52 protein-coding genes and 1 tRNA gene (2 of these 53 only partly in view) are annotated in these 57671 nt (G+C 54.5%); 31 read left to right on the top strand and 22 right to left on the bottom strand.

Annotated elements, in window-relative coordinates; all coding sequences use genetic code 11:
• From DAI21_RS01835 to DAI21_RS01800, 8 genes are all read left to right on the top strand, one after another.
• Window positions 1-89, top strand: partial view of a DUF4312 family protein gene (locus DAI21_RS01835; RefSeq protein WP_100777834.1) — the 3' end only. It extends 211 nt beyond the left edge of the window; the window shows 89 of its 300 coding nt (coding positions 212-300); its start codon lies off the left edge, out of view; its stop codon occupies window positions 87-89.
• Window positions 90-111: 22 nt separating this feature from the next.
• Window positions 112-888, top strand: coding sequence for a DUF4311 domain-containing protein (locus DAI21_RS01830; protein WP_095280543.1), 777 nt, complete (start codon window positions 112-114; stop codon window positions 886-888).
• A 13-nt stretch (window positions 889-901) separates the two neighbouring features.
• A complete protein-coding gene (locus DAI21_RS01825) occupies window positions 902-1543 on the top strand; it encodes a DUF4310 family protein (protein ID WP_095280544.1) in 642 nt (213 codons plus the stop codon).
• Between the two features lie 42 nt (window positions 1544-1585).
• A complete protein-coding gene (locus tag DAI21_RS01820; protein WP_107702364.1) occupies window positions 1586-2719 on the top strand; it encodes an amidohydrolase/deacetylase family metallohydrolase in 1134 nt (377 codons plus the stop codon).
• Window positions 2703-3821: a DgaE family pyridoxal phosphate-dependent ammonia lyase gene (locus DAI21_RS01815; protein WP_100777832.1), complete on the top strand. Its 1119-nt coding sequence runs from the start codon at window positions 2703-2705 to the stop codon at window positions 3819-3821. The genes DAI21_RS01820 and DAI21_RS01815 overlap by 17 nt, the downstream gene beginning before the upstream one ends.
• Complete coding sequence (locus tag DAI21_RS01810) at window positions 3818-4558, top strand: KDGP aldolase family protein (RefSeq protein WP_107702363.1); 741 nt, start codon at window positions 3818-3820, stop codon at window positions 4556-4558. The genes DAI21_RS01815 and DAI21_RS01810 overlap by 4 nt, the downstream gene beginning before the upstream one ends.
• A 77-nt stretch (window positions 4559-4635) precedes the next feature.
• Complete coding sequence (locus DAI21_RS01805; protein ID WP_107702362.1) at window positions 4636-5781, top strand: lactonase family protein; 1146 nt, start codon at window positions 4636-4638, stop codon at window positions 5779-5781.
• A gap of 19 nt (window positions 5782-5800) precedes the next feature.
• Entirely contained in the window at window positions 5801-7711 is a 1911-nt protein-coding gene (locus DAI21_RS01800) for a transcription antiterminator (protein WP_107702361.1), read from the top strand.
• A gap of 32 nt (window positions 7712-7743) precedes the next feature.
• On the opposite strand, the gene nrdG is transcribed toward DAI21_RS01800, so the two are convergent.
• The 5 genes from nrdG to treR all read right to left on the bottom strand — a co-directional run bounded on the left by nrdG (window position 7744) and on the right by treR (window position 14991).
• Window positions 7744-8208 (bottom strand): anaerobic ribonucleoside-triphosphate reductase-activating protein, encoded by a 465-nt coding sequence (nrdG, locus tag DAI21_RS01795; protein WP_107702360.1) that lies wholly within the window; start codon window positions 8206-8208, stop codon window positions 7744-7746.
• Between the two features lie 70 nt (window positions 8209-8278).
• Window positions 8279-10417, bottom strand: coding sequence for an anaerobic ribonucleoside-triphosphate reductase (gene nrdD, locus DAI21_RS01790; protein WP_107702359.1), 2139 nt, complete (start codon window positions 10415-10417; stop codon window positions 8279-8281).
• Between the two features lie 375 nt (window positions 10418-10792).
• A complete protein-coding gene (gene treC, locus DAI21_RS01780; protein ID WP_107702358.1) occupies window positions 10793-12448 on the bottom strand; it encodes an alpha,alpha-phosphotrehalase in 1656 nt (551 codons plus the stop codon).
• 51 nt (window positions 12449-12499) lie between these two features.
• Window positions 12500-13918 (bottom strand): PTS trehalose transporter subunit IIBC, encoded by a 1419-nt coding sequence (gene treB / locus DAI21_RS01775; protein WP_181827912.1) that lies wholly within the window; start codon window positions 13916-13918, stop codon window positions 12500-12502.
• 125 nt (window positions 13919-14043) lie between these two features.
• On the bottom strand, window positions 14044-14991 hold the full coding sequence (gene treR / locus DAI21_RS01770) for a trehalose operon repressor TreR (protein WP_100777823.1): 948 nt from the start codon (window positions 14989-14991) through the stop codon (window positions 14044-14046).
• A 191-nt stretch (window positions 14992-15182) separates the two neighbouring features.
• On the opposite strand from treR, the gene mgtL reads away from it, so the two are divergent.
• The 3 genes from mgtL to DAI21_RS01760 all read left to right on the top strand — a co-directional run bounded on the left by mgtL (window position 15183) and on the right by DAI21_RS01760 (window position 20739).
• Window positions 15183-15236 (top strand): mgtA regulatory leader peptide MgtL, encoded by a 54-nt coding sequence (gene mgtL, locus DAI21_RS23455; protein ID WP_220186778.1) that lies wholly within the window; start codon window positions 15183-15185, stop codon window positions 15234-15236.
• Between the two features lie 213 nt (window positions 15237-15449).
• Complete coding sequence (gene mgtA, locus DAI21_RS01765; RefSeq protein WP_107702357.1) at window positions 15450-18158, top strand: magnesium-translocating P-type ATPase; 2709 nt, start codon at window positions 15450-15452, stop codon at window positions 18156-18158.
• Window positions 18159-18354: 196 nt separating this feature from the next.
• Window positions 18355-20739, top strand: a complete 2385-nt coding sequence (locus DAI21_RS01760; RefSeq protein WP_107702356.1) for a beta-N-acetylhexosaminidase — start codon at window positions 18355-18357, stop codon at window positions 20737-20739.
• Between the two features lie 104 nt (window positions 20740-20843).
• Here DAI21_RS01760 and DAI21_RS01755 read toward each other — a convergent pair whose 3' ends face one another.
• The 9 genes from DAI21_RS01755 to arcA all read right to left on the bottom strand — a co-directional run bounded on the left by DAI21_RS01755 (window position 20844) and on the right by arcA (window position 28355).
• Entirely contained in the window at window positions 20844-21230 is a 387-nt protein-coding gene (locus tag DAI21_RS01755) for an enamine/imine deaminase (protein WP_100777818.1), read from the bottom strand.
• Window positions 21231-21420: 190 nt separating this feature from the next.
• Entirely contained in the window at window positions 21421-21882 is a 462-nt protein-coding gene (gene pyrI, locus DAI21_RS01750) for an aspartate carbamoyltransferase regulatory subunit (RefSeq protein WP_100777817.1), read from the bottom strand.
• 12 nt (window positions 21883-21894) lie between these two features.
• Window positions 21895-22827: an aspartate carbamoyltransferase gene (pyrB, locus tag DAI21_RS01745; RefSeq protein ID WP_100777816.1), complete on the bottom strand. Its 933-nt coding sequence runs from the start codon at window positions 22825-22827 to the stop codon at window positions 21895-21897.
• Window positions 22828-22861: 34 nt separating this feature from the next.
• Entirely contained in the window at window positions 22862-22966 is a 105-nt protein-coding gene (locus tag DAI21_RS01740; protein ID WP_095280562.1) for a pyrBI operon leader peptide, read from the bottom strand.
• A 100-nt stretch (window positions 22967-23066) separates the two neighbouring features.
• Window positions 23067-23546, bottom strand: a complete 480-nt coding sequence (locus DAI21_RS01730) for an arginine repressor (protein WP_095280563.1) — start codon at window positions 23544-23546, stop codon at window positions 23067-23069.
• Between the two features lie 106 nt (window positions 23547-23652).
• Window positions 23653-25056 carry a YfcC family protein gene (locus tag DAI21_RS01725; RefSeq protein ID WP_100777815.1) on the bottom strand — a complete coding sequence of 468 codons (1404 nt, stop codon included), beginning with the start codon at window positions 25054-25056 and terminating at the stop codon, window positions 23653-23655.
• A gap of 47 nt (window positions 25057-25103) precedes the next feature.
• Complete coding sequence (gene argF / locus DAI21_RS01720) at window positions 25104-26108, bottom strand: ornithine carbamoyltransferase (protein WP_100777814.1); 1005 nt, start codon at window positions 26106-26108, stop codon at window positions 25104-25106.
• A gap of 104 nt (window positions 26109-26212) precedes the next feature.
• Window positions 26213-27124, bottom strand: a complete 912-nt coding sequence (gene arcC, locus DAI21_RS01715) for a carbamate kinase (RefSeq protein ID WP_107702355.1) — start codon at window positions 27122-27124, stop codon at window positions 26213-26215.
• A 10-nt stretch (window positions 27125-27134) separates the two neighbouring features.
• Window positions 27135-28355, bottom strand: a complete 1221-nt coding sequence (gene arcA, locus DAI21_RS01710) for an arginine deiminase (protein WP_107702354.1) — start codon at window positions 28353-28355, stop codon at window positions 27135-27137.
• 675 nt (window positions 28356-29030) lie between these two features.
• Here arcA and DAI21_RS01700 point away from each other — a divergent pair.
• The 5 genes from DAI21_RS01700 (at window position 29031) to DAI21_RS01680 (ending at window position 35942) form a co-directional block, all read left to right on the top strand.
• Window positions 29031-29483 carry a YhcH/YjgK/YiaL family protein gene (locus tag DAI21_RS01700; protein ID WP_107702353.1) on the top strand — a complete coding sequence of 151 codons (453 nt, stop codon included), beginning with the start codon at window positions 29031-29033 and terminating at the stop codon, window positions 29481-29483.
• 198 nt (window positions 29484-29681) lie between these two features.
• The gene (locus tag DAI21_RS01695) at window positions 29682-30590 is read left to right on the top strand and encodes a dihydrodipicolinate synthase family protein (protein ID WP_107702352.1); all 909 of its coding nucleotides are present in this window, start codon (window positions 29682-29684) and stop codon (window positions 30588-30590) included.
• Window positions 30591-30604: 14 nt separating this feature from the next.
• Window positions 30605-32572 (top strand): YjhG/YagF family D-xylonate dehydratase, encoded by a 1968-nt coding sequence (locus tag DAI21_RS01690; protein ID WP_107702351.1) that lies wholly within the window; start codon window positions 30605-30607, stop codon window positions 32570-32572.
• Between the two features lie 355 nt (window positions 32573-32927).
• Entirely contained in the window at window positions 32928-34310 is a 1383-nt protein-coding gene (locus DAI21_RS01685; RefSeq protein ID WP_100780771.1) for an MFS transporter, read from the top strand.
• A gap of 12 nt (window positions 34311-34322) precedes the next feature.
• Complete coding sequence (locus DAI21_RS01680) at window positions 34323-35942, top strand: glycoside hydrolase family 43 protein (protein WP_107702350.1); 1620 nt, start codon at window positions 34323-34325, stop codon at window positions 35940-35942.
• A 4-nt stretch (window positions 35943-35946) separates the two neighbouring features.
• Here the strand turns inward: DAI21_RS01680 and DAI21_RS01675 are convergent, their stop codons facing one another.
• Both DAI21_RS01675 and argF (DAI21_RS01670) read right to left on the bottom strand, forming a co-directional pair.
• The gene (locus DAI21_RS01675; protein ID WP_100777807.1) at window positions 35947-36705 is read right to left on the bottom strand and encodes an IclR family transcriptional regulator; all 759 of its coding nucleotides are present in this window, start codon (window positions 36703-36705) and stop codon (window positions 35947-35949) included.
• A 153-nt stretch (window positions 36706-36858) separates the two neighbouring features.
• Window positions 36859-37863, bottom strand: coding sequence for an ornithine carbamoyltransferase (gene argF / locus DAI21_RS01670; RefSeq protein WP_107702349.1), 1005 nt, complete (start codon window positions 37861-37863; stop codon window positions 36859-36861).
• A 164-nt stretch (window positions 37864-38027) separates the two neighbouring features.
• Between argF (DAI21_RS01670) and rraB the strand changes: the two genes are divergently transcribed.
• The 7 genes from rraB to DAI21_RS01635 all read left to right on the top strand — a co-directional run bounded on the left by rraB (window position 38028) and on the right by DAI21_RS01635 (window position 45787).
• A complete protein-coding gene (gene rraB, locus DAI21_RS01665; RefSeq protein ID WP_100777805.1) occupies window positions 38028-38453 on the top strand; it encodes a ribonuclease E inhibitor RraB in 426 nt (141 codons plus the stop codon).
• 170 nt (window positions 38454-38623) lie between these two features.
• The gene (miaE, locus tag DAI21_RS01660; RefSeq protein WP_107702348.1) at window positions 38624-39382 is read left to right on the top strand and encodes a tRNA isopentenyl-2-thiomethyl-A-37 hydroxylase MiaE; all 759 of its coding nucleotides are present in this window, start codon (window positions 38624-38626) and stop codon (window positions 39380-39382) included.
• A 27-nt stretch (window positions 39383-39409) separates the two neighbouring features.
• The gene (locus DAI21_RS01655) at window positions 39410-40141 is read left to right on the top strand and encodes a topoisomerase II (protein ID WP_100777803.1); all 732 of its coding nucleotides are present in this window, start codon (window positions 39410-39412) and stop codon (window positions 40139-40141) included.
• 106 nt (window positions 40142-40247) lie between these two features.
• Window positions 40248-40332 (top strand) — tRNA-Leu (locus tag DAI21_RS01650).
• A 374-nt stretch (window positions 40333-40706) separates the two neighbouring features.
• On the top strand, window positions 40707-42068 hold the full coding sequence (gene dcm / locus DAI21_RS01645) for a DNA (cytosine-5-)-methyltransferase (RefSeq protein WP_107702347.1): 1362 nt from the start codon (window positions 40707-40709) through the stop codon (window positions 42066-42068).
• Window positions 42069-42088: 20 nt separating this feature from the next.
• Complete coding sequence (locus tag DAI21_RS01640) at window positions 42089-43603, top strand: ATP-binding protein (RefSeq protein ID WP_107702346.1); 1515 nt, start codon at window positions 42089-42091, stop codon at window positions 43601-43603.
• A gap of 6 nt (window positions 43604-43609) precedes the next feature.
• Window positions 43610-45787 (top strand): Z1 domain-containing protein, encoded by a 2178-nt coding sequence (locus DAI21_RS01635; RefSeq protein WP_107702345.1) that lies wholly within the window; start codon window positions 43610-43612, stop codon window positions 45785-45787.
• Between the two features lie 54 nt (window positions 45788-45841).
• Here DAI21_RS01635 and DAI21_RS01630 read toward each other — a convergent pair whose 3' ends face one another.
• Window positions 45842-46438, bottom strand: coding sequence for a bifunctional 2-polyprenyl-6-hydroxyphenol methylase/3-demethylubiquinol 3-O-methyltransferase UbiG (locus DAI21_RS01630; RefSeq protein WP_107702344.1), 597 nt, complete (start codon window positions 46436-46438; stop codon window positions 45842-45844).
• Window positions 46438-47451, bottom strand: coding sequence for an HNH endonuclease domain-containing protein (locus DAI21_RS01625; RefSeq protein ID WP_107702343.1), 1014 nt, complete (start codon window positions 47449-47451; stop codon window positions 46438-46440). The genes DAI21_RS01630 and DAI21_RS01625 overlap by 1 nt, the downstream gene beginning before the upstream one ends.
• Before the next feature lie 616 nt (window positions 47452-48067).
• Between DAI21_RS01625 and DAI21_RS01620 the strand changes: the two genes are divergently transcribed.
• The 4 genes from DAI21_RS01620 (at window position 48068) to DAI21_RS01605 (ending at window position 50484) form a co-directional block, all read left to right on the top strand.
• A complete protein-coding gene (locus DAI21_RS01620) occupies window positions 48068-48583 on the top strand; it encodes a DUF2778 domain-containing protein (RefSeq protein WP_107702342.1) in 516 nt (171 codons plus the stop codon).
• The gene (locus tag DAI21_RS01615) at window positions 48564-49082 is read left to right on the top strand and encodes a hypothetical protein (protein ID WP_107702341.1); all 519 of its coding nucleotides are present in this window, start codon (window positions 48564-48566) and stop codon (window positions 49080-49082) included. The genes DAI21_RS01620 and DAI21_RS01615 overlap by 20 nt, the downstream gene beginning before the upstream one ends.
• A gap of 1 nt (window position 49083) precedes the next feature.
• Complete coding sequence (locus tag DAI21_RS01610) at window positions 49084-49569, top strand: type VI secretion system tube protein TssD (protein WP_107702340.1); 486 nt, start codon at window positions 49084-49086, stop codon at window positions 49567-49569.
• A gap of 441 nt (window positions 49570-50010) precedes the next feature.
• Window positions 50011-50484 (top strand): SymE family type I addiction module toxin, encoded by a 474-nt coding sequence (locus tag DAI21_RS01605; protein WP_107702339.1) that lies wholly within the window; start codon window positions 50011-50013, stop codon window positions 50482-50484.
• A gap of 189 nt (window positions 50485-50673) precedes the next feature.
• Here DAI21_RS01605 and DAI21_RS01600 read toward each other — a convergent pair whose 3' ends face one another.
• The gene (locus DAI21_RS01600) at window positions 50674-51681 is read right to left on the bottom strand and encodes a LacI family DNA-binding transcriptional regulator (protein ID WP_107702338.1); all 1008 of its coding nucleotides are present in this window, start codon (window positions 51679-51681) and stop codon (window positions 50674-50676) included.
• A 197-nt stretch (window positions 51682-51878) separates the two neighbouring features.
• Between DAI21_RS01600 and DAI21_RS01595 the strand changes: the two genes are divergently transcribed.
• Together DAI21_RS01595 and DAI21_RS01590 are read left to right on the top strand one after the other, a co-directional pair.
• On the top strand, window positions 51879-52967 hold the full coding sequence (locus DAI21_RS01595) for a cellulase family glycosylhydrolase (RefSeq protein ID WP_107702337.1): 1089 nt from the start codon (window positions 51879-51881) through the stop codon (window positions 52965-52967).
• Window positions 52968-53012: 45 nt separating this feature from the next.
• The gene (locus DAI21_RS01590; protein ID WP_107702336.1) at window positions 53013-54407 is read left to right on the top strand and encodes an MFS transporter; all 1395 of its coding nucleotides are present in this window, start codon (window positions 53013-53015) and stop codon (window positions 54405-54407) included.
• Between the two features lie 38 nt (window positions 54408-54445).
• Here DAI21_RS01590 and trpS read toward each other — a convergent pair whose 3' ends face one another.
• A complete protein-coding gene (trpS, locus tag DAI21_RS01585; RefSeq protein WP_107702335.1) occupies window positions 54446-55450 on the bottom strand; it encodes a tryptophan--tRNA ligase in 1005 nt (334 codons plus the stop codon).
• Window positions 55451-55653: 203 nt separating this feature from the next.
• Between trpS and DAI21_RS01580 the strand changes: the two genes are divergently transcribed.
• A complete protein-coding gene (locus tag DAI21_RS01580) occupies window positions 55654-56076 on the top strand; it encodes a FosA family fosfomycin resistance glutathione transferase (RefSeq protein ID WP_107702334.1) in 423 nt (140 codons plus the stop codon).
• Here DAI21_RS01580 and DAI21_RS01575 read toward each other — a convergent pair.
• Together DAI21_RS01575 and DAI21_RS01570 are read right to left on the bottom strand one after the other, a co-directional pair.
• Window positions 56061-56879 (bottom strand): GNAT family N-acetyltransferase, encoded by an 819-nt coding sequence (locus DAI21_RS01575; protein ID WP_107702333.1) that lies wholly within the window; start codon window positions 56877-56879, stop codon window positions 56061-56063. The genes DAI21_RS01580 and DAI21_RS01575 overlap by 16 nt on opposite strands.
• A gap of 102 nt (window positions 56880-56981) precedes the next feature.
• Window positions 56982-57368, bottom strand: a complete 387-nt coding sequence (locus tag DAI21_RS01570; protein WP_102104510.1) for a VOC family protein — start codon at window positions 57366-57368, stop codon at window positions 56982-56984.
• Window positions 57369-57636: 268 nt separating this feature from the next.
• Between DAI21_RS01570 and DAI21_RS01565 the strand changes: the two genes are divergently transcribed.
• Window positions 57637-57671: the beginning of a DeoR/GlpR family DNA-binding transcription regulator gene (locus tag DAI21_RS01565; protein WP_107702332.1), read on the top strand. The gene runs 736 nt beyond the window's last position; the window shows 35 of its 771 coding nt (coding positions 1-35); its start codon is at window positions 57637-57639; its stop codon lies beyond the right edge, outside the window.

Here is a 57671-nt window from a genome sequence, read left to right as displayed (position 1 = left end):
AAAGACGCACCTACAGCGTGGAGCTGGATGTGACCGTCAACGTGACCGCCATCAATCTCGACAAGGTGGACTTTGTCACGCAACGCTGATTCTTACTAATAGGGCAGACTAATGTTCCTGATAATTTTAATAAAATCGCTCATCATCGGCGGCCTGGTTGGCGTCGGCGTGGGCGCCGGGGCTGCACGCATGTTTCATGCGCCTACCACACAGGGTATGGGCGCGTTTCGTACGTTGGGGGAACTGAACTCCTGTGAAGGGGACCCTGCGTCTCACTTCTCCTTTGGTCTGGGGTTCTTCTTTAACGCCTGGGCATCGTCAGTGGCTGCGGGGGCATTCACTCAAGACGTTGACCATCGCATCATCCCGAACTGGGGTGCGGCGGCGCTGATGCTGAAAAACCGCAACGTGGGCGAAACACTGCACGACCCACGCAAAATGGCGATTGCCTGCGGCATCATCGGCATGTTCGTGGTCACCTTCCTGAACCTCACCGCCTCGTCCGTTCCCGCTGCCCTGCAGGTCACCGCCGTGAAGGTGCTGGTTCCGGCAGCGAACCTGCTGGTGAACACCGTGATGCCTGTGATTTTCTGGCTGGCGGCTATCGATGCGGGCAAAAAATCGGGCTTCTGGGCGACCGTGTTTGGCGGCGCAGCGCAGCTGATTATGGGGAACGCCGTACCGGGTCTGGTGCTGGGCATTCTGATCGGTAAGGGCGTTGAAGAGAGCGGCTGGAACCACGTCACCAAAGTGATGATGGTCGCCATCGTGCTGCTGTTCGTTCTGAGCGGCTTCTTCCGCGGCTTCGACATGAAGATGATCGAATCCTTCCATCTGACCGTGCCGAACTGGCTCGATCTGATCCACAGCTCGCTCAGCGGCAAATAACAGGAGCCTCGACATGGAACAGAATAAAGGTTTTTGGTATGCCGACTGGTCGTTCCCGATCTTCGTTGGCCTGCTCTCTTCCGGCGTCTTCGCCGGGACGCACATGTACTACCTGTACGGCATCGGCGCGTTTAACGAAGTGGCTTTCGTGGCGATGCTGAAAGCGGGTATCGACACCGGTGTTTACGGTGCGGTCGCCGCGTTCGGTGCAAGCTTCCTGTTCGCCCGTATCATCGAAGGCTCCCTGGTGGGGATCCTGGATATCGGCGGTGCGATTCAGACCGGCGTGGGCCTCGGCGTTCCGGCGCTGCTGTTGGGCGCGGGGATCATGTTCCCGGTGACCAACTTTATCGCCTCGCTGGCGACCGGCCTGGTGATTGGTCTGGCGATTGGTTACGTGATCATTCTGGCGCGTAAATTCACCATCAATCAGAGCAACTCCACCTACGGGGCTGACGTGATGATGGGCGCGGGTAACGCCTCTGGCCGCTTCCTCGGGCCGTTGATTATTCTCAGCGCCATGACCGCCTCTATTCCGATTGGTATCGGTTCGCTGGTCGGTGCGCTGCTGTTTTACCTCTGGCAGAAGCCGATTACCGGCGGCGCGATCCTCGGCGCCATGATTTTAGGTTCGCTGTTCCCGGTGGCCCTTTAACTCCCACGGGCGCTCACGCGCCCGTCCTTTCAGGAGATACGCATGTTTGATTTACTCCTGCGCCGTGCGCGCCTGACCGACGATACCCTGACCGATATCGCCATCCAGGACGGTAAAATCGCAGCGCTGGGCGAGATTTCCACTCCCGCACACAAAACCGTCGAGCTGAATGGCGAAGTCTTCGTCAGCGCCGGCTGGATTGACTCCCACGTTCACTGCTATCCAAATTCCCCGATCTACCACGATGAGCCAGACAGCGTCGGCATCGCCACGGGCGTGACCTCGGTGGTGGACGCGGGAAGTACCGGCGCAGATGACGTGGACGACTTCTACGAAATTACCCGCAAAGCCTCAACGGAGGTTTTCGCCCTGCTGAACATCTCCCGCGTGGGGCTGATCGCCCAGAACGAACTGGCGAACATGGCCAATATCGACGCCGATGCGGTGAAACAGGCCGTTGCACGCCACCCGGATTTCATCGTCGGCCTGAAAGCGCGCATGAGCAGCAGTGTGGTCGGCGAAAACGGCATCACACCGCTGGAGCGCGCGAAAGCGATTCAGAAAGAGAACTGCGATCTGCCGCTGATGGTCCACATCGGTAACAATCCGCCGAATCTCGACGAGATTGCCGAACTGCTCAGTTCCGGCGACATCATCACCCACTGCTATAACGGCAAACCGAACCGCATTCTGACGCCAGAGGGCGAACTGCGCGCCTCCGTCACCCGTGCGCTCAAGCGCGGCGTGCGACTGGACGTGGGCCACGGTACCGCAAGCTTTAGCTTTGAAGTGGCGAAACGCGCCATCGCGATGGGCATTCTGCCGCACACCATCAGCTCGGACATTTACTGCCGCAACCGTATCAACGGCCCGGTGGGCAGCCTGGCGAGCGTGATGTCGAAATTCCTCGCAATCGGCATGTCGCTTCCGCAGGTGATCGAGTGCGTCACCGCGAACGCCGCCGATGGCCTGCGTCTGGCCCATAAAGGCCGCATTCAGCCGGGTCTGGATGCCGACCTGACGCTGTTCACCGTTAAACGCCAGCCCACGCTGCTGGTGGATGCGGAAAACGACAGCCTGCAGGCTGAACATATTCTGGTGCCGCTAGCCGCGATCCGCGCGGGCAAGGGCTATATGACCGAACAAGGGAGTACGGAAAATGCCTTCGATTTATGAGAAATACAATTTAAAACAGGTGATTAACACCTCAGGCCGCATGACCGCGCTGGGCGTGTCGACGCCGCGCCCGGAAGTGGTGCAGGCGGCGATGGACGGCATGAACCAGTACTTCGAAATGAAAGATCTGGTGAATAAAACCGGGGAGTACATCGCGAAGCTGCTGGACGTGGAAGGGGCGACGGTGGTCTCGTGCGCGTCAGCAGGAATTGCCCAATCCGTAGCCGCGGTGCTGGTCAAGGACAGCGACTGGCTGCTGGAAAACCTGCACGTTACGCCGATTGAGAACAACGAAATCGTGCTGCCGAAAGGCCACAACGTCAACTTTGGCGCACCGGTCGGCACCATGGTTGCGCTCGGCGGCGGTAAACTGGTGGAAGCCGGTTACGCCAACGAGTGCTCCGCCGATCAGCTGGCGGCGGCGATCACCCCGCGCACAGCGGCGATCCTCTACATCAAATCGCACCACTGCGTGCAGAAAAGCATGCTCAGCGTTGAGCAGGCCGCAGTAGTCGCGCGAAAACACGATCTGCCGCTGATCGTCGATGCGGCGGCCGAAGAAGATCTTCATACCTACTATCGTTCGGGCGCGGATCTGGTGATCTACAGCGGCGCGAAAGCGATTGAAGGGCCAACCAGCGGCCTGGTGATTGGCAAAACCCAGTACGTAGAGTGGGTCAAACGCCAGACCGCGGGTATTGGCCGCGCGATGAAAGTGGGCAAAGAGGGGATTCTGGGCCTGACCTGCGCCATCGAACACTATCTGACGGCGACCAAAGAGAGCGGGGCAGAGATGGTGGCGAAGATGACGCCCTTTATCGATGCGCTGAATACGCTCAATGGCGTCACGGCCCGCGTGGTATGGGACAGCGCTGGCCGCGATATCGCTCGTACCGAAATTAAATTCGATGAAGCCACCACCGGCGTGGGCACCGGCGAGTTGGTCAGTCAGCTCAAGCAGGGCGAATACGCGATCTATTTCCGTGGCTACAAGGCCAACGAAGGGATTATCGAAGCGGATGTGCGCAGCGTCAGCGCCGATCAGCTGAATATTGTTTATCGCCGCATCCGCGAAGTCTTAAGCCAGGAGAAACAAGCATGAAACTGACCCCCAATTTTTATCGTGACCGCGTGTGCCTGAACGTGCTGGCCGGTTCCAAAGCCAACGCCAGCGCGATCTATGAAGCCGCAGAAGGCCATGTGCTGGTGGGCGTGCTCTCCAAAAACTATCCTGATGTGGCGAGTGCCGTCGCTGATATGCGCGAGTATGCAGCGCTGATCGACAACGCTCTCTCCGTCGGACTCGGGGCGGGCGATCCGAACCAGTCGGCGATGGTCAGTGAAATCTCTCGCCAGGTGCAGCCGCAGCACGTCAACCAGGTGTTCACCGGTGTGGCGACCAGCCGCGCACTGCTGGGGCAGAATGCGTCGGTGGTTAACGGTCTGGTCTCGCCAACGGGAACCGTCGGAATGGTCAAAATCTCCACCGGCCCGCTGAGCAGCGCGGCACCGGACGGTATCGTCCCGGTTGAGACGGCGATTGCCCTGCTGAAAGATTTCGGCGGCAGCTCCATCAAATACTTCCCGATGGGCGGTCTGAAATGCCGTGACGAATACCAGGCCGTTGCTGAAGCCTGTGCCCGCCACGATTTCTGGCTGGAGCCAACCGGCGGTATCGATCTGGAAAACTTTGAGGAGATCCTGCAGATCGCCCTCGACGCAGGTGTGAGCAAAATCATTCCGCATATTTATAGCTCGATTATCGACAAAGCCAGCGGCGATACCCGTCCTGAGGACGTGCGCACGCTGCTGGAAATGACGAAGACGTTGGTCAAGTAGTTCTCGCCGCGCCTGAACCCTCTCCCTTCGGAGAGGGTCGGGTGAGAGCATCAAACCGCACAACACCAGGAGCCGCCATGCACACCCATAACCTGCTCGTCGCTTCACTCTCCCTGCTTGCCACCGCCGCCGTCGCACAACCCCAGTACGCCTGGGTCGGCACCTACAACCCGAACGGCGAAGGGCTGTACCGTTTTACGGTCGATCCCAACAATGGTGCGCTCGGAGAGAAAACCCTCGTGAGCCAGTTACCCAACGCGGCGCAGCTTACGGTTTCGCACGATGGCAAAACCCTCTATCTGGCGAGCGAAGCGGAGAAAGGGGTGATTCAGGCGTTACGCATCGGGGCAAACGGTGAACTGACCGAGCTGAATCAGGTGGCGTCCGGCGGGGCGGGACCTGTGTATGTTTCCCTGACACCAGAGGGGCGTCATCTGCTGGTGGCGAACTATGTCAGCGGCTCGATTGCGGTGCTGCCCGTGAAGGCTGACGGCAGTCTGGGAGAGGCGACGGACACCCATCAGGATCAGGGTGAACCCGGTGCGGCGAAACCGGAAGCGGCTGTCGAAGGCAGTTTTGCCGTAAGCGATCATAACGGCCCTCACGCCCATATGATCGCCGCCGATCCGAGCGGGAAATACGTTTTTTCGACGGATCTCGGTCTGGATCGGATCTATCAGTATCGTTTTGACAAGCAACGCGGAAAGCTCACCCCAAACGAGCCGCCGTTTATCAACGCCTCGTCCAAAGGCGCCGGGCCGCGCCATTTTGTCTTTACGCCGAAAGGCGATGGCCTGTGGCTGATCAACGAAGAGTCCTCGACCCTGACCTGGTATGCCCTGGATCAGGCCACCGGCACGCTGAAAGAGGGCAAAACGATCTCTTCCCTGCCGAAAGAGTATAACGGCACCAGTTTTGCCGCAGGGCTGGCGTTGAGCGCTGATGGCCAGCAGCTGTACGTCGCGAACCGTTTGCATAACAGCATCGCGCACTTTAGGGTAACGGCCGAGGGCACGCTGGTGCATCAGGAGGATGTCTGGACCCGTGGCGATTACCCACGCTCTCTGACCCTGGATAAGCAGGGCCGCTGGCTGTACGTTATGAATCAGCGCAGCGATAACATCACCCGTTTTCGCGTTGCACCCGATGGCAAGCTAAGCTTCGAACCGGACTACACGCCGGTCGGCAGCCCATCACAGATGGTCATTTCAACCGGGCCATGAGCCGTAAGAGGATAAAGACGTGCGATTTCCGAACCAACGTTTAGCGCAACTGTTCGATCTGTTGCAAAACGAGACGCTGCCGCAGGACGAGCTGGCGCAGCGGCTGTCGGTATCCACACGTACCGTGCGGGCGGACATTACCGCCCTGAACGCGCTGCTGGCAGGCCACGGCGCACAGTTTATTCTCAGCCGCGGCAACGGCTATCAGCTCAAGATTGACGATGCCGCGCGCTATCAGTCGTTGCAGGATTCTCGCCCGCGTGCGCTGCGGATCCCGCGCACCGGACAGGAGCGCGTGCATTATCTGGTGGTGCGTTTTCTCACCTCTGCTTTTTCGTTAAAGCTGGAAGATTTGGCTGATGAATGGTTTGTCAGCCGCGCGACCCTGCAAAACGACATGGTGGAGGTGCGAGAGTGGTTCCACCGCTACAGCCTGACGCTGGAAACGCGCCCGCGCCACGGCATGAAACTGTTCGGCAGTGAGATGTCGATTCGCGCCTGCCTGACGGATTTGCTGTGGGAGCTGGCGCAGCAGGACAGCCTCAATCCGCTGGTGACCGAAGTCGCCCTGAATGCGGGTGTGCCGGAGAAACTGGTCATGGTGCTGCATGACACCCTCACGCGCCATCACATTCGTCTCACGGATGAAGGCGAGCTGTTTGTACGGCTCTACTGCGCCGTGTCCGTGCGACGCATCAGCGAAGGCTATCCGCTGCCGGAATTTAACGCCGAGGATGTCGAAGAGAACGTGCGTGACGCCGCGAGGGATATTGCTGCGGCCATCGCCCGGCTGGCGGATAAAGTGCTTTCACCGTCAGAGGAGAACTGGCTTTGTGTCCACATCGCCGCGCGCCAGATTCAGGAGATCGCCCCGAGCGCGATTAACGCTGACGACGACGAAGCGCTGGTGAACTATATCCTGCGCTACATTAACACCCACTATAACTACAACCTGTTGAACGATGCCCAGCTGCACGCGGATCTGCTGACACATATTAAAACCATGATCACCCGCGTGCGTTACCAAATCATGATCCCCAATCCGCTGCTGGATAACATCAAACAGCACTATCCGATGGCGTGGGATATGACCCTGGCGGCGGTCTCCGGCTGGGGGAAATACACGCCGTACGTGATCAGCGAAAACGAGATTGGTTTTCTGGTGCTGCACATCGGCGTCGGGCTGGAGCGGCATTACAACGTCGGCTATCAGCGCCAGCCGCGCGTCCTGCTGGTGTGCGACGCCGGGAATGCGATGGCGCGCATGATTGAAGCGGTGCTGCAGCGCAAATACCCGCAGGTGGAAGTGACGCGCACCGTCACCCTGCGCGAGTACGAGCTGGCGGAAAGCATCAGCGAGGATTTCGTGATCTCCACCGCCCGCATCAGTGAAAAAGCGAAACCGGTGGTACAGATCGCGCCGTTCCCGACCGACTATCAGCTGGAGCAGATCGGCAAGCTGGTGCTGGTGGATCGCACCCGTCCGTGGATGCTGGAAAAATACTTCGACGCCGACCATTTCCGCGTGATTGATTCAAACAGTGATCAGCAAACGTTGTTCCAGGAACTGTGCGGGCAACTGCGTGAGGAAGGATTTGTCGACGCGGAGTTTCTCGACTCGGTGGTCGAACGTGAAGCCATCGTCAGCACCATGCTCGGCGACGGTATCGCGCTGCCGCACTCCCTCGGGCTGCTGGCGCAAAAAACCGTGGTCTACACCGTACTGGCTCCGCAGGGAATAAAGTGGGGCGACGAAACGGCGCACGTGATTTTCCTGCTGGCGATCAGCAAAAGCGAATACGAAGAGGCGATGGCGATTTACGATATTTTCGTCACCTTCCTGCGCGAGCGGGCGATGACGCGCCTGTGCGGCTGCCGTGATTTTGCAGAATTCAAAACGGTGGCGATGGAGAGTTTGAGTCGTTTTTGAGGCGATGGGCGGAAAACGTCTCCGCCCACGGTTTATCGCAAATGATGTACAACCTGGTTGCTGCTGCCGCGCCAAATCAGCGCCGGGTCTTTCAAATCCTGCACGAACTTACCATCCACCAGCACGTTAATTAGGTCGACGATTTCCATCTGAGCGTCGTTTAGCTCATCCAGCTTATAGCCGGTCCACACCCAGATATCTTTCCCCACGCACTCTTCTCGAATGCGTTTCACCAGTTTCAGAATGTGCGGCACATTCTGCGGATGGAGCGGATCGCCGCCGGAGAGGGAGACCCCCTGGCGCGGGATCCGCGTGTCGTTCAGATCCTTGATAATCCGGTTTTCCATCTCGTCGTCAAACGGCAGGCCCGAGTTCAGACGCCAGGTGCTTTTGTTGTAGCAGCCAGGGCATTCGTGAACGCATCCGGACACAAACAGCGTGCAGCGGGTGCCGGGGCCGTTGACGATGTCGACGGGGTAATACTGGTGATAATTCATTTTCGCTTCTCAATTATCGCAATGCCCGCGCTGGTTGCTCTTGCTCACCCGGCATCAGCGCGGCAGAGGATTACCCGATCTGGCCATTCCCCAAATGTTTCACGCGGCGCTTCACTTCTTCCTGCTTACCGGCGTTGAACGGGCGTGCGTCCGGGCTGCCGAGATAACCACAGACGCGGCGGGTCACGGAGACACGCGCGGCGTCGTGGTTACCGCATTTCGGACAGGTAAAGCCCTTGCTGGTACATTCGAATTCACCGGTGAAACCGCACTCGTAGCACTCGTCGATCGGTGTGTTGGTGCCGTAATACGGCACGTGCTGATAGCTGTAATCCCACACGTCTTCCAGCGCTTTCAGGTTGTGCTGAATGTTCGGGTACTCGCCGTAACAGATAAAGCCACCGTTCGCCACCGGCGGGTAGGCCGCTTCAAAGTCGATCTTGTCGTACGGATTGACCTTTTTCTCCACGTCGAGGTGGAAACTGTTGGTGTAGTAGCCTTTGTCGGTCACGCCGTTCACCACGCCAAACTCGGCGGTATCCAGACGGCAGAAGCGATCGCACAGGTTTTCGCTCGGCGTGCTGTAGAGGCTAAAGCCGTAGCCCGTTTCGTCTTTCCACTGGTCGACCGCATCGCGCAGGCGCTGAACGATAGCGATGCCTTTCGCGCGCAGGGCTTCGCTGTCATACATGTGCTGATTGCCAAACAGGGCGTTGATGGTTTCGTGGATGCCGATATACCCCAGCGAAATCGACGCGCGACCGTTCTTGAAGATTTCAGAAACGTCATCGTCCGCTTTCAGGCGCACGCCACAGGCACCTTCCATATAGAGGATAGGCGCCACGCGGGCTTTCACCCCTTCCAGACGCGCAATACGGGTCATCAGCGCTTTACGCGCCAGCTGCAGACGTTCGTCGAGCAGGGTCCAGAACGCGGCTTCGTTACCCTTCGCTTCCAGCGCGATGCGCGGCAGGTTGAGGCTGATCACGCCGATGTTGTTACGGCCTTCATGCACCTGCTCGCCGTTTTCATTTTCATACACGCCGAGGAAGCTGCGGCAGCCCATCGGGGTTTTGAACGAACCCGTGACTTTCACCACCTGGTCGTAGTTCAGAATATCCGGATACATGCGCTTGCTCGCGCATTCCAGCGCCAGCTGTTTGATGTCGTAGTTCGCATCACCAAACTTGTGATTCAGGCCATCGCGAATGGCGAAGACCAGTTTTGGGAACACCGCGGTTTTGCGGTTTTTACCGAGACCCGAAATACGATTGCGCAAAATCGACTGCTGAATCAGACGCGACTCCCAGCTGGTCCCCAGACCAAAACCGAAGGTCACGAACGGCGTCTGGCCGTTGGCGGTGTGCAGGGTGTTCACTTCGTATTCCAGAGACTGGAACGCGTCGTAGCACTCTTTCTCGGTGCGGGAGCGGGCATAGCCGTCCGCGTCCGGGATCTGCCACTCTTGCGCCACTTTGCGATGCTTGTTAAAGCTCTCGGTGACAAACGGTGCCAGCACTTCGTCGATGCGGTTAATGGTGGTGCCGCCGTAAATATGGCTGGCGACCTGGGCGATGATTTGCGCCGTTACCGCCGTGGCGGTAGAGATGGATTTTGGCGGCTCGATCTCGGCGTTGCCCATTTTAAAGCCGTGGGTCAGCATGCCTTTCAGGTCGATCAGCATACAGTTGAACATCGGGAAAAACGGGGAGTAATCGAGATCGTGGTAGTGGATCTCACCGCGTTCATGGGCCTGCACCACGTCGCGCGGCAGCAGATGCTGACGAGCATAGTGCTTGGCGACAATACCGGCCAGCAGGTCGCGCTGAGTCGGGATCACTTTGCTGTCTTTGTTGGCGTTTTCATTCAGTAGCGCAGAGTTGGTCTGCTCGACCAGGCCGCGGATCTCCTGATTCAGGCGACCACGCTTTTCACGCTGGATGTCACGGTCGTGACGGTACTCAATGTAGGCGCGCGCCAGCTGCTTGTACGGGCCGGACATCAGCTGGTTTTCTACCGCAGTCTGGATCTCGTTGATATCCACCTGACTGCGCTCATTCATCTGGCTACTGACGATTTCTGCGACGGTGGCGCAGTAATCTGCGTCATCGACTCCCGCTGCTTTAGCTGCACGCAGAATCGCTTCTTTGATGCGCTCTGATTTAAACGGCACTTTACAGCCATCTCGTTTCATCACATGCGGTGTCATGATCACTCCATTAAAAACAGGTTATCCACAGAGGTGGGGAAGGCTGCACAGGACGCAAGTCCCGATGCCTCAGTCACTTCCCTCGTTCCCGACGCTTGTTATCCACAATTCCGGCCGGCGTCGTCGCCGTTGTCTTGTTGGAATAGTAGACGATAAATACAATATATTGGGTCAGCGTGCATTTTAAGTTCTATATGTAGTGATTTGCATCAAACATGTTTGCGATTTTTTTGATTCAGAACAAAGTAAAAAGACGAGAGTACAAACGGCGGGCACTACAGCGATTGTAAATCCGGGCAGGAAAAATCTGATTAAATATTCAACAAAAACAGTAAAATATTGCCGGGCAAACGCAGCGCTGCCCGGCATTTTGTACTACGCCTGCAGCCACCACACCGCCTCAAACGGACGCAGTGTCATCGCGGCGGGTTGGCTGGCGACTTCGGCGTAGTTGCTGAGCACCACGCGCCAGTCGCCGCTGAGGGCGTCCGGCTGCCACGCCTGGCATTCATGACTCAGGTTAGCGACCACGATCAGCGTCTGCCCCTGCCACTGGCGGCGATAGCACCACAGGTAAGGATGCGTCGGCAGCAGATCCTGATAGTCGCCCCAGGTCAGCAGCGGCAGCGATTTGCGCAGAGCGATCAGCGACTGATAGGTATAAAACACGGAGTCGGGATCGCTGAGCGCCGCGTCAACGTTGAGGGTTGCGACGTTATCGCACAGATCGATCCACGGCTCGCCGGTGGTAAAACCGCCGTTCGGGGTGGCATCCCACTGCATCGGCGTGCGGCTGTTGTCGCGGGATTTACTCGCCAGAATCGCCAGAAGTTCCTCTGCATCGCGCCCCTTTGCCCGCTGTTCGGCGAACATGTTGTGGCTTTCCACATCGCGATAATCGGTGATGCGGGCGAAATGCGGGTTGGTCATGCCAATCTCTTCACCCTGGTAGATGTACGGCGTGCCCTGCATGCCGTGCAGCACCATTGCCAGCATTTTGGCGGAGGTGGTGCGGTATTCCCCCTCGTCGCCAAAGCGCGAAACGATGCGCGGCTGATCGTGGTTACACCAGAACAGAGCGTTCCACGCAACGCCATGCATCCCTTGCTGCCAGTGGCTGAAAAGGGTTTTCAGCGCCACGTAATCGGGCTTCGCGAGTGTCCACTTTTCGCCGTTCGGGTAATCGACTTTCAGGTGATGGAAGTTAAAAGTCATCGACAGTTCACGCCCGTCGAGCGCGGCATATTGCTGGCAATTTTCCAGCGAGGTGGAGGACATCTCGCCCACGGTCATCAGGTTGCGCGGGGTGAACACATCCCGGCTCATCTCCTGCAAATATTCATGGGCGCGCGGGCCGTCGGTATAGAAACGGCGGCCATCGCCGAGGTTATCGTCCGGGAAATCCTGGTCCTTAGAGATCAGGTTAATCACGTCGAGGCGCAGGCCGTCCACGCCGCGATCGGCCCAGAACTCGCACACTTTTTTCAGCTCGCTGCGGACCTGCGGGTTTTCCCAGTTCAGATCCGCCTGCTCAGGGGCGAAAAGGTGCAGATAATACTGCTCGCTCTCGGCGTGCCAGCGCCAGGCGTTGCCGCCAAATTTGGAGCGCCAGTTGTTCGGCAGCGCGTCCGGCGTACCGTCACGCCAGATATAGAACTCACGGTACGGGCTCTCTTTGCTGAGAGATTCACGGAACCACGCGTGCTGCGTGGAGGTGTGGTTGAGCACCATGTCGAGCACCAGACGGATGCCGCGCGCATGGGCCTGTTTCACCAGTTCGTCAAAATCATCCAGCGTGCCGTAGGCCGGATCGATGGCGGTGTAGTTCGCCACGTCGTAGCCGTTATCGATCTGCGGGGAAATATAGAATGGCGTCAGCCAGATGGCGTCCACGCCGAGGGTTTTCAGATAGTCCAGACGCTGCGTGACGCCGCGTAAATCACCGGTACCACGCCCGGTGGTGTCCTGAAAACTCTTTGGGTAAATCTGATAGATGACGCCGTTTTGCCACCAGTGCGGTAGGGTATTCATAATGCGTTCCTGCAAATGCGAAGGGGCGCAACTGCGCCCCGAAAGAAGACGTTAAACAATCTGCAGCGTGCCCTGACGGAACTTGCGCTGATAGATAACCGTGGTCAGCGCCATCGGGACGATAATCGCCACCGCCATGGCCAGGGCGAACACCTGCCAGTAGGACGGCTGAATAGAGAGGATACCCGGCAGGCCACCGACGCCGATGCCGTTCGCCATCACGCCGTTCAGCCCACACAGCAGCCCCGCCAGACCTGAGCCGATCATCGCGCACAGCATCGGGAAGCGGTATTTCAGGTTGATACCGTACATCGCCGGTTCGGTCACGCCGAGATAGGCGGAGATGGCTGCCGGCACCGAGATTTCACGCTCGTTGTGTTTACGGCTGACCAGGATAATCCCAGTGACCGCCGACGCCTGAGCAATGTTCGACAGGGCGATAATCGGCCAGACCGGCGTACCACCGAGGCTCTGAATCATCTGCATGTCGATGGCGAGCGTAGTCTGGTGCACACCGGTAATCACCAGCGGCGCATAGAGGAAGCCAAACAGCGCGGCGCCAATCGGGGCGAAGCTGCCGGTCATCAGGTGACGCACCGCGAAGGCCACGCCGTCGCCAATCATGCGGCCAAACGGACCGATAAACGCGTGGGCGAGGAACACGGCCAGAATCAGCGAGCAGACCGGCACGACCACCAGATAGAGGTAATCCGGGACGATGCGTTTCAGGCGCGTTTCAATAAAGCCGAGTGCGAGACCGGCCAGCAGGGCGGGAATAACCTGCGCCTGATAACCCACTTTAGCGATGGTAAACAGGCCGAAGTTCCACACTTCCGGCACCTGTTGCCCAAGTAAGTAAGCGTTCATTAACTGCGGAGAGACCAGCGTTACGCCGAGCACAATGCCGAGGATCGGCGTGCCGCCCATTTTGCGCACCGCCGACCAGCAAATCCCGACCGGCAGATAGAAGAAGATCGCCTCGCCAATCAGCCACAGGAAGTCATAGATGCTCTGCAGCGCGGGGTAAAGCTGCGCCAGAGTTTTGCCGTCGCTCATGGGCACGTCGCCAATCACGTTGCGGAAACCGAGGATCAGACCTCCGCTGATCAGCGCTGGCAGCAGCGGGAAGAAGATTTCCGCGAAGTGGGAGATCAGCTGCTCGTGCCATTTCATATTCTGGCGCGCCGCTTTCTTGGCCTGCTCTTTATCTGCCGATGAATGCCCGGTGGTCGCCAGCAGGGCGTGATAGTAATCACCCACTTCTGTGCCAATCACCACCTGAAACTGCCCGGCGTTGGTAAAGCAGCCTTTGACCATCGACAGCTCTTCGATGGCCTTCGGATTGGCTTTGGCCGGATCGTTCAGCACAAAACGCAGACGGGTAATGCAGTGGCTGACGGTGGCGATATTCTCGCGTCCCCCAACCAGAACGATTAGCTGGTCGATATCAGTTTGTTTAACTTTGCTCATCATGAAGCCTCATGACAGATGTGGAGGGTAATGACCTGGACGCAAGCCTACTCTTTGAGCGAGACGCTGAAAATGGGAACGTTCCCGAAATTGGGTGAGGATCACAATAATCCGTTTTCGGAGGGTTAAGAAATATGGGCGGGAATAACGATTTGGCGTGGTTCAGAGCGACCGTTTATCTGCTCGATCAGCTGCATCGCCGCCTGACGGCCCGCTTCGGCGTAGCCCGGATCGACGGTGACAATCTCCGGATGCAGGAACTTCATCAGCGGTGTGCTGCCGACGCTCGCGAGCTGGATAGTGTCGATGCGCTGCTCCTGCAAATACTTGCTGGCGCCCAGCGCGAGGGTATCCGTGGCGCAGATAAGGGCGGTAGTTTGCGGGGTGAGCACGCTTGCCACCTGTTCGTAGCCCTGTTTCATTGCCAGGCCAGGCAAAGAGGCCACCGCCGGGAGAGCGTGCTGTTTGCAAAACGCAAGATAGGCTTCGTGGCGGCGCTTGCCGGTGGTGACGTCGCTGTGCGGCACTCCGAGGAAACTGATATGGCGATGGCCCTGCTCGTACAGGCGCTGCATCAGGGTAAGGATCGCCCCTTCGTCGTCGTAGCAGACGGAAGCAAAGCCGCTGGCGTCGCGTGCCAGCAGCACCAGCGAGGCCTGCCAGGGTTTCAGAATTTCATCCTGAATGCCGGTAAACCCAAACAGCACCACGCCGTCGATATTGCGCCGTTGCAGCATCCCAAGATGCTCTTCCACCAGCTGAGGCGAGAACTGGCTCTCCATCATGATCGGGTCGTAACCCTGCTCGTAAAAGGCGGGGAGCATGGTTTGCACCGCCAGATTTTCCGACAGAGAATCGAGACGCGAAACAATAATGGCGACCACTTTGTCGCTCTGTCCGCGCATGGCGCGCGCGGAACGGGAAGGAGAAAAACCGTGCTGATTCATCACCGCCTCGACGCGCTCGCGCGTGCGTTCACTGACGCCACTTTCGTTGTTCAGTACGCGCGACACGGTGGATTTCCCCACGCCGCTTAAACGGGCGATGTCTTTAATGGTCAGGCGATTCTGCATCCTTTATTCCCTGTAACAGCACGGTCGTCAATTGAGACTACTGCTTACGATTTAATTCGCAATGAGCAAAGTCTGGTATATGTACGGTTTAAATCTGCGGGCGTATCATACCGCCCGAACCGCCACTAACGGTATGGTTAAAACCCATAACTGCGCGGTGATAACCCCTTTTTTCACTTACCGGAGGCCGTATGGATCCCGATCCCACCCCTCTCCAGTCATGGAGACTGAGTCCTTTCCGGTAAGCCAGCCTTTTCGCTGTCTCACCGGTGATGTGTGAGGCAGTGACATTACCCGTCCTATTTCAAGCTGCATCTGCGTTGGCTATGCGCCGGCATACAGCCTGAAAGAGTGGGGTAAATAATCTCTGCTTTGAAAATTTAAGTGCCCTTCAGGTACCGCCTTGCTGTGCCTGAAGTTAACACTGCGTCCGCCTTTGCGGATGCGGGGGGCTTACTATGCTGAAAAATATCACCCAGCAGCTGCTCGCGCAGCTAAACCGCCACCTGCCGCGCCGTCTGGTTCAGCGCGATCCGCTACCGAATGCCAAAAACCTGGCAGGCGCTGCCATTCCTTCCACGCTGACGGAGCATTGCCTGAAAGCCGCCGCGATGGACGAAAACGAAGTCTGGCGCGCTTTCGGCGGTCATCCGGAAGGGCTGAACGCAGCTGAAGTAGAAAAAACGCGCGCCGAGCACGGCGACAACAAAATCCCGGCGCAAAAACCGGCCCCGTGGTGGGTTCATCTGTGGCTCTGCTACCGCAACCCGTTCAACCTGCTGCTGACGGTGCTGGCGATCATTTCGTATGCCACGGAAGATCTGTTTGCCGCAGGCGTGATCGCGCTGATGGTGGCGATCTCCACCATGCTCAACTTTATCCAGGAGGCGCGCTCCACCCGCGCGGCGGACGCCCTGAAGGCGATGGTCAGCAACACCGCCACCGTGCAGCGCGTCATTAACACGAAAGGCGAAAGCGCCTGGCTGGAACTGCCGATCGATCAGCTGGTGGTGGGCGATATGATCAAACTGGCGGCAGGGGACATGATCCCGGCCGATCTGCGCGTGATTCAGGCCCGCGATCTGTTTGTCGCCCAGGCGTCCCTGACCGGGGAATCCCTGCCGGTCGAGAAAGTGGCGCGCAGCCGCGATCCGCAGCAAACTAATCCGCTCGAAAGCGATACCCTGTGCTTTATGGGTACCACCGTGGTGAGCGGCACCGCGAAGGCTATCGTTATCGCCACGGGCGGCAACACCTGGTTTGGTCAGCTTGCCGGGCGTGTGAGCGAGCAGGAAAGCGAGCCAAACGCGTTCCAGAAAGGTATCGGTCGCGTCAGCATGCTGCTGATCCGCTTTATGATGGTCATGACGCCAATCGTATTGCTGATCAACGGCTACACCAAAGGCGACTGGTGGGAAGCGGCGCTGTTCGCCCTCTCCGTGGCGGTGGGCTTAACGCCGGAAATGCTGCCGATGATTGTCACCTCCACGCTGGCGCGCGGGGCGGTGAAACTCTCCCGTCAGAAAGTGATTGTGAAACACCTCGACGCCATTCAGAACTTTGGCGCGATGGATATCCTCTGCACCGATAAAACCGGCACCCTGACTCAGGATAAAATTGTGCTGGAGAATCATACGGATATCTCCGGTAAAGTCAGCGAGCGCGTGCTGCAAACCGCGTGGCTGAACAGCCATTACCAGACCGGGCTGAAAAACCTGCTGGATGTCGCCGTGCTGGAAGGTGTGGATGAAGATTCTGCGCGCGCGCTCTCAACGCGCTGGCAAAAAGTGGATGAGATCCCGTTCGACTTCGAGCGTCGCCGCATGTCGGTGGTGGTGAGTGAGCAGGCGAATGTGCATCAGCTGATCTGCAAAGGAGCGTTGCAGGAGATCCTGAATGTTTCCACGCAGGTGCGTCATAACGGTGAAATTGTGCCGCTGGACGACACCATGCTGCGCCGCATCAAGCGTGTGACAGATAACCTGAACCGCCAGGGGCTGCGCGTCGTGGCGGTGGCCAGCAAATTCCTGCCGGGACGCGAAGGGGATTACCATCGTCTTGATGAGTCGGATCTGATCCTCGAAGGGTACATCGCCTTCCTCGATCCACCGAAAGAGACGACGGCTCCGGCGCTGAAAGCGCTGAAAGCCAGCGGCATTACCGTCAAAATTCTTACCGGCGACAGCGAGCTGGTGGCGGCGAAAGTGTGTCATGAAGTGGGGCTGGATGCGGGTGTGATTGTCACGGGCAGCGATATTGAAACGCTTTCTGACGATGAACTGGCACAGCTTGCCAAAACCACCACGCTGTTTGCGCGCCTGACGCCCATGCACAAAGAGCGCATTGTGACGCTGCTTAAGCGCGAAGGGCATGTGGTTGGCTTTATGGGCGATGGAATCAACGATGCACCTGCGCTGCGCGCGGCGGATATCGGGATTTCCGTCGACGGCGCGGTGGATATTGCGCGCGAAGCGGCCGACATCATCCTGCTGGAAAAGAGCCTGATGGTGCTGGAGCAGGGTGTGATCGAAGGACGCCGTACCTTTGCCAACATGCTGAAATACATCAAAATGACCGCCAGCTCTAACTTCGGTAACGTCTTCAGCGTGCTGGTGGCGAGCGCATTTCTGCCGTTCCTGCCGATGCTGCCGCTGCACCTGCTGATTCAGAACCTGATGTACGACGTCTCCCAGGTGGCGATCCCGTTTGATAACGTGGATGACGAGCAGATCCAAAAGCCGCAGCGCTGGAATCCGTCTGATCTGGGCCGCTTCATGCTGTTCTTTGGCCCGATCAGCTCGATCTTCGACATTCTGACCTTCTGCCTGATGTGGTTCGTGTTCCACGCCAACACGCCAGAACATCAGACCCTGTTCCAGTCCGGCTGGTTCGTGGTCGGGCTGCTGTCGCAGACGCTGATTGTGCATATGATCCGCACGCGCCGTATTCCGTTCTTCCAGAGCCGCGCCGCCTGGCCGCTGATCATCATGACCGGCGTGGTGATGGTGCTGGGGATCGCGCTGCCGTTCTCACCGCTGGCAAGTTACCTGAACCTGCAGGCGCTGCCGCTGAGCTATTTCCCATGGCTGGTGGCAATTCTGGCGGGCTACATGGTGCTGACGCAGATGGTGAAAGGGTTCTATAGCCGTCGTTACGGCTGGCAGTAAATCTCATGCCCGGCACCGCCGGGCCTGTATTCCGAATCTGCCGGGTAAGGTGTCGTTGCCGCCCGGCAAAATAGCCTTCCTCCCAAATTCCACAACCTGTGATCCCCGTCATGCACTTTGCTTGACGACAATTTGTACGCATGTTAACAAAATGTTTTGTCTGTTTTTGGCCCGTCAAATTCTGATAAGGAACATTATGTTACGTCTTAGCCTCATCACCGCCGGGCTTTTGCTCGGTACCTCTGCGCTGGCGGCTCCGGCAGGCGATCTGCCGTTAATGCCCTGGCCCGCCCACGTTGAACGGCCCGCACAGCAGGGCGCTTTCGTCCTCAGCGATAATATTTCCGTCAGTATCAGCGGTGACGATCTTGGCGATGCCGCAAACCGTCTTCGCCAGCGCATAGCGCTGCAAACAGGGTGGACGCTTCAACCCCAGGCCGACAAACCTGAAAAGCCCACTATTTCAGTGACCATCGCCAAAAAAGTGAAGCCGCAGCCGCTGCCGGACAGCGATGAGAGCTACAAACTCACCGTGGATGCAAGCGGTGTGAACATTACCGCTAACACGCGCTTTGGCGCGCTGCGTGCGATAGAAACGTTGCTCCAGCTGATTCAAAATGGCGCGGAAAACACCTCGATTCCGTGGGTGTCGATTGACGACTCCCCGCGCTTCCCGTGGCGTGGGCTGCTGCTCGATTCGGCGCGTCATTTCATTCCGCTGGAGGACATTAAACGCCAGATCGACGGCATGGCGGCGGCGAAGCTAAACGTCCTGCACTGGCATCTGACGGACGATCAGGGCTGGCGGTTTACCTCGAAGCGCTATCCTAAACTGACCCAGCTTGCCAGCGACGGGCTGTTCTACACACCGGAGCAGATGCGTGACGTGGTGCGTTACGCCACCGCGCGGGGTATTCGCGTGGTTCCCGAAATTGACATGCCGGGCCATGCGTCGGCGATCGCCGTGGCCTATCCGGAACTGATGAGCGCACCAGGCCCGTATGAAATGGAGCGCCACTGGGGCGTGCTGAAACCCGTTCTCGATCCAACAAAAGAGGCGACCTACACCTTTGCCGACGCGATGGTCAGCGAACTGGCTGCGATCTTCCCCGATCCGTATCTGCATATCGGCGGTGATGAAGTTGACGATAGCCAGTGGAAAAACAGCACCGCCATCCAGCAGTTTATGCGCGACAACAAACTGGCGGACAGCCATGCGCTGCAGGCCTATTTCAATCGCAAACTGGAAACCATTCTTGAGAAACACCATCGGCAGATGGTCGGCTGGGACGAGATCTATCATCCCGACCTGCCGAAAAGCATTCTGATCCAGTCCTGGCAGGGGCAGGACGCGCTGGGCGAGGTGGCGAAGCAGGGCTATAAAGGCATTCTCTCCACCGGTTTTTACCTCGATCAGCCCCAGTCCACGGCCTATCACTACCGCAATGAGATCGTACCGCAGGGCTTGAACGGTATGGACATCATCGCCGATTCCGACAGCGCGCAGAGCTGGACTTTCACGATGCCGCGTCTGAAAGGCAAACCGGTCGAGGGCAGTTTTACGCTGATTAAAGGCGTTTCCGGCTGGCGCGGATTTATTGATTTCAGCGGCAAATCCCGCCGTGCGATTGATCATATCGAATGGCGCGACGACAACCAGCTGAGCTTCACCGTCGACACCTGGATGGGCGAAACGCGCCCGGTGGTCAATGTGTCGGACGACAAACTCACCGGCTACTTCCTGGTGGGGAACGCTCGCTATCCGATTTCCGGCGCGCGCCTCAATGAGGTGCCGAAAGGGATTCAGCCGACGGTGCCGGATGCCGATCAGCAGGCCAACCTGCTCGGCGGCGAAGCGGCGCTGTGGGCGGAAAACGTGATTGCCCCGGTTCTGGATATCAAACTCTGGCCGCGCGCGTTTGCAGTGGCGGAGCGCCTGTGGTCTGCGCAGGATGTGAATGATATCGACAATATGTACACCCGTTTGCAGGCGATGGACAGCTGGACGACAGTGTCGGTCGGGCTGCAACAGCATAGCCAGCAGCAGGCGCAGTTCACTCGTCTGGCGAATAACGCCGACACCCTGCCGCTGCACATTCTCGCCCAGGCCGTGGAGCCTGCGCAGTATTACACCCGTCAGCACCTGAAATTCCAGGCCGGAAATTATCATCAGTTTGAGCCGCTAAACCGCTACGCCGACGCGCTGAACGCCGAGAGCGCCACGGTGCGTCAGATGGATAAATGGGCCGAGCGGCTGATAAGCGATGCCGAAGACACGGAAAGCGCCGAAGCGCTGCGTCACGTCTTTACGCGCTGGCAGAACAATACCAGCGATGCGCTGGCGCTGAGTGAAACCAGCTATCAGCTGAAAGCCATCAAACCGGTGATTCAGGAGGTGGAAAAACTGGCGTCGATTGGCCTGCGCCTGACGGATCTGGTGGCGCGGCAAGGCACGCTGGACGATAAGGAGATCGCCTCAATTCAGACCGAGCTGGATAACGCGGCGAAGATTCAGGATGAAGTGGTGATTGCAGCGGTTTATCCGCTGGAGAAATTGCTCAGGGCGACGAGGAATCAGTAGGGTTGTTGGGTTCGTTGAGCACAGGAGGGGGTTCCGTTCACCTTATATTCTTCTGAACATAAGGTGAACGGAATAACCTCTGATGCTTAACGGATCGGTACCGATCAGCGACGAACTGCAATCGCCTCAATCTCAATCTTCACGTCTTTTGGCAGACGCGCGACTTCCACGCAAGAACGCGCCGGGAAGGTTGCGTCGTGTTCGTTGAAGAACGCTTCGTAAGTGGCGTTAACGGTCGCGAAATCGTTCAGATCTTTAACGAATACGGTCGTTTTCACGATATCGCCCACTTTCAGGCCCGCGGATTCAACGATCGCTTTCACGTTTTCCAGTGACTGACGCGCCTGCGCCGCCACATCTTCCGGCACTTCGCCGGTTTTTGGGTTCACCGGAATCTGACCGGAAGTAATGATCATGCTGCCGAGATCTACGCCCTGAACGTAAGGACCGATAGCCGCTGGTGCATTTTCCGTCGCAAGTACTTTGCTCATATTTTCTCCAGGATTACAGCGTTAAGAAGGGTCCCGGCCATTATACACATCATCCTTCACGCCGCCTCTTCGTTGGCCGCGTCCTCATACCCCGGTCACAGAGTTTCCTGTGCTTCCGGGTATATTTGGCCTTGATGCGGCGCGAATGATTTCGTGTAACAGAAGGCCGAGATCTCAATGCCAACCTCGATTAGTTGGCCAGCACCACATAATGAGAAAACTCTTTTTCGCAATATTTGCATTTGAGTGCGATGTCGTTCGCCCGTTTTTTTACTGCAAAACTGGACGACACTGGCTCAGCATGACTGATGCAGTTGCTGTTCGGGCAGATCAGCACGTGCTCGATGCGTTCCGGTAAGTTCGGGCGCGATTTGCCCACCACTTCGTAATCGTCGATGCGGTTCACCGTCGCGTCCGGCGCGTACAGGGAGAGCTGGTTGACCTGCTCGTCGGTCAGGAAGGTGTTCTCGATTTTGATCAGGTCTTTGCGGCCCATCTCGCCGGACGGCAGGTTAAGGCCAATGGTGATGCGCTGGTCGGTTTCGGTCAGCTTGAACAGCGTCAGCAGTTTAAAGCCCACCTGCGCAGGGATATGGTCAATCACGGTGCCACGTTTGATGGCTTCAACCTGGAGTTTATTATCATGTGTCATTGTCATTTCCCCTTACAGAACGAATTCGCGATTCAGAACCAGTGCCAGTAACGCCTGGCGAGCGAAGATGCCGTTGCCTGCCTGCTGGAAATACCAGGCGTGCGGCGTCTTATCCACGTCGGTGGCAATTTCGTCGATGCGCGGCAGAGGGTGCAGCACTTTCATGTTCGGGCGTGCGCCTTCGAGGTCGCTGGCACGCAGGATGAACTGCGCTTTGACGTTCGCGTACTCGGACGGGTCGAGGCGCTCTTTTTGCACGCGCGTCATGTACAGCACGTCCACTTCACCCATCACCTCTTCAATGCTGGCGTGCTGGCTCCACTGGATGCCTTTTTCGTCGAGCATATCGAGAATGTACTGCGGCATCGCCAGCGCCGCCGGGGCGATAAAGTAGAAGCGGTTGCCGTTAAATTTCGCCAGCGCCTGGGCCAGCGAGTGGACGGTGCGGCCATATTTCAGATCCCCGACCATGGCGATGTGCAGATTTTCCAGACGCCCCTGCGTTTCCTGGATGGTGAAGAGATCCAGCAAGGTCTGCGTTGGATGCTGGTTCGCACCGTCACCGGCATTCAGCACCGGAATACCGCCGGAGAACTCGGTCGCCAGACGCGCCGCGCCTTCCTGCGGGTGGCGCATAACAATCGCGTCCACGTAGGTGCTGATGACGGAGATGGTATCCGCCAGCGTCTCGCCTTTTTTGCCCAGCGACGTATTGCTGCTGTCAGAGAAGCCGACCACGCTCGCGCCGAGACGGTGCATCGAGGTCTCGAACGACAGACGGGTGCGGGTGGAGGCTTCAAAGAAGCAGCTGGCGATCACTTTGTGCTTCAGCAGCTCGGGCTGTGGGTTGGCCTTCAGTTTTGCCGCGGTATCCAGAACCAGTTCCAGCTCTTCGCGGCTGAGGTCATTGATGGAAATGATGTGTTTTTGATAAAGCGGATTCATGTTTATCTCCTGACGCCGGGCAAAAAAAAGCCCCTCAAATGAGGGGCTCTGGGAATAGGGTTATCAACGGGAAGAAAAACGGCAGGCCAGCGTCTGTTTTCAGACGCGGTATGACTGTATGTCGTACACGCTTGACCATGACTTCCTCCCGGCAAATTGTCGGGCATTATACTCAGCTCGATTTTCGGATCAAGCGATTAATGCACACTTTACTCAGTGCAAACGGTTCTATTTGAATATTAATGCGTTCTGAGTAAATAATTAATTTGCTTATGTACCAGCGCCGTGCGCTTTACTACGCGGGGCGCGACCCAGACAATACTGCTTCCGGCCACCACACCTAAAATTTCCGGTAACTGGTGATAATCCAGAATTCGCGCCACGGCGCGCCCGTATCCGGCGACGGTATGAATAAGGATAAATTCGCTATTGTGCTCCACGCTGACCACCATTTCGGAGATCGAACGGGCTGCATCCGGCGCAGGGCGCAACTGCGGATTCATCGAATAAATCTTTTGTCCTTTGGCATTTCGAATTTTTATGACACCAAGCAGTTTCAGCAGCCGGGAGACGCTCGACTGGCTGATGCTGTCAAATCCCCGTTCCTGCAGGTCGCGGCGGATCTCTTCCTGAGAAAGATAGCTGTTTTCGCTGATCAGGCTCTGACATACCGCGAGCTGAAGCTGTTCTTTTGGGGAGTATTCTCCATATTCCATCATCTGGTTCCCATCTCTGTTGCCAACAAAAAATGCCCGGTGGCGCAACGCTTACCGGGCCTACAAAAAGATTACCGCAGGCCGGATAAGCGCAGTGCCATCCGGCAAATCAGATAAGCGCACCCAGGCTCAACGCCACCATGATCACCACCGTCAAAATACCCAGCAGCGGGGCAACCCACTTGAGATAACGCACGTACGGTACGCGCGCGATCGCAAGACCCCCCATCACCACGGCGGACGTCGGTGTGACCAGATTGACAATCCCGGAGGCTGACTGGTACGCCGTCACGACCAGGTCGCGGTTGACGTTAGCGAAATCGGCAAGCGGTGCCATGATCGGCATCGTCAGAACGGCAAGGCCCGAAGAAGAAGGCACCAGAAACGACAGCACCACTTCCAGCCAGTACATCACGTTGATAAACGCCACCGTCGACAGTCCGGTCACCAGGCCTTCGGCACTGTGCAAAATCGTGTGCGTAATCATGCCCTTATCCATGATGACTACGATACCGCGCGCAATACCAATAATCAGCGCGACGCCCAGCAAATCCCGCGCCCCGTTGATAAATGTTGATGTCAGCTCTTCTTCACTCATGCGGGCGATCAAGCCGACGATAATGGCGCTGGCGAGGAAGACTGCGGAGATCTCTGCCATCCACCAGCCGAGCACCGCCACGCCGTAGATCATCACCGCGAAGGCGAGGGCGAAAATCACCAGAATCACTTTGCGCACCGGGGTAAATTCCAGCGACTGCTGGCCTTTATCGCCGAGGAAATGCGCACGGTTCTCGGCCTCTTTGTCGGCGACAATCGACAGGGACGGGTCCTGGCGCACCTTGCGGGCGTAGCGCATCACCCACCACACGCAGATGATCCAGCCGATCGCCAGCAGGGCGACGCGCAGGGCGATCCCGTTGGTGAACGGAATCCCCGCGGCGTTGGCGGCGATGACCGTAGCGAAGGGGTTAATGGTTGAACCGAGCGTGCCGATCCCCGCGCCGAGCAGCACCGTGGAGGCGGCGACCACCGGGTCGAAACGGGCGGCCAGCATCACCGGCACTAACAGCGTGTAGAACGGCAGCGACTCTTCCGCCATGCCGTAAATGGTCCCGCCGGCGGCGAACAGCGCCATTAGGATCGGGATCATCCACTCTTCGCGACCGCGCAGCCGGGTGGTGACGCGTTCGATCCCGGCGTCAATCGCCCCGGTTTTGGTGACGATCCCGAGAAAACCGCCGATGATCAGAATAAACAGCGCGACGTCGATTGCCCCCGCCTGGCCGGACTCAGGATCGTACAGCCCGGCGATCGGCGCCATCAGCACCGCAACGATCCCCTGCGGATGCGCGGCGACGTGTGCGTAGGTTCCGGCAATGGGCACTTCTTTGCCGAGGGCGGCATTCATTGCCATCTGGTACTGCCCGGCCGGAACAATCCAGCTCAGGGCGGCGACCACGGCGATCAGGAAAAAGAGAATGGTGTAAGCGGAAGGAAATTTGAACTTGCCCATGATGTTCTCCTTGCCCCGGCGCAGCCTGTGGCCGCGCCGGGCGGTGATTAGTCGCCGAGTGTCGCCACCATGACCGCTTTAATGGTGTGCATGCGGTTCTCTGCTTCGTCGAAGACGATAGAGTTCGGGGATTCGAAGACCTCTTCCGTCACCTCCAGCCCTTTCAGGCCGTACGCCATTTCGATTTCACGGCCCACTTTGGTGTGTTCGTTGTGGAACGCGGGCAGGCAGTGCATGAATTTCACGTTCGGATTGCCGGTGGCTTTCATGACGTCGCCGTTGATTTGATACGGTTTCATCAGACTTACACGCTCTGCCCAGGCCTCTTTCGGTTCGCCCATCGACACCCACACGTCCGTGTAGAGGAAATCGGTGCCGTGAACGCCCTCATTCACGTCGTCCGTCAGGGTGATGCGTGCGCCGGTCTCTTTGGCGATGGCGCGGCACTGCTCGACCAGCCCGGCTTCCGGCCAGAAGGATTTCGGCGCCACCAGACGGATATCCATGCCCATCTTCGCCGCGCCGACCATCAGGGAGTTGCCCATGTTGTTCCGCGCGTCGCCCAGATAGGCGAAGCTCAGCTCCGGCAGGGTTTTGCCCGGCGCGTGTTCGAGCATGGTCATCAGATCGGCGAGGATTTGCGTCGGGTGGAATTCATCGGTCAGCCCGTTCCACACCGGCACGCCCGCGTATTCGCCCAGCTCTTCGACGATAGCCTGGCCGTAGCCGCGATACTCGATGCCGTCATACATGCGGCCCAGCACACGGGCGGTGTCTTTCATTGACTCTTTGTGGCCAATCTGCGATCCGCTTGGGCCGAGGTAGGTGACCTGCGCGCCCTGGTCAAAGGCGCCCACTTCAAAGGCGCAGCGCGTGCGGGTGGAGGTTTTTTCGAAGATCAGGGCGATGTTTTTGCCGACTAAGGTCTGCTTTTCGCGCCCGGCTTTTTTGGCGGCTTTCAGGTCGATGGCCAGATCGATCAGGTACTGGATTTCTGCCGGGGTGTAGTCCAGCAGTTTGAGGAAGTTGCGGTTTTTCAGGTTAATGGTCATGTGGCGATCCTTGTTAAATGTTGAGCTGTCTGGTGCCCTCCACCCGCCCCTCTCTTTTGAGGAGAGGGGAAATGCCAGGAGCAGGGTGAAGGGAAAAATAGGAATCAATTGCGAATCAACGTCCCCTTGTCGCCTGCCAGAATCGCGGCGCCGTCGGCCAGCGCGCCGATCCCGGCGATACCGTTGCAGGCCTCGACAAATTCACGGCAGGCGGCAACTTTCGGCCCCATCGAACCGGCGTCGAAATGCAGGGTTTTGAGCACCTCCGGAGAGACCTGCGCCAGCGGGCGTTGGGTCGGTTTGCCCCAGTCGAGGTACACCGCGTCGGCGTCCGTGAGGATCAGCAGCGCGTCGGCCTCTATCTGGCGCGCCAGCAGGGCGGCGGAGAGATCTTTGTCGATGACCGCTTCAATACCGCGGTAGCCGTTGGCGTTCTCCACCACCGGGACGCCGCCGCCGCCGTTGCAAATCACCAGATGATCGCGCGCTATCAGGGCGGTAATGGCGTCGCTCTCAACAATGCGTTTCGGCTGTGGCGACGGCACCACGCGGCGGAAATAGCTGCCGTCGGCTTTAAATACCCAGCCTTTTTCTGACCGCAGGGTGTTGGCCTGCTCTTCGCTGTACACCGGGCCGATGTATTTGGTCGGATTGCGAAACGCCGGGTCGTTGCCATCGACTTCGACCTGCGTCAGCAGGACGCTCACCTCGCGCTGCGGCAGGTTGTTTTTCAGCGCTTGCTGGAGCATGTAGCCGATCATCCCCTGGCTTTCAGCCCCGAGAATGTCGAGCGGATAGGGCGTGACCTTGTCGTAGGCGCTGTTTTGCAGCGCCAGCAGCCCGACCTGCGGCCCGTTGCCGTGGACCAGCACCACGCGCCACTGGGCGGTGAGTCCGGCGATAGTGCGTGCCGCCAGCTCGATGTTCTGGCGCTGAATGTCCGCTTCCAGCGGTTCGCCGCGTTTGAGCAGCGCGTTACCGCCCAGCGCCACGACCAGAGTGGGTTTTCTTTCCATGATGGCTCCTTTAAATTCCGTCGCGTTCCAGCGGGCAGCTCATGCAGCGCGCACCGCCGCGACCGCGTCCGAGTTCGTCGCCCGGAATAGGCAGCACGGTGATCCCGGCTTTGTCGTATTTCTCGTTGGTCCAGATGTTGCGCTCGTAGCCAATCACCACGCCGGGGCGAATGGTCAGCACGTTGTTGGCGTCGTTCCACTGCTCGCGTTCGGCTTCGAAAGCGTCGCCGCCGGTGGTGATCAGTCGTATCTGGTTAACGCCGAGGGCTTTTTCGAGGGCGTGGAGCAGGTCAGTTTCCTGGGTGCGCAGCAGGCCGCCGCGACCGTCCGGAGTGAGCGTCCAGCACTGGGCGTCTTTGCGCACCACTTCCGGGTAGACGGAGAAGGTGTCGACGTCGATGTGGGTCATGACCGTGTCGAGGTGCATACAGGAGCGGTGTTTCGGCAGTTCGACGGCAATCACGCGTTCGGCCTGGCGGTGTTTAAACAGGCTTTGCGCCAGGAATTCGACGCCCTGCGGAGTGGTGCGTTCAGACATGCCAATTAATACGGCGCCGCGACCAATCACTAATACGTCGCCGCCCTCTAATGTGGCGTGATCGTAATTAATATTCTCATCGCCAAAGTATTTAATAAAATCACCGTCGGCAAACGCCGGGTGCCAGCGATATATTGCGCGCAGATTATTGGTTTCACGCTGACGGGCCGGTTTTGCCATCGGGTTAATTGAAACACCGTTATAAATCCAGCATGAGGTGTCGCGCGTAAATAAATGGTTGGGCAGCGGCTTCATAATAAAATCATTCGCCGTATGGGTATCGACCACCATATTTTTAATCGAGGCCGGGATTTCGCCGTAGGTCAAACCCCCGCTCAGACGGCGGGCCAGTTCGCGATGGGACATATCCGCCAGCCAGCCGCGCACATCGTTGGCGAAAGTGGGGCCGAGGCGATAGTCAGAGATTTGGGTGTCCAGCAGCCAGGCTTTTGCGTCTGTATTATCAAGCGTTTGGGTGAGTAAATCGGTTAGCAGCAGGACTTCCACTCCCTGCTCGCGTAGGGTGTTTGCGAAGATATCGTGCTCTTCACCCGCCCGCTCGACGGACAAAACGTCATCGAACAACAGCTCCTGACAATTCGACGGCGTTAAGCGTTTCAGACTTAAATTCGGGCGATGCAGCATAACGCTACGCAATTGACCAATTTCAGAACCGACGTAATGCTTTTCCATAATTATTCCTTTAACTGTTTTTTCAGAATAAAAAGGGCTGTGCTATGAATTGTTATTAATTCATAGCCCTTTAAGCTCAATTGATTTCAAGGCCCATAGTAGGCAGTTAAGAATTGTATTTTGTGATGTGGCTCACGTGAGATCGGATATTGTCGGCTTTGTTTTCTATTGCATGATTCGCGTCAGATTATGCTTAATTAGGTTATATTCGGGAATGAATCATTAAGCATAATTGGCTGGGGTTATTTGAGATTGTTATTGTTATGTATAATGAAATAATCAGACATGAATAACTAACAGCATGATTTAAAAGGATAAAAATTTTCACTAAGAATGAATATGCACTCATCTTAGTTAACTATTTTGGTCCAAAGCTAAATTAATAAATAACTATCCATATTAATTGAAAATAAACGGATTGATAAACTGTGACCCGACAAGGCGTTTTTTACTTAGCACCGCGAAATCAGTGGCTTATAAGAATCTACGCAAAGCCTCTGACCGTGGTTATGCATAATCGGTGCATAGTTGCCTGGCAGGGTTTAACAGGTGGATAACACATTTCCCGATAAACATGCGCTGGCGCAAAGAGGGTGAAAAAAGGGGTGGTATGGCAGAGAGAATTCTCGTATAAAAGTTGAAAATGAAACATTGTTTTATATTGAGGGTTTACTCATGATCGTTGGCAACATTCATCATCTCCAATCCTGGCTGCCGGAAGAACTGCGCCAGGCTATCGAACACGTCAAAGCGCACGTCACCGACGACACCTCGCTCGGCAAGCACGATATCGACGGTAACAACCTGTTTTATCTGGTTTCAGAAGACATGACACAGCCGTTCGCCGAGCGCCGCGCGGAGTATCATGCCCGCTATCTGGACATTCAAATCATCATGAAAGGCCAGGAAGGGATGACGTTCAGCACGCTGCCCCACGGCACGCCGGACACCGACTGGCTGGCGGATAAAGACATTGCGTTCCTGCCGGAAGGCGATCAGGAAAAAACCATGGTGTTAAGCGAAGGGGATTTTGTGGTGTTTTACCCGGGCGAAGTGCATAAACCGCTGTGTGCGGTGGGCAGCCCGGCGCAGGTGCGTAAAGTCGTCGTGAAGATGCTGGTGGCTTAATTTCCCTCGCCCGGTGGCGCCTCGCTCACCGGGCTACAACTTTTATCCCTCGTTTCATCATTTCGTGATCCAGTCTAAAAAATCGCCCCTTACTGATTTTTCCCGGTTTACCTCTTTGCGCGTCGCGGCTTAGTATGAGAGTTAAATAAATGAACGCTGTTCTATAATGTAGAACAAACTGTATTAACGGGAGATCACATGCAGCAGACCGTGCAGTTCTCGGGGATTATTCCTCCTGTCTCCACCCTTTTCACCGCCGAAGGCCAGCTCGATAAATCCGGCACCGCCGCGCTCATCGACGATATGATTCATGCGGGCGTCGACGGACTGTTCTTTTTAGGCAGCGGGGGTGAGTTTTCTCAGCTCAATGCCGACGAGCGTAAAGCGATTGCCGAATTTGCGATTGAGCATGTTAATCGCCGGGTGCCGGTGCTGATTGGCACCGGTGGAACCAATGCCCGGGAAACCATTGAACTCAGCCAGCATGCCCAGCGTGCGGGTGCCGATGGCATTGTGGTGATTAACCCTTATTACTGGAAAGTGTCCGAGCAGAATCTGATCCGCTATTACCAGCAGGTGGCGGAAAGCGTGACGCTCCCGGTGATCCTCTATAACTTCCCGGCGCTGACCGGCCAGGACTTAACGCCCGCGCTGGTAAAAACGCTGGCCGATACGTGCGCCAATATTGTCGGCATCAAAGACACCATCGACTCTGTGGCCCATTTGCGCAGCATGATCCAGACCGTGAAAGGGGCGCATCCGCACTTCACTGTGCTCTGCGGGTATGACGATCACCTGTTCAATACGCTGCTGCTGGGCGGCGACGGGGCCATTTCGGCCAGCGGCAACTTTGCGCCGCAGGTCTCGGTCAAACTGCTGCAGGCGTTCCGCGACGGCGATCTGGCCCAGGCCGCGCAGTATCACCAGACGATGTTGCAAATCCCGCAGATGTATCAGCTCGATACGCCGTTTGTGAATGTGATCAAAGAGGCGATCTCTCTGTGCGGGCGGCCGGTTTCGACCTATGTGCTGCCGCCAGCCAGCCCGCTGGATGAGTCACGCAAGGCGCAGCTGAAATCACTGTTGCAACAGCTGAAACTCTGCTGAACCGGAAGGATAAGATGGCGATAGAGACGATTTTTACCCCGCAGGATGATGCATTTTATTCCGTTATCACCCATGCGGCCGGGCCGCAGGGCGCGCTGCCGCTGACGCCGCAAATGCTGATGGAGTCGCCGAGTGGCAACCTGTTTGGTATGACGCAGAACGCGGGCATGGGCTGGGACGCCAATAAACTCACGGGTAAAGAGGTGCTGATTATCGGCACTCAGGGCGGGATTCGCGCGGGAGATGGCCGCCCGGTGGCGCTTGGGTATCACACCGGCCACTGGGAAATCGGCCTGCAAATGCAGGCGGCGGCAAAGGAGATCACCCGCAACGGGGGAATTCCGTTCGCGGCGTTTGTCAGCGATCCCTGCGACGGGCGCTCGCAAGGGACGCACGGGATGTTCGATTCTCTGCCGTACCGCAACGACGCCGCCATCGTTTTCCGTCGTCTTATTCGTTCGCTCCCCACGCGCAGGGCGGTGATTGGCGTCGCCACCTGTGACAAAGGCCTGCCCGCGACCATGATTGCACTCGCCTCCATGCACCATCTGCCGACCATTCTGGTGCCGGGTGGCGCGACGTTGCCGCCAACGTTCGGCGAAGATGCCGGAAAGGTGCAGACCATCGGCGCGCGCTACGCTAACCATGAACTCTCATTACAGGAAGCCGCTGAACTGGGCTGCCGCGCCTGTGCTTCACCAGGCGGTGGCTGCCAGTTTTTGGGCACCGCAGGAACGTCACAGGTGGTGGCCGAAGCGCTCGGGCTGGCATTACCACACTCAGCGCTGGCTCCATCCGGGCAGGATGTGTGGCTGGAAATTTCGCGCCAGTCGGCCCGCGCTGTGGCGCAGCTCGACGATCGCGGGATCACCACGCGCGATATCCTGACGGACAAAGCCATTGAAAACGCGATGGTGATCCACGCCGCGTTTGGGGGATCGACCAATCTGCTGCTGCATATTCCTGCGATCGCCCATGCGGCGGGTTGCACGATCCCGGATGTCGACCATTGGACGCGCATCAACCGCAGCGTGCCGCGCCTGGTGAGCGTGCTGCCGAACGGGCCGGATTATCACCCGACCGTGCGCGCGTTCCTCGCGGGCGGCGTGCCGGAAGTGATGCTCCATCTGCGCGATCTTGGCCTGCTGCATCTGGATGCCATGACGGTGACGGGCCAGACGGTCGGGGAAAACCTCGACTGGTGGCAGGCCTCCGAGCGTCGCGAACGTTTCCGTCAGTGTTTGCGCGACCAGGACGGTGTTGATCCTGATGATGTGATCCTGCCGCCGGAACGGGCCAAAGCCCGCGGGCTGACCTCCACCGTGGCGTTCCCGGTGGGGAATATCGCGCCGGAAGGATCGGTGATAAAAGCCACGGCGATCGATCCGTCGGTGGTGGGGGAGGACGGTGTGTATCGTCATACTGGCCGGGCGCGAGTATTCGTCTCCGAAGCGAGGGCAATCAAAGCCATCAAAAGCGGGGAGATCGTGCGCGGCGATATCATGGTCGTTATCGGCGGAGGCCCGTCCGGTACCGGAATGGAAGAGACTTACCAGCTGACATCGGCGCTAAAACACGTCTCCTGGGGCAAGAGCGTATCCCTGATCACCGACGCCCGTTTTTCCGGGGTCTCGACCGGCGCCTGTTTTGGCCATGTGGCCCCCGAAGCGCTGGCCGGTGGGCCGATTGGCAAGCTGCGCGATAACGACATCATCGAGATCGAGGTGGACAGGCTTTCATTAACTGGCCGGGTGAATTTCATCGGCACGGCGCAACATCCGCTCACGCCGGAAGAGGGCGCTGCAGAGCTGGCGCGTCGGGCGCCGCACCCGGAGTTGCATGCCCACGATTTCTTGCCGGACGATACGCGACTTTGGGCGGCGTTGCAGTCGGTGAGCGGCGGAACCTGGAAAGGCTGTATTTATGATACCGATAAAATTATCGAGGTGATTAACGCCGGTAAAAAAGCACTCGGAATATAAAGCATAAAATAAATCTAACTGCCTGTGATGATTATTTGCGGGCGGTTTTATTGCGCCTGTAATATAGCGATTTTTAATAAATTGCTGTTTTCGTAACGCATTAAAAAATAAAAGCTAAAACTATTTTTTAATTTGTGGGTATATAACGACGATTATCACAAAAGCAAAATATCATAATTCATAAATAAGATATGACCATTGCTGGTTAATCGATCATTTACTTACACTCAATTAACACGAAATAGTCCGATCGGCACACGAAAAAAGGGTGTAATCCTGACGATGCACCAGGTATTGCTTTTGCCTGGAACAGGTCCCTGACGTTTGCACTTTTTCACTTTCTGCGTTGGGGGTAATCATGCAATTAACCATGAAAGATAAAATTGGCTACGGGCTGGGTGATACCGCCTGTGGCTTTGTCTGGCAGGCCACGATGTTTTTGCTGGCCTATTTTTATACGGATGTTTTTGGTTTATCGGCGGGCATTATGGGGACGCTGTTTTTAGTGTCGCGCATACTCGACGCCGTCACCGATCCGCTGATGGGGCTTCTGGTGGATCGCACCCGCACGCGCCACGGCCAGTTCCGCCCGTTCCTGCTCTGGGGCGCAATCCCGTTTGGCGTCGTCTGCATGCTGACTTTCTACACGCCGGACTTTTCCGCCAACGGTAAAATCATCTACGCCTGCGTGACCTACATTCTGCTGACGCTGGTCTACACCTTCGTGAACGTCCCTTATTGCGCCATGCCCGGGGTGATTACCGCCGATCCGAAAGAGCGTCATGCGCTCCAGTCGTGGCGTTTTTTCCTCGCCGCCGCGGGATCGCTGGCGATCAGTGGGATTGCGCTGCCGCTGGTGGGGATCATCGGTAAAGGCAACGAACAGTTGGGCTACTTTGGCGCGATGTGCGTGCTCGGCCTGAGCGGTGTGGTGCTGTTGTATGTCTGCTTCTTTACCACCAAAGAGCGCTATACCTTTGAGGTGCAGCCGGGTTCGTCCGTATCAAAAGATTTGAAGCTGCTGTGGGGCAACAGCCAGTGGCGGATTATGTGCGCATTCAAAATGATGGCGACCTGCTCGAACGTGGTGCGCGGTGGGGCCACGCTCTATTTCGTGAAATACGTGATGGACCATCCGGAGATGGCCACGCAGTTCTTACTCTACGGCAGCATCGCCACCATGTTTGGCTCGCTCTGTTCATCCCGGCTGTTAGGCCGCTTCGACCGCGTGAAATCGTTCAAGTGGATTATCGTGGCGTACTCCCTGATCAGCCTGCTGATTTTCATCACGCCGGTGGCGTATATCGGCCTGATTTTCGCCCTCAATATCCTGTTCCTGTTTGTCTTTAACACCACCACGCCGCTGCAATGGCTGATGGCCTCCGACGTTGTCGATTATGAAGAGAGTCGCAGCGGCCGCCGTCTGGACGGGCTGGTGTTCTCTACCTATCTATTCAGCCTGAAAATCGGCCTGGCGATTGGCGGCGCGGTGGTCGGCTGGATCCTCGCCTATGTCAATTACTCCGCCAGCAGCAGCGTGCAGCCCATCGAAGTGCTGACCACCATCAAAATCCTGTTCTGCGTGGTTCCGGTGGTGCTCTACGTCGGCATGTTCATCATGCTCTCGCTCTACAAACTCAGCGATGACCGCGTCGAGGCCATCAGCCAGCAACTGCTTAAACACCGTGCGGCGCAGGGCGAGGATCTTCCCGCTGCGGCGACGGCGGCATCCCATTAAGAAGGAGACGCTATGTACACTATCACTAACCCGATTCTGAGCGGATTCAACCCGGACCCGTCCCTGTGCCGGCAGGGTGAGGATTATTACATTGCCACCTCGACCTTTGAGTGGTTCCCCGGCGTGCGGATTTATCACTCACGCGATTTGAAAAACTGGTCGCTGGTGAGCACGCCGCTGGATCGTGTGTCGATGCTGGATATGAAAGGCAATCCTGATTCTGGCGGCATCTGGGCGCCGTGTCTGAGCTACGCCGACGGGCAGTTCTGGCTGCTGTATACGGACGTGAAAATCGTCGATTCCCCGTGGAAAAATGGCAAAAATTTCCTCGTCACCGCGCCGTCCATCGAAGGGCCGTGGAGCGAGCCGATTCCGATGGGCAACGGTGGCTTTGATCCGTCGCTGTTCCACGATGACGATGGCCGTAAATATTACATTTACCGACCCTGGGGGCCTCGCCACCACAGCAATCCGCATAACACCATCGTGATGCAGGAGTATTTCCCGCAGACGCAGCGGCTTTCGCCGGAGCGCAAAACGCTGTTTACCGGTACGCCGCTGTGCTACACGGAAGGGGCGCATCTCTATCGCAAGGAGGGCTGGTACTATCTGATGGTCGCGGAGGGGGGCACCAGCTACGAACATGCCGTGGTCGTGCTGCGATCCAAAAACATCGATGGCCCTTACGAGCTGCACCCCGAGGTGACGATGATGACCAGCTGGCATCTGCCGGAAAATCCGCTGCAAAAGAGCGGGCACGGCTCGCTGCTGGAGACGCACACCGGCGAGTGGTATATGGCGTATCTGACCAGCCGACCGCAGCGTTTGCCGGGCGTGCCGCTTCTGGCCTCTGGCGGACGCGGGTACTGTTCGTTAGGGCGTGAAACCGGGATCGCACGCATCACCTGGCGTGACGGCTGGCCCTATGTCGAGGGCGGGAAACACGCGCAGGTCCACGTACCGGGGCCGCAGATGGCGGAGAGTCAAAGCGTGTCGACGGCGAACTGGCGCGATGATTTTGATACATCAGCGCTTAACCCGGAGCTGCAAACCCTGCGCATTCCGTTCGACGATTCTCTCGGATCGCTGACGGCACGCCGGGGATTCCTGCGGCTGTATGGCAACGACTCCCTCAACTCGACCTTTACCCAGTCCACCGTGGCGCGGCGCTGGCAGCATTTCGCGTTTCGCGCCGAGACGCGCATGGAGTTTGCCCCACGCCATTTCCAGCAAAGTGCCGGGTTAACCTGCTACTACAACAGCAAAAACTGGAGCTACTGCTTTGTCGACTACGAGGAAGGGAAGGGCAGGACGCTCAAGGTGATTCAGCTCGATCAGAACGTGCCGTCGTGGCCGCTGCACGAGCAGCCGATCCCCGTACCGGACGACGCGCAGGGCGTGTGGCTGCGCGTTGACGTCGAGCATTTAGTCTATCGCTACAGCTATTCGTTTGACGGCGAGCAGTGGCAGACCGTGCCTGTCACCTATGACGCGTGGAAACTGTCGGATGATTACATCGGCGGCCGTGGGTTCTTTACGGGGGCGTTTGTCGGACTGCACTGTGAAGACATCAGCGGCGATGGCTGTTATGCCGATTTTGATTACTTCAGCTATACGCCTGCCACCGCGTGACGCTTCAGGCCGGGTAGCCCAGCGCTTTTGAGAGCTGCAGCCCGGCCTCTTCCAGCATTCCCCGGAAGCGGGCGAACGCGTCATCATCGACCCGCGAGGTTAAGGTCGAAAGACTCAGCGCCGCAATCACGCGGGATTCATGATTCCACACCGGCACCGAAACGCAGCGCACACCCTGTTCGTTCTCTTCGCTATCGAGGGCGTAACCCTGGGCGCGGGTTTGCGCCAGCGCCGCCAGCAGCGCCTCGCGCGAGGTTATCGTCGCCGGGGTGAAAGAGGTGTACTGATAGCCGTCGAGCAGGGCGTTGAGGTCGGTATCGTTGAGCCAGGCGATCAACACTTTCCCGATGGCAGTCGCATGGACAGGAAGACGACGACCAATGCGTGAATAGGCAATAGCTGCCAGCTTGCCTTCGATCTTCTCGATATAGACGCCTTCGCGCCCGTCGAGAATGCCCAGATGGGTGGTCTGTCCGGTGCGCTGCGACAGATCCGTCAGCCAGCCCTTCGCCTTCTGGCGAATATCCATCGAACTCACCACAAAATGGCCGCGCTCTACCAGTTTCATGCCGAGGCGATATTTGCCATTTTCTGGATTCTGATCGATATAGCCGTGCAGCTGGAGCGTTTTGAGCAGCGAGTGAAGCGTGCTTTTGCTCAAACCCATCTGTTTACTGATGTCAGTGATCTTCAGCTCCGTCGCCTGTTCATTAAACAGGTCGAGGATCTGCAAGGCACGTTCAACAGACTGAATAATAGGCATAATTAAGGACCGTCCACGCTGGAGTTCAGGTGAAAAAGTACCTTTTTTTCGCTGAAAAATCAATCGAATGGCGGTAAAAGCAAAACGGCAACCCCAGGTCGCCGTTTTTGCTGTTGATTCTTTCTGCCGTGTGGAGAAAGCGAGAGTGAAGGCTTACTCCGCAAGTGTCGCCACCATGACGGCTTTAATGGTATGCATCCGGTTTTCCGCCTGGTCAAAGACGATGCTCGCCGCCGACTCAAACACTTTATCGGTCACTTCCATTCCGCCGTGCAGATCGAACTCTTTCGCCATCTGCTTGCCGAGGGTCGTTTGATCGTCATGGAACGCCGGCAGACAGTGCAGGAACTTGACGTTCGGATTGCCCGTCAGGGCCATCATTTCGCAATTCACCTGATAGTTACGCAGCAGCGCGATACGCTCCGCCCACTTCTCTTTTGGCTCGCCCATCGACACCCAAACGTCGGTATAGATGAAGTCCGCGCCTTTCACCCCGGCGATCACATCTTCCGTCAGGGTGATTTTGCCGCCATTCTGCATCGCCAGCGCGCTGCACTCCGCCACCAGGCTCTCCTCCGGCCAGCAGGCTTTAGGCGCGACCAGACGCAGATCCAGCCCGACCAGCGCCGCCGCTTCCAGCATCGAATTGCCCATGTTGTTGCGCGCATCGCCCGCATACACCAGCGTCATCTGGTTAAACGCTTTGCCCGGCAGGTGCTCCTGCATGGTCAGCAAATCCGCCAGCAGCTGGGTAGGATGGAACTCGTTGGTCAGCCCGTTCCATACCGGCACACCGGCATATTCCGCCAGGGTTTCGACCACCTCCTGGCCGTGGCCGCGATACTGAATTCCGTCGTACATCCGCCCGAGTACGCGGGCCGTATCCTTAATTGACTCTTTATGCCCAATCTGACTGCCGCTCGGGCCGAGATAAGTGACGCGCGCGCCCTGGTCAAATGCGGCAACTTCGAAAGAGCATCGTGTACGGGTTGAGTCTTTTTCGAAGATGAGCGCGATGTTTTTGCCAGTAAGCGACTGAACTTCAGTGTTATTTTTTTTATCCGCTTTAAGCTTTGCCGCGAGCGTCAGCAAAGAGTTGAGCTGTGCAGGCGTAAAATCGAGCAATTTCAGGAAGTGCTTTTTATACAGTTCAGACATGTTATCCTCACATGGCAAAGGCCACTTATTGAATTAAAATTCACTTTATATGTATGAATATTCATTTGCAACCCTGTTTAACAATTCTTTCTTACATTAGGTGGAGGCAAACACGTCCGTGTGTGAAAATAGAAGTATCTGCCGAACTTAAAGAGGAACGAGCCATGGCAAACCCAGAACTGCTGGAAGAGCAACGCGAAGAGACGCGCCTGATCATTGAAGAGCTGCTGGAAGACGGCAGCGATCCGGACGCGCTGTACACCATCGAGCACCATTTCTCTGCAGATGACTTTGAATCGCTGGAGAAACTGGCGGTAGAAGCGTTCAAAATGGGTTACGAAGTGACCGAGCCGGAAGAGCTGGAAGTGGAAGAGGGCGAAACCGTCATCTGCTGCGACATCCTGAGCGAAGGGGCGCTGAAAGCAGAGCTGATCGATGCGCAGGTTGAGCAGTTGATGGATCTGGCCGAGAAGTTTGAAGTGGAATACGACGGCTGGGGAACCTACTACGAAGATCCAAACGGCGAAGACGGCGATGACGAAGACGATGAAGATTTCGTCGACGAAGATGACGACGGCGTGCGCCACTAATTAATAAAATACACAACATCATTCACGCTGCGTCGAGGCGGCAACTGAGTGAGTCCCAGCGAGCTTACACAGGTAAGTTACCTGGGGGGACGACGGCAGCCAACGAAGAGGCAGCGTGAAGGATAAAGTGTATTGCGGCAGCTTCGGCTGCCGCTTTGTAAGGTTTCATCATGGACTACCCGCAGATACTCACCCCCGTTCTTAACTTTCTCCACTGCCCGACCCCGCAAGCATGGATTGATAAAGCCCGCGATCCGGCAAACCTGCCGCTCCTGCTCACCGATCACATGGTGTGCGAACTCAAAGCCGCACAGACGGCGCTCCTGCTGGTGCGTAAATATGTCGCCGACAAAAGTGGGGCCGACGCGCTGCTCGAATGGCTCAAACCCTACGAAGCCTTTACCTTCCGCGAAGGGCCGGAACCGGATTTTATCGCCCTGCATAAGCAGATTGGTAAAAGCGTGATGCCCAAAACCGACGATCCGTGGGGTCAGGCGCTGATCGACAGTATGGTGCTGCTGATTAAAGAGGAGCTGCACCACTTCTGGCAGGTGCGTGAGGCGATGCTGGCGCGCAGTATTCCCTACGTCAAAATCACCGCCAGCCGCTACGCCAAAGGGATGCTGAAGGAAGTGCGCACTCACGAACCGCTGACGCTGATCGACAAGCTGATTTGCGGAGCGTACATCGAAGCGCGCTCCTGCGAGCGTTTCGCCGCGCTGGCGCCATTCCTCGACGACGACCTGCAGAAGTTCTATCTGTCGCTGCTGCGCTCGGAAGCACGCCATTACCAGGACTATCTGACACTTGCTCAACAGGTAAGCGACAACGATATCTCTTCACGCGTACAGCTTTTTGGTGAAATTGAAGCCACACTTATCTCGACACCGGACAGTGAGTTTCGTTTTCATAGCGGCGTGCCGGTGTAATCCGACAGATCAAAAGGATGCGAGACGATGAAGAGAGCCTGGAAACCGATTGTGATTGTTGCCGTACTGGCCGCTGCCGTGGCGTGCTGGGTCTATTACGATAAACAACGCCTGCAACAAAACCCCGAACAGCAACTCGACACCACGCTCAACAGTATGCCTGCCTGGCAGGTGCTGAAGGAGCAAGAACCCGCATTCCAGCAGCGCATCCGTGAACAGATCCTCGCAATGCAAAAAGAGGGTGATTCCGAGCAACAGATCATCGATGTGATTCAACCGCAGATCCTGCACCTGCAGATGTCGCGCCTGCAGACCGCGCCGGACGCGAACGTGGTGGATTATATGAAGGCGAATATGGAACAGACCGCCGCCATTCAGAAGGTGAGCGACGATGCCTGTTTCCGCTTTCTCTACCCGGACGTGAAGGGCGGCATCAACCCGATGCGGGTGCTGGATAAGCCGATGATGCAGCGCCGCATGCAGGCCGACGCCGACATGATGCGCGCCGCCTACGGCAAAAACCGCCACACCGTGACGGCGCAGGAGCGCGACACCGCCGTCGCCGACGTGCGCCCGATCATGAAAGAGCTGGCCGCGAAGTACGGCGAGGATATTCAGCTGCTGCAGATGCCGGACAAGGCGACGGGCAAAGAGAAGTTGTCGTGCGATATGGTGCAGGAGATGTGGGCCAAAGTGCTGCAACTGCCTGAAAGCCATGCCGCCGGCGTGATTCGGCTGGCGGTTTCCGAGCTGGAGTGACGATGGTCGCTGGTTTTTTGGGCACTTAGCGCGGGTTTAGCGCGTCGTCGCTTGCATGGCGGCGCGCGACAGGTATAATCCACAACGTTTCCGCATCCCCTTCAGTGCCGAAGTGGCGAAATCGGTAGACGCAGTTGATTCAAAATCAACCGTAGAGATACGTGCCGGTTCGAGTCCGGCCTTCGGCACCAAAAGATGCAAATCAAAGTCGCTTAAGGGCGGCTTTTTTTGTGTCTGAAATCTAGCCTTTGCAAGATCATCCCCACTATTTCGTTTGGCCTAATTAAATCTACTTACTGATAGGATTACATTGCCGGGTCTAACTTCCTTGGTAACTATGTCATTTTGAACCGAGTGAGATTAGAGGAGCATGATGTGTATGGTGGAAAATGAATGGTTATTATACAATTCAAGCGATTAAACATCATACTTGTGAATCGAACTTTAAAATTCTGTTGACGCGATTCTAAACTATACAAAACTATCACCAAAGTATGTGTTTATATACAGCCATTAGTATGCTTGAATATACATAGACAGAATTTTGCTTTTTGAGATTACTTATATGGAAACTAAAAAAAACTTTACTTTCATAGACTTATTTGCAGGTCTGGGAGGTTTTCATCTTGCGTTAAAACGATTAGGTGGCGTTTGTCGTTTTGCTGTGGAGTGGAAGGAACCACTACAGAACCTATACGTAGAAAATTTTGGGATTAGACCACAAGGTGACATTACAAAAGTTCCTCTTGAAAATATACCTGATCATGATGTATTAACCGCTGGATTTCCATGTCAGCCTTTTTCTAAAGCTGGTGATCAGTTAGGCTTCGAATGTACAAAACAAGGAGGTTTATTTTTCAACGTAGTTGAAATATTAAAACATAAGCGTCCGAAGTTTTTTATTTTAGAGAATGTCCCCAATCTTTTGAAACATGATGAGGGGAAAACATGGATAAAAATCCAACAGTTTCTTGGTAAGGAAGGTCTTGGCTATAATATTGATGCCGCAAAACTTTCACCGCATCATTTTGGCATCCCACAGATTCGTGAACGTATATATATCGTTGGATCATTGTTGCCCCTTGAAAATTTTAGATGGCCGGAAACTTCCAATTTAGTTACTTCAATAGATAGTATTTTAGATGATAACCCGATTAATGCAAAATCGTTATCTCCTCAAGTTATCGATTGCTTAAATGTTTGGAGTAAGTTCTTAGAACTATGCCCTCCTGACGTTGAGATACCTTCTTTTCCTCTATGGTCAATGGAGTGGGGAGCAACTTATCCTTTCGAAAATGAAACCCCTTATGCAAGGAAGGTTCGCTTAGGAAAAGAAGGTTTAAAAGGCTTTAGAGCGAGCCATGGTTGTAAAATTGGCCTGAAAAGAAATGTTGATGATCGCTGGAAATTATTACCGAGTCATGCTCGAACAGAAGAATTTGAATTTCCTAAGTGGAAAAAAAACTATATTAGGCAAAACAGGCAATTTTATAATGATAATAAAGCTTGGATTGATCAATGGTTACCTGATATTTTGAGATTTCCTTCAAGTCTTCAAAAGCTTGAGTGGAATGTGCATGGCGAAGAGAGAGATATTTGGAAATATGTCCTTCAATTTAGGGCGTCTGGAGTGAGAGTCAAAAGAAGAACAACTGCTCCGAGCTTGATTGCGATGACTGATACCCAGGTCCCTATTATTGCATGGCAAAAACGTTATATGACCCCCCGTGAATGCGCAAAACTCCAAAGTCTTGATGAGTTACTGAAATTGCCAGAAAGCCCTACTCAAGCATTTCAGGCTTTGGGAAATGCAGTAAATACAAAAGTTGTTGAGTGGGTTGCAAGTGCATTATTAGATGCGTTTAAAGATGAAAAAGATATCATTCAATTTAATATTTTAGAAAGTGGTTGTGTTGCCAATAATTAAGCCATTTGAAGGAGATTTTTATGGCACTTTCGAAAGTAGATGTGCGGCCAGGGATTAGTATATTGGCAGTTTTGCGACATCTCAATTATAAACCTTGGTTTGCCATCGGAGAGTTCGTAGATAATGCTTTGCAAAGTTTTTTAGCGAACCCTCGAAAAAATGTACTAAAGACGCTCACTGTAGATATTCAAATTGATGCAACTCAGCCTGCAAGAATATCAATTAAAGATAATGCTTTTGGTATTTCAATAGAGGATTTTCCTCGAGCTTTCAAGCCAGCATCCATACCTCCAGATAACACAGGATTATCTGAGTTTGGTATGGGAATGAAAAGCGCCGCCTGCTGGTTTTCACCAAAATGGGAAGTGCGCACATCTGTTTTAGGTGAACCTATAATAAGAACAATATATTTTGATATTGATAATATGATTGCAGATGATGCCTATGAAATTGTTATAGAAGAGGCGTCAGGACTTAATGAACAACATTTCACAGAAATTATTTTGAATGATGTTTTTCATACACCTGTTAAGCGTACTATCTTTAAAATTAAAAAACATCTAGAAAGTATATATAGAAAATTTATTAGGGATAAGGTTTTGATATTAAAGGTTAATGGTGAAGAATTAACTTTTAAAGATCCTAAAATACTTAATGCGCCCTATTTTAAAAGTACTGATGAAACATCTCTTGAGTGGCGAAAAAATATTAGTTTTACTTTCGGTGAGAATTTTAAAGTTAATGGTTTTGCTGCGATTAGGGCCGTGGGTAATACTAGTGAAGCGGGATTTTCACTTTTTAGAAGAGGACGAGTTATACAAGGAAGTGCTGATGAAAATTATCGTCCCTCTTATATTTTTGGAAATTCAAATAGTTATAGATTTCAGCGATTGTTCGGTGAGTTCCACATTGATGGTATAGATGTCAGCCATACTAAAGATGGTTTTAGGTGGGGTGAGTTCGAGCAAGCTTTTCTCCAAATCCTAAGAGATAAATTAGATAGTGATGATTTGCCTTTGTTGCGTCAAGCTGAAGGATATAGAGTTAGAGGTAATAATAGTAAATTATTTTCTATCATTGAAAAAGCAGTGTCTAGTTCAGTTGAAGAAATGAGGATAGGATTGCCGTTGTCAATACCTAATATACTCGATTCTGATTTAGTTGATGCTCCAGTTGAGACTGTTGTATGTAAATCTCAAATAATGAATAAGATTTTTGACATTGCATTCCGAGATCAGAAATGGTCAGTATGTATTGAAATATCTAATGAGTTTTCCAGTAGTGAGTGGTTGGCATTAAGTGACACAGGGAGGATAGGCGATGAAATCAGGCGATTACATATTCGCATGTCTATGTCTCACCCCTTGATGATCCAATTTGCGCAGAAAGATGGAGATGTATCAGAAGCTGTATTTCGTTTAGGAGCAGCATTGGCCATAGCAGAAGTTTTAGCTAGAGATTGTGGCGTTAGCAAAGCTGGTACTATTCGTAGAAATGTAAATGAGATATTACGTAATGTATTTTCTAAAAGGTGAATATAAATGAGCTTAGAAACTAAAATTACATTCAATAGTAATGGGATAAATTGGGCGCCAAAGTCGGGTGAAGAAACAGGAGACTTTCTCGGACAGAGCGCGATGCCAGAAGAAGCAAAAAATAAATTATTAGAAGATGCTATTTCGATTCTGTCACGTGGGGTTCCGCCTCAAGTAGAAAATGGTTTTGAAACTGGACTGGTGGTTGGTTATGTGCAAAGTGGAAAAACAATGTCGTTTGAAACTGTTGCAGCGCTTGCAAGGGATAATGGATTTCATATAGTAATAGTTATAGCTGGTACGTCAAATCCGTTACTTGCACAATCTTCTAATAGATTAAAAAAAGACTTAGGTTTAAATGATGTAAATAGAGGCCGTAGGTGGGTACAACTGGAAAATCCGACATCTTTAGATTCTGATGGACAGATGATTCGGAATACACTTTCCATATCTAAGGACTCATCAACCGATGCAATTTATAAGAAAACTATTCTTATTACGGTCTTGAAAAATCATACACGAATAAAAAAATTAGCTGAAATTTTTGAAGCATTAGATCTAAATGGTACATCAGTCCTGATCATTGATGATGAGGCAGATCAAGTAAGTTTAAATACTGAAGCATCACAAGGTGAGGAAAGCGCAACATATAGTTGTTTGATAAGGCTTAGAAACTCTCTACCGAATCATACTTATTTACAATACACCGCAACTCCTCAAGCTCCGTTATTAATTAATATTATAGATTCTTTATCACCAAATTTTGTAAAAGTATTAGAACCAGGTGATGCTTATATTGGTGGTCGAGATTTTTTTGATAGAAACTCTTCGTATATAAAACTTATTCCTTCAAATGAAGTTCCAACTAAAGATAATCCCTTAACTTATCCTCCATCATCTCTACTTGATGCCCTGCGTATATTTATGTTGGGAGTAGCTGTAGGCATTAAGGAGTCGGGTAATACAGGTAATCGTTCTATGCTTGTCCATCCATCGCATTTAACAGCCCAGCATAAAGAATTTTATGGATGGGTACGGAGTATATTTGATGAATGGCAAACCTGTTTAGAATTACCAGATAGCGATTTAGATAAAATAGATCTTTTAAACGAATTTAGAAAATCCTATAACCACTTGAAAGAAACAACATGTTTACCGCCCTTTGAACAGGTGGCTAATTCCTTCGGTATTGCTTTTAAAAATACTCAAATTGTTGAAGTAAACTCCAGAAAAAACAAAACTCCAGCAATTGATTGGCAGCATAATTATGGATGGATTTTGGTGGGGGGGATCGCAGTTGATAGAGGATTTACAGTTGAAGGGTTGACTGTAACATACATGCCGAGGGGTGTCGGTGTTGGAAATGCTGATACTATCCAACAAAGAGCAAGATTTTTTGGTTACAAGAAAAATTATTTAGGTTTCTGCAGGGTTTATTTAGAACAAAGCACACTTGAAGCATTTAGAAATTATGTCACACACGAAGAAGATATTAGAAAACAGCTGAAGATTGTAGAGTTGGAAAATAAACCATTAAACTCATGGAAAAGGGCTTTTCTTTTAGATTTGGATTTAAAACCTTGTAGGGATAGCGTTCTCGAATTTGATTACATGCATACAAAATTTTCTGATAAATGGATTATGCCAAAATTAATGTTTCCCTCGAATAACATAGTTAGTGATAATAGGGAGACTACAGCAGAGTTTTTGAGTCATTTATCTTTTGTTTCGGATGTGGGGCATAATGAACGCACTGAGACCCAGAAGCATTTAGTTTGTGATAACGTTCTTTTAAAAGATTTATATGAAAATTTGCTTATTAAACTGCGAGTGACTGGGAGTAACGATTCTCAAACAAACACTGCAATGTTATTACATTTAGCAAAAGCAATAGAAAATGATATTACTGAGAGTTGTATTGTTTATAGGATGAGCCCTAATGAACGAAGAATTCGAAAAATAAATTCATATTTGTTCCAAGGGGCTTATCCCGTTGAGTCTTCACGCCGTGGCGAAATTTATCCTGGAGATGCAATGATAAAAGATCCTCAAAGAGTAAGTGTGCAGATTCATTACATTGACTTAAAAATGGATAATCAAAGAATGATTAGTGACGTACCAGTCGTAGCAGTATGGATCCCTCAAAAATTAGCATGTTCTGTTCTTGTGCAAAATCATAATTAATCTTTTTCGAAGGGCTCTGTAACAGAAGCCCTTCAATTTTTATCATTCTCATGATCAGGTCTCTTGTCGCTCTATTTTCTTTTTCAGAATTCCATTAAACCAAATTTCATCTCGGTCTGGCCGATTATCTTTCGTAATCCATAACGAAAAAATATCTATTTCACTCATACAATTAAGTAATCTCCGCAATTCCATTTCGTTTAGATCTGTAAACCGTCTTTCACCCTGCACGCGCTCACCGTTGCCATACTTAAAGGACACGTACCAGACGCCGCCAGGCTTAAGCGCATCCGCAAGCTTCTGCATCACGGCAGGCAACTCAGAAGAGGGGACATGCAACAAAGAGGCACAACACCAGATCCCATCGTACTGCGCTTTACCGTCGATCTCTGAAAATGTCATCAACTGCACGGGTAACCCAGTATGTTGCTTTGCCAGCTCCACCATTGCGGAAGAGGCATCAAAAGCATCCACCTGATAACCCATCTCATGAAAGGCTTTTGCGTCCCGGCCTGAACCGCAGCCTGCATCCAGAACCCGGGCACCGTGTGTCAGATGTTGGGTGAAGGCCTCGTATAGCGGGGTCATATCGACATTGACCGTGCCATCGAAGAATTCCTGTGCGTAGTTCTGATAGTAGTGAAGTGTCATTAAAACGTTGCCTCGCCTTCCGCGTGGGGTTTCCAGGTATGGAAAAGTTTGTCCAGCGCGGCCTGCCAGTTACGCTGAAGAAAGCTTTTCCGTGCTTCAGGACGTTGCCCTGTCTGTAGAACAATCGTCTCATGTAACGGCAGTTTGCTCTGAATAAAATATTCATTGCGGGTGTGTAACCGCTGCAGGAGCCTGAGGTCGGGAATGCGTGCCGACTTGCCTTCAACGCCACGGTTACAACATCGACAGGCCAGCACTAAGTTCCATACGCCGTTAATATTGCTCACTTCATGGCGGGCGGCCCAGGGAATAAAGTGGTCGACGTCCGCCAGTTCTGTGTCTCCCGGAACCAGGCTGATGGGTTTAAAGCAGTAAAAACACCGTCCTTTCTGGTATCCATTCAGACTGTCGCGACAGCTGGTGATGTCTACGCGACGCGCGTTCAACCTCGTGAACAACAGCTGATTATCTTCGTCGAACTCCACGCCCACAAGGTTACGTGATATCCCCATCGACCAGGCCTGTTCCACCAGGTTCCAGCGGGCATTGGTTTCAAAGGCGAGGTTTTTATACTGCAGGCGTTCGCCAAGTAAAAAGAAGTTATCCGTCAGGCGGATCCCGTTGTGGGTTTTGCGCTCATCAAGGAAAAAACGTTTATCGATCTCGCCCTGGTTCACGTAATGAAAGGCATCAATCACGTTGTTAAAGCCAAGGCGCACCGTCGCTTCAATGAGCTGAGCGTGGGTGATTTCACCTCTGTTGAACTTCAGGCAGGTTTCCAGAAATTGACTGCTGCGGGAGGTGATCTGTTTTGGCGCATGCTTCAGGTGCTCGCAAAGATAGCGGCTGAACGGCACGGCAAGCTGGTCGAGCGTAATCAAATCGCTGCCCGTCTTATCCACTTCATACAATGCCGACGCCAGCGCAAATTTGTAAGATGCGACGTTCCTTCCAAAGAGGATCACACCACGCCAGTAGTTCTCAAGCGTCGGATCGGCCTGATAAAATTCCATCGATGAAGTCCTGTTACGGTTGGCTGGGCAAGGCGTTACTAAAGCCCGTAACAGAATCACATAACAAAATCAGGGTGATGTAAATCGTTAATCTATAGGTTTGATGAATTTTTGTGGGATCTGAGAAAAAGGGCTGGAGGCGACGGATTTGTCGTTTAAGGCAATTTAGCGAATGTATAGATTTCTGGATGAGGGATATAAAACTGATTTTCAAGCCAGCGATTTACCAGTATCCCCCTCGTATCTGCCAATTTTACCTATCGCAAAACCGCTGTATTTATATTCAATTCTGTATAATAGGCAGCAGTAATTACGCCAGTCGGAAAAACGCCTCTTCATGGGGATGTCCTCATGTGGCTTATGAAGACATTACTAACATCAGGGAGCAGGTCACATTGCTAGCGGTTCGGTCTCGCCCCTGAGGGTACATGGTTAACTTGATAAACCTAGCTTCCTGACACACCTCTGATGTTACCGCCTAACGGCCTTACACGTTGTCTTACCACCAACGGGCTATTGTCTGAAAATCAGAGGTCTCTCGGAAGAAAACCTTCTTACGTCCGATTGCGTAGGATTACGATAAGCCAATAACTCATTATAGATAAAAGGGTTATCTATGGCTCTACATGGAAAGTTCGTAATTAATGATGCGTACTACTCACCGTTATCGTTTCCTGGTATAGGCACGTTTTTAGCTTTCTCTGGTAATGGTGCTTACCGTAATCGTGGGGCATGTGGAATGATCCCCAAAGAGGGGCCAGTACCAGCGGGTAAATACTGGATTGTTGACCGCCCTCAAGGTGGACTCAAGTCACAGCTAAACGCAGGGGGAAGAGACATTTATAATCACTTCGCCAATGGTGCAACATTCAAACATTCTGAATGGTTCGCATTATGGCGTGATGATTGGGAGATCGACGATTACGCATGGATTGAGAACGTTAAGCGTGGCAATTTCCGTTTGCATCCAGGCGTACTCTCAGAAGGTTGTATCACTCTCCCACATGATTCTGATTTTGCCATGTTGCGTAATGCTCTGCTGAGAAGCCAAAGAATAGATGTTCCTTGCATGAGGAAGCTACAGGCATACGGGACGATTGAGGTGATCTCCAATGGCAAAACATGCCCTTAGTTTATTCATCAAGATAGTGCTGTTCGCTGTTGTTATGCTGATCGTCGCTGAAATGGTTCCGTATGATGGATTAGTTAATTCTATTACGGGGCTTTTCGATTTCCAGAGCGCCGACAAGTTTACCCGCTTCATTTTGGGTGAACCTGATTTAGAAGTTTGGGAATCGTTAGACGACTATTTTAGCGTCTTAATCAATATATTAATCAGCGTACCTGTCATGAGCGCTATTACCACGGCGTACAGTGGCGCGACACACAAAGTTAGTCCAGCAGGCATCCCCAGAGAGTGGATCAGTTCCACATTGCGACGGTTAGCTAAAATCTTCGGGTTTACCTTCCTGTTTTGGGCGTTGTTTCGCTTGCTGCCTTATCAGACTTTATTCCCAGATCAAACGTATTCAAATTTCACAATGGCGGCGATTGTGGGCTTTCAGTTGCTCTTAACGATTGTTTGCTACTGGTTCATCACGAAGAAAATCACAACTAAAAGGAGTTTGTAAAATGCCTATTCCGGCTTACATGTGGCTTAAGGACGATGGCGGCGCAGACATTAAAGGAGCTGTAGACGTTCAGGATCGTGAGGGGAGTATAGAGATTGTTGGCTTTAGTCATGGTCTGAACATTCCAGTAGACAGTGCCAACGGGAAGATTACTGGCAAGCGTTCACATTCTCCGATGATGATTGAAAAGGAGTTTGATAGCTCCAGCCCGTATCTATACAAAGCCGTTGCCACCGGTCAAACGTTGAAAAGTGCGGAAATTCGCTGGTATCGCATTAACCATGCAGGACAAGAAGAGTGCTACTTCGTCATGACCATTGAGGGCGTGAAAGTGACGGGCATTAACCCAGGGATGCCAAACGCTAAAATGGCAGGAAACTCGCAGATCAACCACATGGAATCTGTTTCCATGATGTATGACAAAATCACCAGGCGTTATGTTGATGGTAATGTCCAGTATACGGACGATTGGAACGTAAGAGCGTAACAAATAGAAAGGAGGCATTGAGTGCCTCCTCTTTATTAACGCTTATCCTCTCAAAGAAGCCTGTCCGTAATTCTGTGTAACTGCCATCGTATTAAAAGTTATCGCTCAGTCGTTCACCGAACTTGATAATAAAACGACTCATTGCCAGCCCGCAGATCGGCGAATGGTTGCTCTTAGGTCCATGCGGGCGCTCAACTTATATTCTGATAGTCCTCGCTGCGTAATTTCCCTGACCCAACCCTTTTCCTGAATCCCCCTCGCAAATTTCAAATTTACCCCACCTAAAACCGCTGTATTTATATTCAGCCCTGTATAATGGTCACCAGAAATTACGCCGAACGGCAAAGGAATCTCAAAGAATATTTAACGAGGAATTCGCGATATGAAGGTGCTGCAACACCCCCATACCGCTAACCACAACCAACTAATACGGAGTTGAAAATGGCTGCGACGAATTTTAAGCCAGAGTTTACTGTTTGCAAAACAGAATCAGACGCTTTCACCGGCATGATTGAAAACCGCGAGCTGGTACGCAAAAACAGCGCCCGCCGTCTTCACGGCAACCCGCCCAACGCGGCGCCCGTCCATCCCCGCGCGGAAACGCCGCAGGACAGTGCCGCCTGTTGCGAACTTTATGCGCGCATAGACATGAAATATCTTCTGCTGGGCGGTGAATGGTTAACCCGCGCGGGCTTTATCAACGGCATGCCGGTGAAAATACGCGCCATGAAAGACTGCATTGTGATTACGCCGCAGCATACAAGAGAATTATGGGGATGCCTGGAAGGTATGAGTGTGGTGAATATCAATAAACAGAAAGTCGCGCAGTGGTTGAGGGCATTTCCGGGGGCGTTGAATGATACTGGCGATATACCGGTTGGGAAGCGAGGAGTTGGGCAGGCGATGTTGAAATAATGTCTGACTTTCCACCTCACGTAATCCTCTAAGCAATAAAACTATACGGGCATGTCATCCCATGTCCGTTTTAAGTAAAAATCAATCGTGCTTTACCTTCTCTTTCACCGCGTTAACCAGCAAGTGGCTTTACGATTAACATCACTTGTGGCGTTCGGTGAGAAATCCTATGCGGGCATGGTGTTTACCTCAGACGAGGCTTGAGGCGCGCACCTTCAGCCTGCCCGCCAGCGTCACATGCGTCGCTGCATCTTCCTGATTGCACAAATACTCCACCGCCAGTCGTCCCAGCTCGCTGTACGGCAGTTGAATACTGGTCAGCGGCGGGGTGAGCTGTTCGGAAATCTTCTGATCGTCGTAGCCCGCCAGCAGCATATCCTGCGGGATCTTCACGTGGTTCACGGCCAGCGCCTGATAGCAGCCGATCGCCAACCAGTCGCTGGCGCAAAAGATCGCATCCGGGCGGGTAGGGAGTTGCAGCAGGGACTCGGTGGCCGTGTAGGACTCACTGAACTGCCAGTTGGTCGGGCGAACCAGGCTCTCGTCGTACGCCAGCCCGGCCTGTTCGAGGGCGGCCTGGTAACCCGCTTGACGCTGGCGGGTGGCTTCCATCCAGCTCTCGCCGGTGATGTGCGCTATGCGTGTTGCCCCCTGGGCAATCAGATGACGCGTCACCTGGAAGGCGTTGGCGTAGTCGTCGGGAATGAACGATGGCAGCAGCGGTGAGCCGGGATCGCGCTGATTCAGCAACACCAGCGGGAGCTGGGTGCAGTCCTGGAAATCGGTCATGTCCACCAGCGTGGTGACGGGGGAGGCGAGAATAATTCCCACGCAGTTGCGCTTCTCCAGCTGGCGAATGATGTTCAGGGCCAACTCCACGTCGTCGCCGTAATCGTACACGGTCAGCAGCGTCTCGTTGCGCCAGGCCGCATCCCGCGCCTGGCTGATGGCGTCGATAAACGGATCGTAACTTTGCAGGGAGCTGACCAGCAGCGCCACCTCTTCCTGGTTGCGCGGCGTGTGAATGGCGGGCAGGCGATCGTAGCCCAGCTCTGCGGCCACGCCGATCACCCGCTGGCGCGTCTCGTCGCTGAGTTTGATGTTGCGGGACTGGTTAAGCACCAGCGATACCGTCGCCTGCGACACCCCCGCCGCCCGCGCAATATCGTTCATCGTGATTTTGTTTTTCCGCTTCATCCGTCCGCTCCCCCTTCAGAAACAGCATCATACCTCACGGCTTTGTCATCGGTCAGGCGAAAGCGCGGTCGATCACGTTTCTTACGTGCTCAAGCCTGAACTTTGTGATTGCTGTCGCTTTTCTGAACGCGCCTGTTTGCTCATTTATAACGCAACTAATATTTATTAGCTAAATATTATCAGCAAGTGAGGCGACGATGAAACAGCAGTGGAGCAAGGAACAGGCGCAGGCGTGGTATCAGCAAAAAGGGTGGCTGTGCGGGTTTAACTATCTGCCGTCGACAGCGGTGAACTGGACCGATATCTGGCAGCAGGAGACGTTCGATGCCGAAACCATCGACCGCGAGCTGGGCTGGGCGGCGGATGCGGGCTACAACACCCTGCGCATAAATCTGCCGTTTATCGTCTGGGAGCACGATCGCGACGGGCTACTGGCGCGCATTGAGCACTTTCTGACGCTGGCTGACCGCCACGGGTTCAGCACCATGCTGACGCTGATGGACGACTGCGGGTTTTCGGGTGACGAGCCGTATCTCGGCCCGCAAAAGCCACCGGTGCCGGGTAAACACAACAGCCAGGCGGCGGCAAGCCCAGGGCGCGATAAAGTATGCGATCGCGACTGCTGGCCGCAAATAGAGCGCTATATCCGCGACGTTATCCGCCAGTTCCGCGATGATAAGCGCGTTCTGCTCTGGGATCTCTATAACGAACCGGGCAACCGCGGTATTTTTGCGACGGGCACCGTGGAAGTGCTCTATGACGAAAAACTGGAAACCTACGCGCATGAATTAATGAAACTGGCGTTCCAGTGGGCGCGGGAAGAAGATCCTGAGCAACCCCTGACGGTCTGCGCCTGGCGCGTGCCGCCGGAAGAGGCAGGGGAGACGTTTTTCCAGCATCCGCTCGATCAAACCGCGCTGGGCCTGTCGGATGTCGTGAGTTATCACGCCTACACCAATACCGGGCGTATGACGGCGATTATTCAGCAATTACAGGAGCTTGGCCGCCCCCTGTTTTGCACCGAATGGCTGGCGCGTCACGTCGGCAGCACCATCGAAGAGCAGCTTCCGCTGATGTACACCGCGAAAGTTGCGCCCTATCAGTGGGGCCTGGTGCGCGGCAAAACCCAGACCTGGCTGCCGTGGCCGGTGATCATGACTGGCGCCACCGACTACTGCCGCCTGTGGTTCCACGACGTCCTTGAAGAGAACGGCATCCCCTTCTCGCGCAGTGAAATCGCCCTGATGCGCAAGCTCCGCCAAATCGCCCCGCAGCCGCAGGCATAACAATAACGATCCGGCGGTACGCCGCCGGACAACAAGGTACGCACTATGGCAACGACAATGAAAATACCGTCTCGCGAGTTGTGGTCCTATTTTGGCTATGGTTTAGGTCAGTGTTTTAGTTTTGGTTTAGTGGGTTCATTTATTAACTATTTTTACACCGACGTGCTGGGGATCTCGGCGCTGGCGGCAAGCTCGATCTTCCTGATTGCCCGCGTCTGGGATGCGGTTCACGATCCGCTGTTCGCCAGTTTTATGGACACCATTAACAGTCGTTTCGGTAAGTTCAGGCATTTTTTACTCATCGCACCGATGCTGATTACCGGCGTCACGCTGCTCTCGTTCTATAAAATCGAAGCGGACATGACCACCAAAATCCTCTACGCCGGGGTGACGTACATTCTTTGGGGGACGCTGTACGCCATCTCCGATATCCCGTTCTGGTCCATGTCATCGGTGATGACTAATGACTCCGGCCAGCGCACCCGCGCGGTCACGGCGGCCATGCTCGGGGTTAACGCCGGTATTGCCTGCGCGAATATCTTCTTCCCGAAACTGGCGGCGTTTTTCGCCCAGTACAGCAACGACAAAGGCTATTTTATGGCGGCGCTGGTGATGATGCTGTTCGGCCTGCCGCTGATGCTGAACGGGTTTATGCAGATTAAAGAGCGCGTGCCACCGAGCACCGAGAAGGTGACGATGCGAGATACCTTCCACAATCTGCGCCAGAACAAGCCGCTGTTTATCATCCTGCTGTCGTTCTTTTTCTGCGTATTCCACAACGTCGCCAACGGGATTTACATCTACTTCTTTATCTACAATCTGGGCGACGGCAGCCTGCAGATGGCGATTGGTGTGATGGGGATCGTGGCGGCGATGGTGTGTTTGATTGCGCCAATGCTGACGCGCAAAATGCAGAAACGAAAACTGTTTATGATCCTCTGCGGGCTGGATATCGCCGTGCGCGCGGTAATGTGGTTCGCGGGCTATCAGCACACGGCGCTGCTGTTCTTGCTGCTCGGCCTGAGCACGTTGTTCGTGATGATGAGCAACATCCTCACCTCGTCGATGATCGCCGACACCATCGAATACGCCGAGTACCACACCCATAAACGCTGCGCGGCGATCACCTTCTCCGGGCAGACCTTTACCGGCAAGATGTCGGTGGCCGTGGGTGGGGGCTTAATCGGCGTGTTCCTGACGATGATCGGCTACGTGCCGCAGGCGCAAACTCAGAGCGACGGCGTGCTTACCGGGTTGTTCTTCGGCATCTGCCTGCTTCCGGCCATTGGCTCGCTGATCCGTCTGGGCTGCATGTCGCGCTTCACCTTTACCGAAGAGAAACACGCTGAGATTTGCCGTCTGCTGGCGGAGCGGCGTCATGCGACGACGCAGGAGAATCAGGGCGACGAGCGTCTGGATCGCCCGGTGTCAGTCAACTAACCGACGTTGACGCCTGCTCGCCAGGCGTCAATACACTTTCAGAACACCGGTACGCCCAGCCCCCGTTTTACCTCTTTTAAGGTCGCCTGCGTGACTTCATCGGCGCGTTCGCTGCCTTTTTTCAGTATCTCCATCAGCTGGCTTTTGTCCTGAATGTAGGTCGCCCGCCGCTCGCGCATCGGCGCGATCAGCTCCTGCAGGCACGCTTCCAGCTCGTTTTTACAGGTCCGATCGCCCAGCCCGCCTTGCTGATAGTGGGCTTTCATCGCTGCGACTTTGGGTTTATCCGCGTGAAACGCATCCAGCCAGGTGAACACCACGTTGCCCTCAATCTGGCCCGGATCGCTCACTTTCAAATGGTGCGGGTCCGTATACATGGCGCTGACGGCGCGGTGGATGGTCTCTTCGCTGGCCGAAAGGTGCAGCGTGTTGCCGAGGGATTTCGACATTTTGGCGTTACCGTCGACGCCCGGCAGGCGGCTGGTTTCGCTCAGCATCGCTTTGCAGTGGCGCAGCACCGGGGCGGGCAGCAGGCTATTCATCTTGTGTACGATTTCGTTGGTTTGTTCGATCATCGGCAACTGGTCATCGCCGACGGGCACCACTTCGGCTTTAAACGCGGTAATGTCCGCCGCCTGGCTGATGGGATACACCAGGAAACCGGCGGGCAGCGAGCGGGCAAACCCTTTCTGCGCGATCTCATTTTTCACCGTCGGATTACGCTCCACGCGCGCCACGGTGACGATGTTCATATACAGCATCGTCAGCTCGGCAAGCGCCGGAAGGGCGGATTGCAGGCAGAGGGTGGTGAGGTCGGGGTCGATACCTGCGGCCAGATAATCGGCCAGCACTTCGGGGATGTTATCGCGTATTTTTTGCGGGTTACTGCCGTTATCCGTCAGGCCCTGCAGGTCGGCGACCAGCACAAACTGTTGATAGTCGTGCTGCAACGCAACACGCTGGCGCAGCGATCCGACATAGTGGCCGAGATGCAAAGGGCCAGTCGGACGGTCGCCGGTGAGAATAGTGGTTTTAGGGTTCATGAAAGACTCCTTAAGGTTTAAAAGCCGAAAGACGTCTCTGAAATGCAATAGCCGCCTTTCGGCGGCTATCTGAAAAGAGGGAAAACATTTCCGGGCCGCCGTTAAGAAGGCAGCCACCACTGGGTGTGATGTAAAGCGGGGAGGTGTTTTCTGTTCATCGAATTACCGTATCATGTTCTGAGCGAAACACAACAGGGGATCGTATGCTGCAATCACTCAACCACCTCACGCTGGCCGTCAGCAATCTGCAAACCAGCGTGGCGTTCTGGCGCGATCTGCTGGGTTTGTCACTGCATGCGCAGTGGGACACCGGCGCGTATCTTACCTGCGGCGATCTCTGGCTGTGCCTGTCGTTTGACGAGACCCGCGACTATGTTCCGCCCAACGAAAGCGACTACACCCACTATGCGTTCAGCGTCGCACCGGCAGATTTTGAGTCGTTTTCACACAGGCTTGAGCAGGCGGGCGTCACCGTCTGGAAAAGCAATAAAAGCGAAGGGGCGTCGTTCTATTTTCTCGATCCAGACGGGCATAAGCTGGAACTGCATGTGGGCGATCTCGCCGCGCGACTGGCGGCGTGTCGGGAAAAGCCCTATGCCGGGATGCAGTTTTATTCACTGACGTGATCGCAGACCATCTCACGCTGCGAAATGTCCATCTGCGCGTAGCCTGCCGCCAAAAACAGCCGCGCAAAACGCTCCGGCACTGCGACCGGGGTGCTGATTGCTGGATACTGCTCGCTCAGTGTTTGCAACAGGCGCAGCGCCTCTCCCTTGTGCCGCGATGCCGGTTCCACAAACAGATAGCGCAACTGCGGCGCAGGGCCGTGAGTCGTGATGGCCGCCCATGCACCTCCGGTGGTTAACACCTTGCAGGGTAACGAGCGCAGCGCCAGCGGATCGAGCTGCCAGGGCGTGGTCTCCCGTGGCGCAGAAAAGAGCGCACGGTAGAGCGCATCCAGCGTGGTAGTGTGCAGTTTTGCGCCCGGTGCACGCTCCGTCGCGATGGCTTTAAAGCCGTACAGCCCCTGTGAATCCCGGAAACCGAGCGATCGGTACAGCGCAATCCCGGCGTGGTTCTCGGCGATCACTTCCAGATAAAAACGCGCTACGTCTTTGGTTTTCAACGTGGCGAACAGCGGTGCGAGCATCGTGCGGGCCAGCCCTTTCCCGCGAAGTGGCGGAACGATAGCAAACGCCGCGAGACGGGCGAGAGCGTCACGTCGGGCGATAATGGCGATTGCCACCGGCTCACCGTTCTGCAGCCAGACGCAGGAGTCTTCCATGCTCATCCCCTCTGCGGCAAAACGCAGGGCAAAAGCCTCGGGCGTGAGCGAAAACGGGACGAAATAGTCCTGAAAACAGCGCTCCAGAATGCGAGTAAGTTCCGTCACGCTGAAGTGAAGGGCGCTGACTGCGGTCAGTTCCATGAGGGCGATCCTCGGTAAGGGAGAGGAAATCAGTGTAGCGGATGAATCCTCTCCTGTATCTCTGAATGCCACGCGTTTTCAGCTTACTGGGAACGGCAGAAATTACTCCCCCACCAGCTCAATTCTGTTGCCGTCGGGATCGGCGATCACCGCTTCGTAAAATCCATCGCCTGTCATGCGCGGTGCGCTGAGCAGGGTACTGTTCTGCCGCGCCTGTTCCGCCATACGATCCACATTCGCTTTGCTGCCGACGTCGAGGGCGATATGCGCCCAGCCGACAAATTCCAGGTGGTCGGGCGCATCGGCCAGCTCTGGGACCGTCATCAGCTCAATCGTCGGGCCGTCGGTGAGCGTAATAAAGTGCGACGCAAAGCCGGGGCGGTTTTTGCTGATGTAAATCTCGTTGCTGCGACCCCCGAAAACCGTTTCCCAGAACTGAACCTGCGCGGACAGGTTGCGGGTCCAGAGGGCGACATGTGCAATTTTCATATTAAGCCTCGTTGTTTGCTGCGCGTTGTTGGGTGATGTTCCTGAAACCGGGCGGGCAACTCTTCCCGCTGCACTTTTTGCTGCGATCGCTCAGTGTGGCTGACGGGCTGGAACCAGAATCCGTCGTAAGGCTGAGTAGCCACAAGCGGGTGAGACGGCTTGCTGCGTTTTATCATCACGCTCCCTTCCAGGTTGCATTATTGACAGGGTGAGCGTCATGCAACATTATGCGCATTGATGCTCGATTTGGATTTTAACAGGACTCTTCATGCTCGATTATGCTGCTTTTCCGGAACAACGACA

The organism is Lelliottia sp. WB101 (assembly GCF_003051885.1).
GTDB classification, from domain to species: domain Bacteria; phylum Pseudomonadota; class Gammaproteobacteria; order Enterobacterales; family Enterobacteriaceae; genus Enterobacter; species Enterobacter nimipressuralis.
This window is presented reverse-complemented; position numbering and strand designations above follow the sequence as displayed.

What these genes read in the sequence shown, in the direction of transcription:
- pyrI (WP_100777817.1), bottom strand. Translation starts at nt 21,882, where the DNA reads ATGACACATGATAATAAACTCCAGGTTGAAGCCATCAAACGTGGCACC.
- treR (WP_100777823.1), bottom strand. Translation starts at nt 14,991, where the DNA reads ATGCAGAATCGCCTGACCATTAAAGACATCGCCCGTTTAAGCGGCGTG.
- pyrB (WP_100777816.1), bottom strand. Translation starts at nt 22,827, where the DNA reads ATGAATCCGCTTTATCAAAAACACATCATTTCCATCAATGACCTCAGC.
- DAI21_RS01815 (WP_100777832.1), top strand. Translation starts at nt 2,703, where the DNA reads ATGCCTTCGATTTATGAGAAATACAATTTAAAACAGGTGATTAACACC.
- DAI21_RS01620 (WP_107702342.1), top strand. Translation starts at nt 48,068, where the DNA reads ATGGCTCTACATGGAAAGTTCGTAATTAATGATGCGTACTACTCACCG.
- treC (WP_107702358.1), bottom strand. Translation starts at nt 12,448, where the DNA reads ATGAATACCCTACCGCACTGGTGGCAAAACGGCGTCATCTATCAGATT.
- DAI21_RS01610 (WP_107702340.1), top strand. Translation starts at nt 49,084, where the DNA reads ATGCCTATTCCGGCTTACATGTGGCTTAAGGACGATGGCGGCGCAGAC.
- DAI21_RS01675 (WP_100777807.1), bottom strand. Translation starts at nt 36,705, where the DNA reads ATGCCTATTATTCAGTCTGTTGAACGTGCCTTGCAGATCCTCGACCTG.
- DAI21_RS01680 (WP_107702350.1), top strand. Translation starts at nt 34,323, where the DNA reads ATGTACACTATCACTAACCCGATTCTGAGCGGATTCAACCCGGACCCG.
- DAI21_RS01590 (WP_107702336.1), top strand. Translation starts at nt 53,013, where the DNA reads ATGGCAACGACAATGAAAATACCGTCTCGCGAGTTGTGGTCCTATTTT.
- argF (WP_107702349.1), bottom strand. Translation starts at nt 37,863, where the DNA reads ATGTCTGAACTGTATAAAAAGCACTTCCTGAAATTGCTCGATTTTACG.
- DAI21_RS01605 (WP_107702339.1), top strand. Translation starts at nt 50,011, where the DNA reads ATGGCTGCGACGAATTTTAAGCCAGAGTTTACTGTTTGCAAAACAGAA.
- DAI21_RS01580 (WP_107702334.1), top strand. Translation starts at nt 55,654, where the DNA reads ATGCTGCAATCACTCAACCACCTCACGCTGGCCGTCAGCAATCTGCAA.
- DAI21_RS01810 (WP_107702363.1), top strand. Translation starts at nt 3,818, where the DNA reads ATGAAACTGACCCCCAATTTTTATCGTGACCGCGTGTGCCTGAACGTG.
- DAI21_RS01625 (WP_107702343.1), bottom strand. Translation starts at nt 47,451, where the DNA reads ATGGAATTTTATCAGGCCGATCCGACGCTTGAGAACTACTGGCGTGGT.
- DAI21_RS01600 (WP_107702338.1), bottom strand. Translation starts at nt 51,681, where the DNA reads ATGAAGCGGAAAAACAAAATCACGATGAACGATATTGCGCGGGCGGCG.
- DAI21_RS01655 (WP_100777803.1), top strand. Translation starts at nt 39,410, where the DNA reads ATGAAGAGAGCCTGGAAACCGATTGTGATTGTTGCCGTACTGGCCGCT.
- trpS (WP_107702335.1), bottom strand. Translation starts at nt 55,450, where the DNA reads ATGAACCCTAAAACCACTATTCTCACCGGCGACCGTCCGACTGGCCCT.
- nrdG (WP_107702360.1), bottom strand. Translation starts at nt 8,208, where the DNA reads ATGAATTATCACCAGTATTACCCCGTCGACATCGTCAACGGCCCCGGC.
- DAI21_RS01615 (WP_107702341.1), top strand. Translation starts at nt 48,564, where the DNA reads ATGGCAAAACATGCCCTTAGTTTATTCATCAAGATAGTGCTGTTCGCT.
- DAI21_RS01630 (WP_107702344.1), bottom strand. Translation starts at nt 46,438, where the DNA reads ATGACACTTCACTACTATCAGAACTACGCACAGGAATTCTTCGATGGC.
- dcm (WP_107702347.1), top strand. Translation starts at nt 40,707, where the DNA reads ATGGAAACTAAAAAAAACTTTACTTTCATAGACTTATTTGCAGGTCTG.
- DAI21_RS01740 (WP_095280562.1), bottom strand. Translation starts at nt 22,966, where the DNA reads ATGGTCAAGCGTGTACGACATACAGTCATACCGCGTCTGAAAACAGAC.
- mgtA (WP_107702357.1), top strand. Translation starts at nt 15,450, where the DNA reads ATGCTGAAAAATATCACCCAGCAGCTGCTCGCGCAGCTAAACCGCCAC.
- DAI21_RS01570 (WP_102104510.1), bottom strand. Translation starts at nt 57,368, where the DNA reads ATGAAAATTGCACATGTCGCCCTCTGGACCCGCAACCTGTCCGCGCAG.
- DAI21_RS01820 (WP_107702364.1), top strand. Translation starts at nt 1,586, where the DNA reads ATGTTTGATTTACTCCTGCGCCGTGCGCGCCTGACCGACGATACCCTG.
- DAI21_RS01805 (WP_107702362.1), top strand. Translation starts at nt 4,636, where the DNA reads ATGCACACCCATAACCTGCTCGTCGCTTCACTCTCCCTGCTTGCCACC.
- DAI21_RS01760 (WP_107702356.1), top strand. Translation starts at nt 18,355, where the DNA reads ATGTTACGTCTTAGCCTCATCACCGCCGGGCTTTTGCTCGGTACCTCT.
- DAI21_RS01725 (WP_100777815.1), bottom strand. Translation starts at nt 25,056, where the DNA reads ATGGGCAAGTTCAAATTTCCTTCCGCTTACACCATTCTCTTTTTCCTG.
- DAI21_RS01825 (WP_095280544.1), top strand. Translation starts at nt 902, where the DNA reads ATGGAACAGAATAAAGGTTTTTGGTATGCCGACTGGTCGTTCCCGATC.
- DAI21_RS01830 (WP_095280543.1), top strand. Translation starts at nt 112, where the DNA reads ATGTTCCTGATAATTTTAATAAAATCGCTCATCATCGGCGGCCTGGTT.
- treB (WP_181827912.1), bottom strand. Translation starts at nt 13,918, where the DNA reads ATGAGCAAAGTTAAACAAACTGATATCGACCAGCTAATCGTTCTGGTT.
- DAI21_RS01575 (WP_107702333.1), bottom strand. Translation starts at nt 56,879, where the DNA reads ATGGAACTGACCGCAGTCAGCGCCCTTCACTTCAGCGTGACGGAACTT.
- nrdD (WP_107702359.1), bottom strand. Translation starts at nt 10,417, where the DNA reads ATGACACCGCATGTGATGAAACGAGATGGCTGTAAAGTGCCGTTTAAA.
- DAI21_RS01730 (WP_095280563.1), bottom strand. Translation starts at nt 23,546, where the DNA reads ATGATGGAATATGGAGAATACTCCCCAAAAGAACAGCTTCAGCTCGCG.
- rraB (WP_100777805.1), top strand. Translation starts at nt 38,028, where the DNA reads ATGGCAAACCCAGAACTGCTGGAAGAGCAACGCGAAGAGACGCGCCTG.
- arcC (WP_107702355.1), bottom strand. Translation starts at nt 27,124, where the DNA reads ATGGAAAGAAAACCCACTCTGGTCGTGGCGCTGGGCGGTAACGCGCTG.
- miaE (WP_107702348.1), top strand. Translation starts at nt 38,624, where the DNA reads ATGGACTACCCGCAGATACTCACCCCCGTTCTTAACTTTCTCCACTGC.
- DAI21_RS01690 (WP_107702351.1), top strand. Translation starts at nt 30,605, where the DNA reads ATGGCGATAGAGACGATTTTTACCCCGCAGGATGATGCATTTTATTCC.
- DAI21_RS01595 (WP_107702337.1), top strand. Translation starts at nt 51,879, where the DNA reads ATGAAACAGCAGTGGAGCAAGGAACAGGCGCAGGCGTGGTATCAGCAA.
- DAI21_RS01695 (WP_107702352.1), top strand. Translation starts at nt 29,682, where the DNA reads ATGCAGCAGACCGTGCAGTTCTCGGGGATTATTCCTCCTGTCTCCACC.
- DAI21_RS01755 (WP_100777818.1), bottom strand. Translation starts at nt 21,230, where the DNA reads ATGAGCAAAGTACTTGCGACGGAAAATGCACCAGCGGCTATCGGTCCT.
- DAI21_RS01635 (WP_107702345.1), top strand. Translation starts at nt 43,610, where the DNA reads ATGAGCTTAGAAACTAAAATTACATTCAATAGTAATGGGATAAATTGG.
- arcA (WP_107702354.1), bottom strand. Translation starts at nt 28,355, where the DNA reads ATGGAAAAGCATTACGTCGGTTCTGAAATTGGTCAATTGCGTAGCGTT.
- argF (WP_100777814.1), bottom strand. Translation starts at nt 26,108, where the DNA reads ATGACCATTAACCTGAAAAACCGCAACTTCCTCAAACTGCTGGACTAC.
- DAI21_RS01640 (WP_107702346.1), top strand. Translation starts at nt 42,089, where the DNA reads ATGGCACTTTCGAAAGTAGATGTGCGGCCAGGGATTAGTATATTGGCA.
- DAI21_RS01700 (WP_107702353.1), top strand. Translation starts at nt 29,031, where the DNA reads ATGATCGTTGGCAACATTCATCATCTCCAATCCTGGCTGCCGGAAGAA.